Source organism: Aestuariibius violaceus, from assembly GCF_040779325.2.
Classification (GTDB): Bacteria; Pseudomonadota; Alphaproteobacteria; order Rhodobacterales; family Rhodobacteraceae; genus Aestuariibius; species Aestuariibius violaceus.
In genome coordinates this window covers 1-55,153 of sequence record NZ_JBFONT020000005.1, presented here as the reverse complement: position 1 = coordinate 55,153, position 55,153 = coordinate 1, and the positions used below count along the sequence as shown (strand labels likewise).

Genomic DNA, 55,153 nt, shown 5'->3' with positions numbered 1-55,153 from the left:
AGCCGCCGGAGAAAAGGTCTCCCAACGCCTGCGTGACGACATCCAGTTCGCCCATGACAATATCCGCCGCTTCGCCGAGGCGCAGAAAGCCACGCTGACCGATTGCGAGATCGAGCTGCATCCGGGTTTCGTCGCCGGACAGAAGTCGATCCCCGTAGGCGCCGCCGGCTGCTACGTGCCGGGCGGACGCTACAGCCACATTGCCTCTGCCCTCATGACGATCACAACCGCCAAGGTTGCGGGGGTCGAGCACATCACCGCCTGTTCGCCGCCAAAGCCCGGCATCGGCGTCCCCCCCGCGATCCTCTACACGATGCATCTGGCGGGCGCCGACGCTGTCCTGAACATGGGCGGCGTCCAGGGCGTCGCCGCCATGGCCTTCGGCCTTTTCGGGCTGCCCTCCGCCGACATCCTCGTCGGCCCCGGCAACCAATACGTGGCAGAGGCCAAGCGGATGCTCTTCGGCGAGGTCGGGATCGACATGTTCGCAGGCCCGACCGACAGCATGGTTGTCGCCGACGAAACCGCCGACCCCTATCTGGTCGCCTGGGACCTCGTCGGCCAGGCCGAGCACGGCTACAACTCGCCCGTCTGGCTTGTCACTTCATCCCGCCCGCTCGCGGAAGAGGTGATGCGGATCCTCCCCGACCTCATAGCGGACCTGCCCGAGACCAACCGGATGAACGCAACTGCCGCCTGGACCAACTACGCCGACGTGATCCTGTGCGACACGAGGGACGAGATGGCCCAGATCTGCGACGAATATGGGCCAGAGCATCTGCACATTCAATGCGCCGGCCTCGACTGGTGGCTCGCCCGCCTGCGCAATTACGGCTCTCTCTTCCTCGGCGAAGAGACGACCGTCGCCTTCGGCGACAAAAGCGCGGGGCCGAACCACGTCCTGCCCACTTCGGGCGCGGCGCGCTATACCGGCGGGCTTTCCGTCCACAAGTTCATGAAGACGGTCACATGGCAGCGCGCGACGCAGGACGGCATGCGCCCCGTGGCCGAGGCGACCGCCCGCCTGTCGCGCCTCGAAGGGATGGAAGGCCACGCCCGCACCGCCGATATCCGGCTCGAGAAGTTCTTTCCCGACGAGATCTTCCAGCTCTCCGCGACCGGCTGAGGGACCCCTGCCATGATGACGATGCTGACCTCGCTGCGTACGGGGTACCGGGGTCTTTTGCTCGCACTCACCGTGGCGCTCTGTGCAGGATTCCTGTCGGACCATTACGGCGCACCGGTGATGCTGTTTGCGCTGCTGATCGGGATGGCCTTCAACTTCCTCGCCGATCATCCTCTCTGCAAGGACGGCGTCGACTTCGCCGCGCGTAATCTCTTGCGGCTTGGCGTGGCGCTTCTGGGCTTCCGCCTGAGCCTCGCGGATGTCGAGGCGGTCGGCCTTTGGGGCGTGGCGGTTGTTCTTGGCCTGGTCGCGATGACCGTGGTCAGCGGGCTCCTCCTCGCGCCGCTCTTCGGCCGCTCCCGTCATCTGGGTCTTCTCACCGGGGGGGCCGTCGGCATCTGCGGCGCGTCCGCCGCCCTCGCCCTCGCCGCGGTCATGCCCCAGCGCCCGGGCTTTCAGCGCGACGTCCTCTTCACGGTCGTCGCCGTCACCACCCTCAGCACCGTCGCGATGGTGCTCTATCCGCTTCTCTTCGACGCGCTCGGCTATAGCGAAGGGCAGATCGGTTTCCTGATCGGCGCCACGATCCACGATGTTGCGCAGGTCGTGGGCGCCGGCTACTCGGTCGGCGAAACGGCGGGCGACCAGGCCACGCTGACCAAATTGATCCGCGTCCTGATGCTGCCGCTCGCCGTCCTCGCCTTCTCGCTTGCCTTCGCGGGGCGCGGCGAAGGCGCCCGCCCCGGCCTCCCGCTCTTCGTTATCGGCTTCATCGCGCTGATGCTCGCCAATTCCACCGGCCTGGTCCCCGAGCCCGTCGTCGCGATCTTCGTGGAGACCAGCCGCTGGCTCCTCATCGTCGCGATCGCTGCCCTCGGTATCAAGACGTCGCTTGCCAGCTTCGCCGATCTCGGCACCGGGGCCGTCCTGCTCGTGGTCCTGCAGACCCTCCTGCTCCTCGCGGCCGCCATAGCCCTCGTCAGCTGGAACGGGTTTCTGACGCTCTAGCTCATGCGGCGCTCTGCAGCCGCGCTTTGGCCAGGTCCATGTAGTGCCGCTTCCGCCGCGTGAACTCCCGGTCGTTGTAGACCTCCGAGGCGAGCCAGACGAACCCCTCCTCCAGCTCCTCTACGCTCATCTTCGCAGGTACGAAATTGACATCGAAGAGCGTACACCGATCCCAATACCGCTCCTCCAACAACCGCCCGTCGCGCTTCAGCCGTTCATAAAGCGGCGTTCCCGGAAACGGCGTCTGCACCGTCAGCTGCACCTCGATCAGGTTCGAGGTGCGGATGAAATCCCGCAACTCCTCGAAAACCGCGGTCGTATGGGAATCGAGCCCCAGAACGAAGGTCCCGTTCACCGTGATCCCCGCCGCCTGGATGCGAGAGATCGCTGCGAGGTAGCTGTCGAACCGCTTTGCCTTCCAGTTATGCGGATCGATGTCCAGCAGCCCGCTCTCGCTCGGGCTTTCCAGCCCGATCAGGATCTGCTTGCACCCGGCCCGCGCCATCAGATCCAGTAGTTCCGGATCCTCCGCGACCGAAATGTCCGTCTCGGTAAACCAGCGCAGACCCAACGGCTCCATCGCGCGGAGCAACTCCTTCCCCCACTTCTTGTTCACGAAGGTATTGTCGTCGGCGAACTCCACGAACGGGTTCTCGAAGGCTGCCGTCGCGGCCTTCAGTTCCTCGATCACCAGATCGACCGGCTTCTGTTGGAAACTCGAGGTAATCCGGATGCTCGCCGCACAGAACTCGCAGTTGATCGGGCAGCCGCGCGAGGTCTGGACCGTCACGCGGTTGTAAGGCCGTCCTTCCAGCAAATCGAACCGGGGCTTCACGTAGGTGCCCGGCGTAAACACCCCTTTGCGTAGCCCCTGATAGCGCCTTTTCATACGCCCCGCCTTGAAATCTGCGACCAGCTGCGGCCACGCCCCTTCCGCCCCGTCGACGACGATGGCATCTGCGTGCTCCTGCGCCTCGTCCGGCATCAGTGAGACATGAAGACCGCCCAGAACCACTGGCACGCCCATCGCGCGGTATCGGTCGGCCAGCTTGTACGTCGCCTCGATCCGCGCCGTGAAAGAGGACAGACCGACAAGGTCAAACCGCTCAAGCGCTTCGTCCTCGCTCGGCAGAGCGTCGTATTCCAGGTACTCCACTTCGACATCCGGCGGCGTCAGCGCGGCCACGGTCAGCAATCCAAGGCTTGGCAGCGACGCGATCACCTTGCCCCGATTGACAAAGCCCGGCAGCGTCACGCCAAGCTCGGCCAGTTCCTGCGTCCGCACCCGGACGCCGCTCATCGCGATCAGACCGATCCGCATCAGACCACCTCCGCCTGGGGAAGCAGGGCCGCTTCGACGATCTCCAGCATACCGGCGATGGTCGACGCCTTCTCGCTGTCGAGATCATCAATGATCAGGTCGAACCGATCCTCGACCTCCGACAGCAGCTCCAACCGCCCGAGGCTGTCGAGGCCGATCGCCTCGTTCAGATCCTCGTCGACCTTCAGGCCGGCAATGTCCGCCTCCGTGATCCGGCTCAGCGATTTGCGGATCTCGATCTCGATCTGGTTCCGGGTCATCTCAGCTCTCCTTGATAATTGCGAACGGCGCTGATCGCCGCGATGGCAAGCGCTGTGGTGAGGGCAAGCATCGGGATCGGGGTGAGGAATTTCAGCGGCTCCCAAACCGCCGCGGCGATCAGGGTCGTCGGCATCAGCACATTGCCCGCCGCCATCGCCTGCAGCCCCAATCGGTCGATATCCGGGCGCAGCGGAGCCTCGGTGATCTGACGGGCGACGAGCATGTGCAGGATGCCCAGCGCGAACATCGCCACATGGGCCAGCCGCAGAAAGCGTCGGGAAAGCGAGTCGTAATCCCCGATCCAGTCGGGCGTCGGGACCGGTCCGTCAAAGGACCAAAGCCCCATCAACCCGCCGCTCAGCGCCCCGGCAAGGATCGAGCACCAGGCAATCGCGGCTGCGCGGGACCGCCGGATCGCCCTTGTTTCACCTGCTAAAATAGATGCGTTTGACATTGCATATTCCAATTTCTTGAACACTGCTCAAGTTACATACAGTGAAAATGAACATTGTTCAATACTCTTGTAGCATCTCATCACAAGCTGACCTGCTAGATCGCTGCAAAGGGATCAGATCACCCGCGGTCCCGGCTCATCAGACAGGCTCCCGAACCTGTGAGAGCGATCACAGCCGGAAGCGGCCGACCCCACCCGACCTGCTCACTGCGTGTTGGAAGCCTTGGTCATTGAAAAAGGCACCGCGAGAGGTTCACTCTCGCGGTGCCACTTTCCTGTAGCCAACAGGAAGGGAACCGGGGACGCCTTCAAGTGGATCGGTACCCCCGAGGATCGACCGTCCGGGAAGTGGCGGCCGAACCGGCTTCCGGATGGGCAGCCCAAGGGCTGCCCGCCGGATCTCAGGCGTAGGGCACGTCCTCTACCACCAGAAACGAGGTCGGCGTGGGGTCCAGCGCCTCTTTCGACTCCGCCGGCAGCAGGGCCGAGATGCCGAGAAGGATCATGTAGCCCGCCAGCAGCACCAGCAGGACGACCGCCGCATAGGCCGCCCCCTTGAGCTGGAGAAGCAGCACGTCGCCATAGAGCCGCGATGTGCCCTCGGGGCGGAGATAGTTGTGATCGTCGCTCATCCCTGTCTCCTCAGTTAACCGGCGCATAGCCGTGGTCCTGCGCCCAGGCGAACCAGTTGTCGACGACCGTGCCGGTCAGCAGGATACCGATGCCGCCGGTCAGCGTGGTCAGGACCGCGAACCACCACGCCCAGCGGTGGATCCCCTCCATCGAGGCGTTGAAGCCCATCGTCCAGCGCCAGAACAGCGCCGCCCGCTCTGATGCTGTCCCGCGGTCCACGATCTGCTCGATCTCGCGCTCGCCGCCAAAGCGGCTGACGGCGAGGATCGTCGCCCCGTGCATCGCGAAGAGCAGGGCGGATCCGTAGAGGAACACGATGCTCAAGGCATGGAACGGGTTGTAGAAGAGGTTGCCGTAGGTGATCGAGAACAGGTTCGTCCAGTCCAGATGGGTGAAGATCCCGTAAGGCACCATCTCGGACCACGATCCCATCAGGATCGGCCGGAACAGACCCAGGACGAGAAACAGCCAGATCGCGCTGGCGAACGCCCAGGCGACATGCTTGCCCATCCCCAGCGCCTCGGCCCTGAGATAGGTCCGCACCCACCACGTCAGCACCGAGATCAGCAGGAAGAACGACGCCAGAAGGAAATAGCCCCCATCCCCCATCGGTGGGATCGACAGGCCATACTGCGCCGGTGGCGGATCCAGCGAGAGATAGAAGAGATCCCGCAGGAAGACGCCGGGATTGTACCCAGCCTGATCCCAGAAGCTGAGGCCCACCATCACGAACCACAGCGCGCCGGTCGCCAGCGAGATCACCCCGAAGGTGCCCAGATAGATCGGCCCCAGCTGGGCATTCCCGAAGAGCCCGAAGAGGGGCGAAAACCCGCCCTTCCCCCAGCGGCGCTCGCCGATATTCTCGGCCGTGTCGATGCCCATCTCCGGCGGGCCCTGGACCTGCACCTGAGTGAAGATGTTCTGATACTCAGCCATTGACGCCTCCCTCAAGGTCGATCCACCAGGGCAGATCCACGTACCAGTACCACCAGACGATCCACTCCTCGAACCAGACGGTGCCCGAGATCACGATGCAGACCGCGCTCCAGAAGCCTGCATTCAGCGCCAGGAACAACCCTAGCCGGTGGATGCCGAGCGGCCCGATCGAATAGCCGATCAGATCGCGGAAATAGGTGTCTTCATGCTCGGGCGACTTGATCTCTTCGCCCTTCGGCGGGTTCACCGCCGACAGAACCAGCGACCCGTGCAGCGCCAGCGCGAGGCACGTGGTGAAGAAGAACGTGATCGCGATCATGTGGGCCGGGTTGTAATGGAAGTTGCCGTAGGCGTAGCCCACGTTGTTCACCCAATCGAGGTGGCTCCAGATCCCATAGGGGAACCCGTGCCCCCAGGCGCCCATCAGGACGGGGCGGATCACCACCAGCGTGAAATAGGCGAAGATCGCGACGCCGAAGGCAAAGGGCACGTGATAGCCCATCCCCAGCTTCCGGCAGATCTCTACCTCGCGCATCATCCAGCAGGTGAACGACCCCAGCGCGCAGATCGTGATGATCTGCCACAGACCGCCTTCGGCGAGCGGCGCCGCCTGCAGGCCGTATTCCAGCGCCGGCGGATCGATCGAGATCAGCCAGGGGTTCCATGTGTCCCCGATCGCCGCGCCATAGAAAACAAGGATCACGCCAAGCACCGTGAAAAAGAACCCGGTGATCCCGAAAAATCCGACATAGAACGGCCCGACCCAGAAATCGAACAGGTCGCCGCCCACAAGCGTCCCTCCACGGACGCGGTACTTTCTCTCGAAACTGAGCTGTGCCATTTCGATACTCCCTTCGGGCCTCGTTTGCCGCGGGCGGGCATCCCGCCCGCAGCCTTGTCAGTAAACCGGTCTCAGTTGGCCATAACCGCCGCCGCTTCGTCGGCGAAGGCGCGCTGGAACCAGTTCGTCCCTGGATTGCTCAGAAGAACCAGGTGGATCATCGCCGCGAGCAGGAACAGGAACACGCCCTGTGCCACGAACACGCGACGCGGATCGAAGATGAGCCAGATCTTGTAGAACTGTGCCATTTAGATACGGCCCTCCTCTAACCCCACGAGAACCACGGGAGCTTGATGTAGGTCAGGATATGAGCGACCAGTGCGATGATCGTGAAGATCGTCAGACCGCTCATATAGACCGAATGCAGCTCCTGGGCCTGCTCGTCGGTGAGACCTGTGAAAGACAGGTCCGTTCTGTCAGCCATGCATTTCCTCCGGAAAGATGAACTGATACCGCGCAGCCCCCGCGGCCGGGTATGTGCGGGGGCGCGTCCCCCGCTCTGTGGGTCGTGAAACCCGCAGTTCCGTCATGCCGAAAAGATCATCGGCGTGATGATGCGCGCCTGGCTCCAGGCGGCCGAAATCGGGTCCTTGTCGGGCAGGCTCATCTGCCGCCCCGCCTTCAGCACCCATGTGACGCAGGCCAGCGGCAGGGTCGCGGCGAAGATGACCCCGAAATAGGCGTAGTATTCGCGCTTCGGTGGCGCGTGGCGGACCTTCGGCTCGGCCGGGGCAAGGTCGGAAGTCATGTCGGTCATCTCTGTCCTCCTCTGACAGGGTGCAGCGCTTGCACCGTCTCGATCACGACCCGGTCGTGACCCTGGTCGAGCGCGGCTTTCTCCGCCGCATCCCGTAAATTCTTGGCTGCCGAAATCCGCGTCAGCACCGGATGGGCCGCGACGATGGCATCCAGCGCCTCCTGCGCCTCCGCATCCCATGGGAAATCGCGCCGCAGGGGGGTCGGTGTCGCCTCCACCTCATCCATGTCCGAGGCCAGGGGCAGGATATGGAACAGCGCGTCGAACAGGCCGTTGCAGACCTCCTGAACCAGGTAGGTCGCGCCCGCATAGCCCATGAACGGCGTACCCGTGGCCCGCCGGATCGCGGCGCCCGGAAAGCTCGCCGGAATGAACGCGGGCTGCGGCCCGTGCCCGCCCTTGGCTTCAGCCAGATACATCTTTTCGTTGATCGACCCGAAAACGATCAGCGGCCTTTCCGCATGGATGCGCGTGCGCACATCCTCGTTGTCGGTCTTCTTGCCGGCCATGCGGGCCGTCGCGAATGCACACGGCAGCCCCATATCCTCTTCCAGGAACAGCCGGATACCGCGCGTATAGGTCTCGTTCGCGACGATGGCGAAGCTCGCCGTGGCAAAGAAATCCTGCGTGACAGACCGCCACAGATCCCAGACTGGCTTGATCGTCGAATGCTTCTCGCGGGTGATGAACGGCTCGGGATCAAGCTCCAGCATCTCGCCCAGCTTGCGCAGGAACCGCGTCGTGCTCTCCAGGCCGATCGGCGCCTGCAGATACGGCTTGCCCAGCACCTCGGCCAGGCCGCGCCCGAACTCCCGGTACATCACGACATTGGCGTCGGCGTTCACGAGGTTCCGCATCTCGGCGATATGCGCGCCCAGCGGCATCACCATGTTGACCTCAGCCCCGATCCCCTCGACCAGACGCCGGATCTCGGCCAGGTCGGACGGCATGTTGAACGTGCCGTACATCGGCCCCAGGATATTGACCCGCGGCTTCGATCCCTCGGGCCGGGCAACCTCCTTGGGCATCCGCCCCTTGGTCATCCCGAACTCGGTAAAGATCCAGGTCATCGCCCGATCGGCAGCCTGCCACTGATCCTCATCGATGGTCCGCGGCAGGAAGCGCTGGATGTTCGTTCCTTCGGGCGTCACCCCGCCGCCGATCATCTCGGCGATCGATCCGGTGACGACCACCGCCGGAAGCGCGGGGTCAAGCGTCTTCCACGCCCGCGTCATCGCGCCTTCGGTTCCGTCGCGCCCCAGCTCTTCCTCGCCCAGGCCCGTGACGACGATTGGCAATTCATGGGGCGGCAACGCATCGGTGTAGTGCAGAACCGACGTCACCGGCAGGTTCTCGCAGCCCACCGGCCCATCGATCACGACCTGAAGCCCCTTCACGGCGCAAAAGGCGTAAACCGCCCCCCAATAGCCACCCGCCCGGTCGTGGTCGGTCACAAGCATCGCGCCCTCCCGACCGTCAACGATCCATTAAGGTTAACGCGCCCCCGGAGAGAAACGCGGTCTTCATCTGGCCAAAAATACTCACGGCGCAACGCTCGGTCCCCTCCGACGGGATGCCGACCATAAGCCGACCGGATGCCGCATGCCCATTTCGCCATCAAATCATCTCCGCGGCCTTCCGCGCCCGCGCCTGTTTTTCCAGCTTCTTCGTGTTGATCTCCCGGAAATCCGCCCGCACATTCGGCTCCCCTTCCCAGACGCCGGCGGTATCCTCAGACCCCACGCCTTCGAAGAACCCGCGCATCCGCGCCATCCGGTCCCGGTTGTCCATCGCGGCGTTCACGACCTGCTGCAACGACCCGGCGCCCGCGACGCCCATCAGGGGCCGCGCCGAAATCAGATTGGTGAAGTAAAGCGCTGGAATCCCCAGCTCTTTCGCCTTCTGCACCACCGGCGTCGTCCCGATGGCCAGGTCCGGCCGGACCCCTTCCATCGCCGCCAGATCGTCTTCCAGCGACGCGCGGAACACCACTTTGCAGCCCTTCGCCGACAGCCACTCCGCATCCGCCACGGACCACCGCGATTTCGCGCAAGCGGTGCCGACATACGGCACGTCCGCCCCGCTCTCGACCAGCAGCCGCGCCACCAAAAGCTCGCTGCCCTCATAGCCGGAAACCGTCACCGTCCCGTCTACCCGGGCCGCGCCCAACGCGCCCTCGATCGCCGGCAGCGCCGCATTCTGCGCCCCCGCAACCGCTTGAGAAGACAGGCCAAATTGCGCGCCGATCGCCGCCAGCCAGGCCGCCGTCCCGTCGCGCCCGACAGGGGCCGACCCGATCACCGGCCGCCCGGCCGCCTCGAATTCCCGCACGCTGGCGGCATAGAACGGATGCAATGCCGCCACCGCCCCGCAATCCAGCGCCGCATAAAGCTCCCGCCATTCCCGGCAGGGCACGACCGGCCCGGCGGCCAGCCCGAGCGGCTCCAGAAGCCGTCCGATCATGATCGGATCCGCCGGGAACATCTCCCCCAGCAGCGTCACCGTCGGCCGCTCCGCCTTGCCAGCGGCGGGCGCCGGTACCGGCCCCGCGGCGATCTCTTCCCGCGCGTAGGCCAGCATGGCCCCGGCCAGCACGTCCTTGGCCTCCGCATGGGTCGGCACGCCAAAGCCCGGCACGTCGATGCCAACGATCCGCACCCCGTTGATTTCCTTCGGCAACAGCCGCAATGGCACGCCCGAGGCTGTCGGCACGCACAGGTTCGTCACCACGATCGCATCGACCTTCGCCGGATCCGCCAGCGCATGAACACTCTCGCGGATGTCCTCAAACAGCTTGCCCGTCACCAGCGTCTCGCTGTCGAACGGGACGTATCCCACCGACCGCCGCGCCCCATAGAAATGGCTGACGAAGGTCAGCCCATAGACACAGCAGGCAGACCCCGACAGAACCGTCGCGACCCGCTTCATCCGCAGCCCGACCCGCAGCGACCCGAAAGCCGGGCACATCGATTGCGGCTTATCATGGGGGCCCTTGGGATAATCCGCCGCGAACCGGTCCAGCAGTTCCGACTGTCCGGCCTGCCGCGCGGCGCGGTCCATCTCCGCCGCGGCATGGCAGCCCGTCTTTGCCCGGGAAATATCCTCGGGGGGGCCCGAAGGGTGGGGGGCGGACGGCCCCCCTCTGTCGTCGGCCTCAAGCGTCATCGTAGATCACCTCGAGGCTTTCTTTCGGCTTGGCGTGCTTGCCGCGCATATCCGCATCGGTGGCGGGCTCCAGCGTGACGCCCGCCCCGGTCTCAGACCCGTCGAACAACGCCAGCAATCCATCCTGATCCACAGGCGTGGGCCGCACCGGCGGCGCCACGGCGACGTTTTCGCCTAAGGATGCAAACAGCGCACCCCACTGGGACTCCGCCGTGCCAACGATCTGGTAATTGGCCGATTTCTTCCGCAGATCGTCATCCTGCGGAATGCTCGCCAGCACCGGAATGCCCGCGACCTCGGCAAAGGCCTGCGCCTCGCCCGACCCGTCATCCTTGTTGATGACCAGACCGGCGACGCCCACGTTGCCGCCCAACTTCCGGAAGTACTCGACAGCCGAACAAACGTTGTTGGCCACGTAAAGCGATTGCAGGTCGTTCGATGCGACCAGGATCACCTTCTGCGCCATGTCCCGCGCGATCGGCAGGCCGAACCCGCCGCAAACCACGTCGCCAAGGAAATCCAGCAGAACGTAATCGAAATCCCAATCGTGGAAGCCCAGCTTCTCGAGCAGCTCGAACCCGTGGATGATCCCGCGCCCGCCGCAGCCGCGCCCCACCTCGGGGCCGCCCAGCTCCATCGCGAAGACGCCGCCGCGCTTGAAGCAGACATCACCGATGCCAACCTCCTCGCCCGCCAGCTTTTTCTTGGTCGAGGTCTCGATGATCGTCGGGCAGGCCTTGCCGCCGAACAGCAGCGAGGTCGTGTCCGATTTCGGGTCACACCCGATCAGCAGCACGCGCTTGCCCTGCTCGGCCATCATGTGGCTCAGATTGGCCAGCGTGAACGACTTGCCGATCCCGCCTTTCCCGTAGATCGCGATGATCTGTGTTTTCTTCTTGGGTTCCGCCGTCGGAATATCCGCCAGATCCTCGTTCGCCTCGTCCCGCAGCCGGTCCGAGAAATCCTTCAGGTTCGGGACGTCGAGGGTCATGCGTGGCCTTTCCAATCGAGGATCATTTTCAGGCAGGCGGGATCGTCGAAGGCCTGCTTGTAGGCCTCCGTCGCCCGCTCCGCCGCGCAGCGATGTGTGATAAGACCGGCGAGCGACAGAAGCCCCGCATCGATCAGGTCCCGGGTCGCGATCAGGTCGTCCTGCGTCCACTCGGCCGAGACCCGGAACCGCGCCTCCTTCATGAAGGCCGGCGGATAGGTGAAGCAGACCGGATCGGCGTAGAACCCCGCCAGAACGATCTCTCCACCCCGCGTCAGACGCCCGATCAGGGTGTCAAGCAGCGCGGCGTTGCCCGAGGCGTCGTAGATCGCCTCGTAATCCCGCTTTTCATCGTCCTCCGGCGCGATCACCGGATAGTCCGACGCACCCTCGCGCCGGTCCGGATCGATTTCCCAGACGGTGGGCGCCCGTCCGCCCGCGGCGATCGTCAGCCGCGCCAGAAGCCGCCCAAGCACCCCGTGCCCAACGATCAGGTCCGGCAGCGCTGTCCGCGGCCCGGCCAGCGCGTGTCGCGCGGTCGCGGCCAGCGCCAGCAACGCGCCTTCGGCACACAAGTCGTTGTCGATCAGAACAGCCCGGGTCGCCTTGGTGACGATCCGGTGCGCCGCCCCGCCGAACAGGCCATGGGCGTCCTCGTAGCAATTCGCCCCCGGCACGAAGACGCGGTCACCCGGCTTGAACCCGGTCGCGCAGCCCGCCTCGACCACCTCGCCAGCCGCCTCGTAGCCCGGCACCAGCGGGTAGCCCATGCCCGGAAAGGGCGGCATTTCGCCTGTGTAGAAAAGCTTCTCAGTCCCGGTGGAAACACCTGAATGGCTGATCTCCACAACCAGATCGTCGCAAGTCGGATCGACGGTCTCGACGCGTCCGAGGGCCAGATCACGGGGGCCCCGAAGTATTACGGCCTCTGTCTGCATGTGGCCTCCCTTCGCGTCGTCGTGGGCCTGGCCGAGTCGGTCGCTCAAGGCCCCTTACTTGGCGTCAGGATAATCAGACACTCCTGTGTGTCAATCTAGACAGACAAAAAAGTGTCAACTTTACCTGACAGCTGTTACGATTCGGGTGACGAAGGGGCGGCGGGGGCGCGGCATCTCGATCCCGTCGAACCCCGCCTCCCGGCAAAGCTCAGCGATTTCGGCGGAAGAGCGGGTCTTCCCCGTCCGCATTGCCATCGTGTAGAGCGCGAAATAGGCATCCCCTGCCCGCTCCGGCGCGTCCCCACCCGACATCGGCTCGGCAATGATCAGCCGACCCTCGGGCGGCAGGGCGTCATGGACCTTGCCCAACAAAACCCGCACCGTGTCGTCGTCGTGGTCATAGAGCACCCGAACAAGGCTCACCGCATCCGCCCCGCCCGGCAGCGCGTCATCGAGGAACGAGCCGCCAAAGACCGAGGATCGCCCTTCCATGCCCGCCGCGGCCAATCGGACCGAAGCCAATTCGGCCACCTCTGGCAGATCGACGAGCCAGAGCGTCGTAGCCGGGTTCGCCTTGCCCGCAGCGATCAGGAAGGCCCCGGTCCCGCCGCCCACATCCATCAGGCATTCGACGTCTTTCAGCGAGATGGCGCGCAGAACATCCTCCGCCACCAGCGCCTGACTGCCCTCCATCAGCGCGGAATACCGCTCGATCACCTCGGGCGGCGCAGCCTCATCGCCGAACACATAGGGCCAGACCCCGGCCAGCTCGGTCTCCGTCTCACCGCGAAAGAACGCCACCGGATCCGCCAAGTCTCGGTAGAGCACGTCATGGTGCAGGATCATCTCTTTCAATCCCGGCACGCCCGCCAAAGCCGCCCCGCGACGGGTCAGCCGGTAAAGCCCCTTCTTCGAGGTCAAAAGCCCAAGCGCCGCCGCGGCGCGCAAAAGCACCACCATCCGCTCAGGTGGCACGCCCGCCTCCTCCGCCAAGACCTCAACGCTAGCGGGCGCTTTAAGCAATCGCCCGGGCAGATCCAGCGTCACGACGGTATAGAGAACTTGGGAATGGCAGAACCCGGCGACCAGATCGAACAGCGCCTCACCTTCCCGCTTGACCGCTCCGCGCGTTAGCGGGAACCGCGCTGCCCAACTCTGAAAGCTGCGCGAAGCGACAAGTCGTGACAACCAGCCTGATGTCAACTGCATGCGCCGTGCCGACAGGGCCACGCCCTACTCGCCCGGAACGGTCTGGCCCCGCACCTCGGTCGGCACAAGACGATCCGCCTGAACCCGCACCATCGCCGCCAGCGCGGCCTCACCCGGGCAGGAGGGGATCGAGGCGATGGCGCCCGCCAGAATATCCTTCAAATGCTGCACCGCGCCGGACACCCCCAGCTCTGACACCGCACTTGGCCGACCGTGCAGGTCATCCTGCCCTACCGGCTTGCCCAGCTCCGCCTCGCTGCACAACGCATCGCGCAGATCGTCAGCCACCTGAAACGCCTCGCCAATCCGCGCGCCCAATTCTTCCCAGGGCTCCGGGTCCGCTCCAGCCGCGGCGGCGCCCATCTGCGTTGCCGCAATGAACAGCGCTCCTGTCTTGGCCATGTGATAGGCCCGCAAATTGATCTGCGCTTCGCTCTCCCAGCCCTGACCGGCACAGATACCCATCGGCATGCCCGTTCTGGTGCTCAAGATCCGGATCAAAGCCAGCGCGCGTTCCGGAACCGTACCGGCATCCCGCGCCAGCACCTCGAAGGCGGCTACGATCAGACTGTCGCCCGCAAGCACCGCCAACGGCTCTCCATAGGCGCGATGCACCGCGGGCTTGCCGCGCCGCATATCCGCGTCGTCGAAACAGGGCAGGTCGTCATGGACGAGGCTCGCGCAATGGATCATCTCCAGCGCCACCGCGGCCGCATCGCTGATTTCCGGCCGGTCATCCCCACAGGCCGCCGCGACACTCAGCAGGATCGTGGGCCGGATCCGCGCACCACCGGGTGTCACCGCGTAATCCAAGGCAGAGGCCAGCCGCGCTGGCGACGGCGCCGCTTGCGCCCGCCCGATCGCGCGGGACAGGGCCGCATCCAGTCTCTTGGTGAAAGCCATCGCGCGCTCCTCTACTCGTCGCCTGCGTCAGACAACTCGACTGTAAACTAAACTGGACACATCACGCTGTTGAGTCAACAATGCCGGACAGCGGAGGCTCCATGACCCACCCATCCTCCATCGGCGTGATCGGCGCGGGCATTGGCGGCCTCGCCGCCGCCCTGCGTCTCGCAGCGGCGGGCTGCGCCGTCACCCTGTTCGAACGGCACGGCGCGCCCGGCGGAAAAATGCGCACATTGCCCTCGGCCGCCGGTCCCGTGGACGCCGGCCCCACCGTGCTGACCATGAAGGACGTCTTCGAAGATCTCTTCGCCGCGGCGGGCACGCGCCTGTCCGATCACGTCACACTCCACCCCCTGCCGATCCTCGCTCGCCATCACTGGCGCGACGGCACCCGGTTCGATCTCCACGCCGACCGCGAGGCGACGGCGGCTGAGATCCGCGGAACCTTCGGCGCAGGGTCAGAGGCCGACTATCGCGCCTTCACCGCCGATGCCGCCCGGCTCTTCGACGCCTTCGAAGACCCGATGATGCGCACCGCCCGCCCCTCCCTCGCCCGGCTCACCGCCCGCGTCGCCCGCGACCCCGGCCTCCTGCGCGCCATGGCCCCGCACCTGTCGCTCGCAGCGCGTCTCGCCCGCCGCTTCCGCGAACCCAAGCTCGCCCAGCTCTTCGGCCGCTACGCCACCTATGTCGGCGGCTGCCCCGCGCAGGTCCCCGCGATCCTGTCCCTGGTGTCTGAGGCTGAGGCCCGCGGCGTCTGGCATGTCGATGGCGGGATGCACCGCCTCGCCACCGCGCTCGCCACCCTGATCGAAGCAAAAGGCGGCCGGATCCACTACGGCACTCATATCGACCGCATCGACACGGCGAACGGCACCGCCACAGGCCTCACCGTGAACGGCACGCACCACGCCTTCGACGCTGTCCTCTTCAACGGCGACCCGCGCGCCCTGCGCACCGGCGCTCTCGGCCCCGACGCGACCGAGGCCGTCCCCGAAACGGCGACCGAGCCGCGCAGCCTCTCGGCCGACGTCCTCGCCTTCGCCGCAACGCTTGCCCCGGGCACCCCCGATCTCGCCCATCATACCGTCTTCTTCGGCGACGACCCGGCCACCGAGTTCGCCCCGCTCATGCAAGGCGCCCGTCCGCTGGACCCGACCGTCTATATCTGCGCCCAGGACCGTGGCGCAGCCGCCCGTCCGCCGGGCCCCGAACGCTTCGAAATCATCGTCAACGCGCCCCCCGGCGCGACGGACGACAAGGAGGGCCGATGTCCGACACCCATCCTGACGCAACTGGCCCGCTTCGGCCTGAGATTCGATCCGCCCCCAGGGCCGGAGACGCTGACGACGCCACAAGGGTTCGACACGCTCTTCCCGGCCTCCCTCGGATCGCTCTACGGGCGATCCCCGTCGGGAATGATGGCGCCGTTCCAGCTGCCAACGGCGCAAACGCGGATCACGAAGCTCTATCTCGCGGGGGGCGGGGCCCATCCGGGGGCGGGTGTCCCAATGGCAGCCCTCTCAGGCCGGCATGCGGCCGAGACGATCTTGAAAGCCCGAACTTCAACCTCGACGTCCCGCCGACGGGATACGCCTGGTGGTATGTCGACGGGATCAGCGACGATAGCCAGCGTGCCGTCTCGATCATCGGCTTCATAGGATCGGTCTTCTCGCCATGGTACGCTTGGTCGGGCCGCGGCAACCCGGCCGACCATTGCTGCCTGAACGTGGCCACCTACGGCCCCGGCGGCCGTTTCGCCATGACCGACCGCGGGGAAGACGCGCTGACCCGCGACCGTCACACCCTGCGCATCGGCCCCTCGCAGATGCACTGGACCGGCACCGAACTGATCATCGACGTGAACGAGGTCTCCTCCCTCCCCCTCGTCTCCCGCATGCGCGGCCAGATCCGCGTCACCCCGACCGCGCTGACTGAGGTCGAGCTTCCCATGACCGGCGACGGCGCGCACATCTGGCGCCCCTTCGCGCCCACCTGCACCATCACCGTCGATCTCGAGGCCAAGGGCTGGCAATGGGCGGGCCACGGCTATTTCGACGCCAATTTCGGCCTCCGCCCGCTCGAGGCTGACTTCTCCTACTGGACCTGGGCGCGCTTCCCGACCGATACCGGCAGCCTCTGCGCCTACGATCTTGTACGCCACGACGGCACCGCGCTCTCGGCCACATTCACCTTCGGCGAAGACGGCACCGCCATCCCCGGCCCAGACGTGCCGATGCGCCCGATGAACCGCTCGTTCTGGCTTGTCAGCCGCGAAGCACCAGCCGATCCCGGCACCCGCGCGCGCCAGACCCTCGCCATGCTCGACGCCCCCTTCTACACCCGCTCGGTCGTCACCACGCAAATCGACGGAGACCATCTCACCGGTGTCCACGAATCTCTCGATCTCGACCGCTACGCCTTGCCGTGGCTCAAACCGATGCTAGCTCTCCGCGTGCCGCGTCGGCGCAACTGGATTTCGTAACATGCGTAACGGCCTGTTGAGAAAAGGTTTAATTACGCAGGGAACCGGATGTGTCAGCTTGGCGTTACGGCTTGGACTGGGCGGTCAATGCGACGAACCGTCCTGTCGCGAGACGACAGACACAAAGGAAACTGTTATGCGCACTCTTGCTATTGCTGCCCTTATCTCCGCCCCGTTCATGGCTTCGGCCGGTGGCCATCTCAATGTCGAAGACATGGGCGCTGCCCTGTCCATGCTTGAGACCAACGCACAAGCCGCCTTCCAAGACTTCGACATCGATGTCGATCCGACCACGCTGACGGTGGCCCAGCTCGCCCAGATCCACGCCATCCTGACGTCTTCGGACATTCCGGAAGGCGACAAGGGCGACCGCATCGCGGCCATCGTCGAATAATCACCCTCTCTAGCAGGGTAGAGAGCCGCGGCGGAAACGCTGCGGCCTTTTCTTATGCGCTCTCTACGGCGCCCGGATCGTAAGGCTGCACATCCGGGTTCAACTGAGCCACCTTTATGTTCAGCGCCGCCGCTACACTCACCCAGGTGAGATACGGCAGGAATGCAAGCCCCGCCCAAAAATCCAGCGCGAAATGGGTCACCGTCGCGCCGACGACAGCCACCCACAAAACACCCAGAACCGGGATCGCCGCCTTTAGACGCCTCAGCCCGAAAAAGACCGGCGTCCAAAGCGCATTCAGCGAAATCTGCAACGCCCAGAACGCCATTGCGTACGCGGACCCGTCCAGCGGCGCGACCCGCGCGGCGGCAAAGGCAATCAGCAGATAGATCGACGTCCACGCAACCGGGAAGACCCAGTTAGGCGGGGTCCACGATGGCTTTTCCAGCCGTTCGTACCATTCCCCCGGGGGAAACAAGGCGCCTGTCGCACCGGCCCCAAAGCAGGCGGCGAGAAAGATCAGAAACAGCAGAAAATCCATACCGGCAGTCCTCTTTGGTTTGCCGACAGCTAGGCCCGCAACTCCGTTCCGCCAGTGCCCTCGCGCGCCTTCAGCGCCGCGAAGACGGCGACCAGCTCGCCCCCGCGCCCTTCGCCCCAAGGGCCCATGACCCGCTCGGGCCGCGCGGCGGCATCGACCAAAAAGGCCGTCTCAGGCAAAGGTGGCGCATAGATGACGGCTGATAGTGGCATGACCAGGCTCGTTCCCGCAGCCAGCCCCGCCTGGCCGATCCAGCCGATCTTCGCCACCGTCGAGGTCCGCCCACGCAGCGTGATCGAATCGTATCTATTCCGCCGCACCGCTCCGCCGATCCCATCATAGATCAGCCGCGCCGCCCAGATCCCGGCCCGCGACCTGCGCGGCAGCGCAGCGATCCCCGCCTGCGACCGGCGATAAAGCCGGTCGGCCTCTCGCAAGAGGCGCCGCACCATTGCCCGCACCTCCGGCGTGGGCTGCGGATCGGCCAGAAAGGCCCCCGGATCAATCCCCGCATCGACGAACCAGCCGCGCGGCAGGTACAGCCGTCCGGCCCGCGCATCCTCGCCCACATCCCGGGCGATATTCGTCAATTGCATCGCCGCGCCCAGATCGCAGGCCCGCGCCAGCGCATGGGGGTCGCGCACGCCCATCAGCACGCACATCATCGCCCCCACAGCGCTCGCCACGCGCGCGCTGTAGGACAGAACCCCGCTCAGGTCATCGTAGACCCGCCCCTCCGCATCCCAGGCGAGCCCTTCCAGCAGGGCCTCCGGTAGAACCTGCGGCATCTCGAACTGTTCGGCGACGGCGGCAAAGGCGCGGTCCTCCGGCGCGTTCCGGGGGCGACCCGCATAGGCCAGCCGCAACCGCTCATCCAGATCCAGAACCGCGCGCGCCTTGGCGTCGCCTTCATCAACCTCGTCATCGGCCAGTCGGCAGAAGGCATAAAGCGCCAGCGCCGGATCCCGGACCGACCGGGGCAACAGGCGCGATGCGGCATGGAAAGACAGCGATCCCGTCCGGATCGCCGCCCGGCAATGGGCCAGATCGTCGTGACGGATCATTCCGCGGCCAGCGGCAAGACCGCTTCCCGCACCGGGGCATCGGGCACCAGCTTGGCCAGCACCTCTGCGCTCGAGATCACGCCGGGCAGGCCCGCCCCCGGATGCGTCCCCGCCCCGACAAGGTACAGCCCCTTGGCTTCCTCACTCACATTGTGCGGCCGGAACCACGCCGATTGCAGGATCCGCGGTTCGATCGAGAACCCCGCCCCATGCGGGCTCAGGTATCGGTCGCGAAACTCCTCCGGCGTGAAAATCAACGATGCCGACAGATGCGTCTCGAACCCCGGCATCGCCTCTTCCAGCCGTGCGGCCACCTTCTGCCGATAGGTCTCGACTTCGGCTTTCCAATCCACCGGATCGCGATGCCCCAGATGCGGGACCGGGCTGAGGGCATAAAACGTGTCGCCCCCCTCCGGCGCGACACCCGGATCCGTCACCGACGGCCGGTGCAGGTACAGGCTCATATCCTCGGCCAGCACCCCCTTGCGGAAGATGTCCTTCACCAGCCCGCCGTAGCGCGGCCCGTTCAGGATCGTGTGGTGCCCCACATCTGGCCACATCCCTGCCGTGCCTGTCGTCCCGAAATACCAGACGAACAGACCCATCGACCAGCGATAGCGGTCCAGCTTTCCGTTCGTCCACCGGCGCCGCGGCCGCTTGCGCAGCAGCCGCTGATAGGTGTGACCCGCATCCGCGTTGCTCACGACGACGCTTGCGTGAACCTCTTCCCCGTCTGCCAGCCGAACGCCCACCGCCCGGCCATTATCGAACAGCACCTCGTCGGCCTCGACACCCATCCGCACCGCGCCGCCCTGCGACGTCACGACCCGCGCCATGGCGTCCGCAATCGCCTGCACCCCGCCCATCGCGTAATGCACGCCGAATTCCTTCTCGAGGTAGCTGACCAGCGCGTAGATCGACGTCACGCGGAACGGATCGCCCCCGATGAACAGCGGATGGAACGACAACGCCATCCGCAGCCGCTCGTCCTTCACCCGCCGCGCCGCATGGGCATAGACCGACCGGTCCGCCCGCAGCCACGCGAAGATCGGCAGCACCTTGATCAGGTCCCACAGCCGGTTCATCGGCCGCCGCCCCAAATTCTCGAACCCGAAGCGATAGCGCGCTTCGGCATCGTCCACGAACCGCTGGAACCCCGCCAGATCGTCTGGCGACAGCCGCCTTACCTCGTCCTCCATGTCCCGGCTCGCGGCGAAGGAAGATCCATCGGGCCACCGGATCTCGTAGTAGGGATCAAGCGGCCGCAGATCGACATCCGCCCGGAAATCCCGCCCGCAGGCGGCCCACAGCTCTTCGAAGACATGGGGTACCGTCAAGATGGTGGGCCCCAGATCGAACCTGTGGCCCGCCTCGGTGATCGACGATCCCCGCCCGCCGACCCGGTCCAGCCGGTCCAGAACCGTCACCTGATATCCCTTGGCGCCCAGCCGCATCGCCGCTGCAAGACCGCCTAGACCCGCACCAATCACCACGGCGCGCCCGTCCGACTCGATGTGGGGCAACTTAGACATGATCCGACACTAGATGTGTCAACTCAAGTTGACAACGCCGATGTCCGCCGACCCGCGCTTGCACGCCGCCGCCGCCACGCTACGCTCTCACCGCAGACAGGCGAGAGGAGCGGACGATGATCCTGACACGGCGTGATTTCGGCACAGGCCTTTCCGCCCTGACGCTCACCGCCTGCGCCCCCGCCGGGCCGACCACCCGCGCGGTCGACAGCACGCTTCCCCCCGATTTGCGGCCCGTCCCCAACGCCGCCTACGACGCCTGGGTCGCCAATTTCCGCGCCCGCGCGCCCCGGTCGGGGCTAAGCCCCGCCACGCTCGAGGCCGGGTTCCGCAACACCGGCTACCTTCCCGGCGTCGTCACCCGCGACCGTAACCAGACCGAATTCCGCCGCAGCCTCGAAGATTACCTTTCCATCGCCGCCTCCGACGAACGCATCACCAAGGGTCGCGCCGCCTTCGCGCGCCACCAGGGCACGCTCACCGCGTTGCAATCCCGTTACGGCGTGGACGCCCGCATCATCACCGCGATCTGGGGGCTCGAGAGCTTCTATGGCGAACGCCGCGGGAACGTGCCCGTCGTCTCGGCCACTTCCACGCTCGCCTTCGATGGCCGCCGCGGCGCGTTCTTCGAGGATCAGCTGATCGCCGCGCTCCGGATCCTCCAGAACGGAGATATCACGCCCGACCGCCTGACCGGCAGCTGGGCCGGTGCCATGGGCCACACCCAGTTCATCCCGACCTCCTACCAGGCCTTCGCGGTCGATTTCACCGGCGACGGTCGGCGCGACATCTGGTCGGACGATCCCACCGACGCGCTCGCCTCCGCCGCCGCTTACCTGCAGCGCAACGGCTGGACTCCAGGCCTGCGCTGGGGCGCCGAAGGCAGCGCGGGCGGCACCGTCATCCAGCCCCAGCCCGGCGGCCCCCGCTTCGCCGTCACACGTAACTTCAACGTCATCAAACGCTATAACAACTCAGACGCCTACGCGATCGGCGTTGGCCACCTCGCCGACCGCATCGGCGGCGCGGGTCCGCTGCGAACCCCGTTCCCGCCCGATGCGAATGGCCTAACCAAGGCCGACCGCGTTGCCCTTCAGGAGCGTCTCACCGCCGCCGGGTTCGACACAGACGGAGCCGACGGCGTCATCGGCCCGAATACGCGCGAGGCCATCGCAGCCTACCAATCCAGCCGCGGCCTGCCAGTGACAGGAGAGTCCTCGCAAGAACTGCTGCGCCGACTGTCCGGCTAGGCGCCAGAGCCACTAGCGCACCATCGTCAGCTTATCCCAATCCGCATATTCCGGGGTGTTCTCACTGCGGATATCCCCGCCATATCCAAATTCGACCATGTGGATCATGGTGTTGTTCCTATCCACCAGGATCACCGCGTAGGCTTCCATCAAATCCGCACCCGAGAGCATCCGCGTCGCTGCGAAATCCGGCCAGCCCTGGTGATTGGTCCCGCGCGGGGCGCTGAACGGGATGCCGTGGAGCGTGCCTGACAACGGCAGGTGGCAGTGGCCGTGGAACAAATGACGGATCTTGGCAGCATTCGGTGCGACAGCCGCCGCCAGACGCTCCGCATCCAGAAGCATGATCTGATCCATCGGTGCGATGCCCAGCGGCACCGGATTGTGGTGCATGAAAAGCCAGACAGGGCCATCGAGCGTCGCCAACTGATCTGACAGCCACGCCGCCCGCGCCTCACAGAAATGCCCGGCATGGCTCTCGGGCCCCCACGTGTCGAGCGTGATCGCCGTTCCGATCGGCAGATCGATCACATGCTGAACAAAGCCGCCTTCGCCCGCCAGATCCGGAAAGACCTCCAGAAGAGTCGCCCGGTCGTCATGGTTGCCGATGCACAGGTGGACAGGCATCGGCAGCGCCGCGATCCGCGCCTTGAGGCGGCGGTAATCATCGGCCTCTCCCCAATCGCTCAGATCCCCTGTGATAAAGAGCGCGTCGGCATCGGAGTGCAGCTCCAGCGCATGCGCAAGCGCCTTTTCGAAGTTCGCGTTCGGGTCCCGACCGGCAATCGTATTGCCCGGCGTCGTCAAGTGAATATCGGTCAGCTGCAGGAGTTTCATCGACGCCCGCCTTTCTCTTGTCGTGATGCTCGGAGGGCGCGCGTCCCGCAGCTGTAGGCGGGACGCGCGCGGCAATCAGCCGTCGGCCGGCATCAGGTCCTGGACCTCTTCGGCCATTTCCTGCTGCAGCACTTCCATGTCGTCATAGTCGCCGATAACGATCCCTTCGAGGTAGTCGGCGATCACCTGCGTGGCAGCAAGGCCGTTGTCGCCCGGATAGGCCTGCCATTCCCGCAGAAGCTCGATCTGGCGCACGGCGGTCGCTTTGGTCGGGTTTTCCTCGTAGAAATCAGCCAGAATGATCTCATTGGCGGCCTGGTTGGGCGGCATGTAGCCGGTGGTCCGCGCCACATCTGCGGCGCCCTCACCCGAGGTGATGTAGGTGAGCCAAAGCCACGCGGCTTCGAGCTCGGCCGGATCCTCAGAATCGGAGACCAGCATGGCCGAATTGCCGCCCGCTGGCAGACCCATCGGGCCATCTTCCGTCAGACCGGGAAACTCGTGCGTCATTAGGGTGAAATCGCCCATGTTCCGCTCCACCGCACCGACAGCCGAGGTTGACCAGAAGAGCATCCCGATGTCGCCTGCTGAGAACGACGCCAGCGCCGCATCCCATTCCAGGTTCTGCATCTCGCAGCCGCGGAAGATGCCGTGCATCGTCTCAAGCGCGGTCAGACCGGCGGGTGTGTCGATGCGGAAATCGTTGCCCACCATGGTCGGCTCGTCCTGGCTCCACATCAGGGCCTGCAGGAACCAGTTGCCGGTGATGTTCCAGCCCCAGAAGACAGGGTTGTCGACGCCGGCTTCCTGCAGCGCCTCGCAGGCCGCGATGACCTCGTCCCACGTGGTGGGCAGGTTCGTGGCGTCGTAGCCCGCCTGGGCCATCGTCTCCATGTTGTAATAGCCCACCGGCAGCGAGACCGAGAAGGGCAACCCGTAGACCTCGCCCTCGAATGTACCGAGATCGAGCATCGCCTGGTGATAACCGTCGCGCTCGAAATCCTCTTCCCCCGCAATGAACGGCTCGAGCGACTTGGCGATGCCGCGTTCGACAAGGATCGCCTGGCGGTTCAGGCCCTGCATCGTCACATCCGGTAACTCTCCGGCCACGGCTTCGCGCAGGATCGTGTTGGTGCCGTCCTCGTAGCTTTCGTAGGTGGCGCGGAACTCCACTGTGATGTGCGGGTGATCGGCGTTGAACCGCTCGAGAATCCGCTCATAGGTGATGTCGAAGAGGTGGCTGTAGGGATAGGCGAACTCGATCGTCACCGGATCCTGGCTCTGGGCGGTTGCACCGGTCGCGGCAAGCGCCAGCGCCATTGCGGTCAGGGTGGGTTTCATGACTTACTTCTCTCCTGTTGGCGGACCGGCTTGCAGGTGAGATGGCACCGATCCGTCGATGATCCCCGCGAGGGGGCTGAAGCGGGGGGCGGGCCATCCGCCCCTCGCGATGCTCATTTCATGCCCGTCAGCGTGATCCCTTCGATGAAGCGGCGCTGCATCAGCAGGAAGGCCACGATCAGCGGGGTGACGATGATGACGGCGGTCGCCATCATCGGCCCGAAATTCGAGCCGTCCGCATCGCCGCGGAACTCCCGCAGGCCCAGCGGCGGGGTAAAGAGCGACCGGTCCCCGGTGATGACGATCCGGGGCCAGAAATAGTCGTTCCAGTGGGCGACGATGGAGAAGATCGCGAAGGCCAGAAGCGCCGGGATCGCGGTCGGCAGCATGACGTTCCAGACGATGCTATATTCACTCATCCCGTCCATGCGCGCCGCGTCGATCAGATCATCCGGCACGGTCATGAAGAACTGCCGCATCAGGAAGATCCCGAAGACCGAGATTGTCCATGGAATGATCAGCGCGGCATAGCTGTTCGTCAGGCCCAGCTGCGCAAGCAGGATGTAAAGCGGCAGCGCGATGGCGTGGACCGGGATCAGCAGGCAGAAGAGGACAAGTCCGAAAACAGCGTCGCGCCCCCAGAACCTCAGCTTCGCCAGCGCATAAGCGCAGGGAAGTGCCACGATCACCTGGATGACGAAGATCGACACGGTGACGATCACGCCGTTCAGCAGGTACCGCAGCAACGGCGCCTCGTGGAAGGCGGAGGTGTAGTTGTAGACTGTCGGGTTGACCATGCAGGCGGCCTCGGTTCCGCCAAGCAGCACGCACCGCGCGTCCAGAAACGGCTCCTGAGTGCCGAAGAAGCCGCCCGTATTCTGCATCAGCTCCGCCGGGGCCTTCAGAGAGTAGGAAATCATCACGTAGAACGGCAGCAGCACGACCAACGCACCCAGGATCAGCACGGCGTGCTTCGTCGCCTCGCCGACAGAGAAACGGTGCCGGGGGGCATCGGCGACCGCCGACCGGTCCAGCGTCGCGTCAGACATAATGCGTCCTCCGCTCGATCAACCAGCGTTGCGCGAGGGTGACGAGCATCACGAAGAACAGGAACACGACTGTGATCGCCGCCCCGATCCCCATCAGGTTCTGCTGGATCGCCTTTTCGTAGATCGCGAACAGCATCACGTAGACGGATTTTCCGGGTCCCCCGCCCTGCGGATAGAACGCCTCGACCGTGTCGAAGACCTGAAACGACCGGATGATGGTGATCGTGACGACGAAGACCGTCGTCGGTCCCAGAAGCGGCCAGGTCACGAGGCGAAACCGCTCCCATCCGCTGGTCGCGCCGTCCATCTCGGCCGCGTGGTACAGCTCGCGCGGGATCGAGGTGAGACCGGCGAGGTAGAGGACCATGTTGAAGCCAAAGCCCTGCCAGATGCCGATGAATGCCACCGTCCAGATCGCGTAGTCCCGGTCCGACAGCCAAAGGGGAAACCCCTCCGCGCAGCCATAGGCATGCCACGGCCACAGCTCCAGCGGCGTGCCGCAGAAGCTTTCGAGGATGCGGTTGACGATCCCCACGGTGGGATGCAGCGCGAACTCCCAGACAATCGCCATCGCGATCAGCGCCGCCATGACCGGCAGAAAGTAGATCGTCTTGTAGAGCGCCCCGAACCGGCCCAGCGAATGGATCAGAAGTGCCGCGCCAAGACCCAGCGCGACCGAGAATGGCACCACGACGGCGACATAGCGGAACGAGGCGCCGAACATGCGCTCGTAGGTCGCGCGCGTGAAGATCCGCTCGTAATTCTCGAATCCCACCCAGTCGAAGCTTGGATTGCCCAGCGCGTAGTTGGTAAAGCTCATCGCGCCTGCCAGCGCGATCGGCAGCAGGAGGATCAGGACGATCAGGATCAGCGCAGGCGCAATGAACCAGAGATGAGCACGAGAGCCGGGCATCAGGCGACCTCGGCCTGCTGGCCGGCCCCGGTGGTCATTGGCAGACGCTGGCCCTCTGCGTCGAAGATTAAAGCCGCACTGCGCTGCCCCTCCACATGGATCGTGTCTCCAAGCGCCAGAGCCGCAGCACGCGCTGGATCCGTCCGCAGGATCAGCCGATGCTGGCCGTCTGCAATGACCGCATGCAGGAAAACGTCCGACCCGAGGTTCTCCTTGAAGGTCAGCCGACCCGAAAGCGTTGCGTCGGCCGGCGTGGATCTGAGCGACAGGTGCTCAGGTCTCAGACCCACCGTCACCGGACCAACCCGGCCTTGCCCCACGCGCCGGTTCAAGACGACACCAAGATACGATACACGCCCATCGGTGCTGATCTCACCCGGCAGGGTGTTGATCTTCGGCGACCCGATGAACTCAGCCACCGCAAGCGACCGAGGATCGGCAAAGACCTCTGCCGGGCTGCCGAACTGCAGGATATTGCCCCCCATCATGACCGCCATCCGGTCCGACATGGTCAGCGCTTCGGCCTGATCGTGTGTCACGTAGACGAAGGTCGCGCCAAGCCGGCGGTGAAGCTCGGACAGTTCCGACCGCATATGGACCCGCAACGCGGCATCGAGGTTCGAGAGAGGCTCGTCCATCAGGAACGCCACCGGCTGACGCACCATCGCCCGTCCAAGGGCCACGCGCTGTCGCTGCCCGCCCGATAGCTGGCCCGGCTTGCGGTCAAGCAGGTGTCCGATCTGAAGGATCCCGGCAATCACCCGCACCTGTTCGCCGATCGCGCCATAGCCCGTGCGTGCCAGAAGCGGCCCGACGACCGGCAACCGCCCGGTGCGGCCAAGATCGCGCAGCTTCAGCGGCGTCGCCAGGTTCTGCGCCACGGTCAGATGCGGGTAAAGCGCGTAGGACTGGAACACCATCGCCAGATTGCGATGCGCCGGGCGTACGGCCGTCACGTCCCGCCCATCCAGCGCCACATGCCCGCTATCGGCAGCTTCCAGTCCCGCAAGGATCCGCAAAAGTGTCGACTTCCCGCAGCCCGACGGGCCGACCAGCGTCACGAATTCCCCATCCAAAATCGAAAGGGACACATCGCGCAGAACCTGCGTGTCGCCAAAGCTCTTTGAGATATGGGACAGCGCGATCGACGCCATGGCTTGCTCCTGCCTCACCCGATGCAGCGACTTTAGGGAGCGAAGGGCACTCTTCTGTGACGTCATATTAGTTGAGCTTATGGCGGATAGAGTCGCAGCATGAAGCAGATCAAAGCCCGTCCCAGCCCGCACCAAATCAGTGCCTTCGCCCACACCGTGCGGGAAGGGTCGATGACCGCCGCAGCGGGTAAGCTGGGGGTCACGCAATCGGCAATCAGCCAGCATCTCGGCAAGCTGGAACGGCAGGTGGGCAACCGCCTCCTCGTCCAGACGCGCGAGGGCCTCTCCCTAACCCGCGCGGGGGAAGAGCTCTTCGCTTTGGCCGACCGGTACCTCAGTGCCGAACAGCTCATCGCCGAAAAGCTCGGCGATTACGAACAGCTGCGCGGGGGCCACCTGACCGTCATCGCCAACGCCCCCCAGCCCGCTCTTCAACTGATCTCCCGCTACTCCCGCGAGTTCCCGGATATCGAGGTTGACTTTGCCCTCTTCGACTGGACGACCGCCACCCGGATGCTGCGCGGGCGAACCGCCGATATCGGCATCATCGCCGCCCCCGCCCCGTCGGACGAGTTTGTGTCAATCGAACTCACCCGGGCACGCTACGTTCTTTATGTGAACGCCAACCACCGTCTGGCAGGCAGGCGACAGGTCAGCCTGCGCGAGATCTGCGACGAACGGATCCTGCTGCCCGAGGCAGGCTCGCTGACCCAACGCCTCGTCAAGAAGCTGCAGGCAAAGCTGGGCATCACCTTCACCCGTGTGACGACGATCACGACTTTTCCCGTCATGAAAGACGCGATCATCCAGGGTGTCGGCATCGGTCCGTTTCTGGAAAACTCGGTGGTGAGCCAGGACGGCCTCGCCTGCCTCGAGATCGAGGAGATGCCCGAGGCCTTGCCGATCTGCCTTGTCGCCCATGCCGACAAGGTCGACCTCAAGCTGATCCGCAGTTTCATCGAAGTCGCCGACGGCGCGTTGCTCTAAAGCGCCTTCATCTGCCCGGCATAGGCGACAGCAAGGAAAGGTCATCGCCCGCTCTGGCGGCTGATGCGCCGAGTCTCCAAGAGCGTTTCGGACGGTGTTTGACGGTAACCTGTGGCCCAATGGGCCACCCCTCAACGATCATTCGAAGGACGCTCTTCTGCCCCAAGGCAATCTAGGCGAGGACAAACGATCAGCGAGTATCTCCGAGGCGGGCCGCCTCGGTGCGGTTCCGGACACCCAGTCGCTTCAGGATCGCACTGACATGCAGCTTCACCGTCCCTTCAGAGATCCCCAGCGCTTCGGCGATCCTTCTGTTGGGCATGCCCTCACGGAGGCAGGTCAAGATCTCATTCTGACGTCTGGTAAGGCCGTCCGGCCGGTTATCGCCATCCGGCTGGGGGCTCGAATTGCCGGAGGCGACAAGATCCTTCGTGGCAGAGAGCGCGCGCTCGAAATGGGCGAACTTTTTCGAAAGCTCTGCAAGCTTCACAGCCATGCCCTGCTTGTCACCCAGATCGGAAGCGCTGACCGCTGACACCGCCCGCCGCAGCTCTGACAGAGGCTGGGAAAGGTCCTGCGCGGCGATATAGGCGAACCTCCCCTCGGTTACCTCGCTGCGGCGGGCTTCGGCTAACGCGCGCTCCAGCGCCTCGAGGGCTTCCCGCCGATCAGTGACGTCAAGCGCAACGCCGTCCCAGATGGTGGCCCCGTCGGGCCGACGGCGGGGATGGCCGAGGGATCGTACCCAGCGGTAGGTACCCTCGGGCGTTCTCACGCGGACCTCCGTGTCGAGCGGGGCCAGATCGCGCGCCGACGCCTCGAGCGCGTCAAGGAAGCGCGCGCGGTCGTCGGGGTGCAGCCAGGAATGGTCGACGGCGTCGGCCTCCATCAGCTTTTGCGGATCGAGGCCGAAGGAGCTTTGGACGCCGGAGCTGACGTAGAGATAACGGTACTTTCCGTCGGCCGTACGCATCCGCTGCATCGTGTGGCCGGGAAACCGATCGGCCAGGAGATCGGCGACATCAGGACGGTCGGGGACATCATTCATATATCTAAAGTAATATTATTGGAGTGCTTTGACAACAAAGATATAACTTTTGCTAGATATATCAGTGGTTCCAAGGTATATCCCCTTATCCCGGCATTGCCGGGACGGGAGGACGACTTGGACAAGATCATCATCGAAGCTCGGGTTAACGAGTTGGCGACGCGTGTGGGCAACCCGTATGTGCCCTTTCTTCCGGACGAGATTATCCGTGACGCGAAGGCCTGCTATGACGCGGGCGCTGCGATCTTTCACTACCATGGCCGGACCGCGGAGGGTGCGCCGGATCATGCCCCGGAGTTTTACCTCGAAACCAATGCGGGGATCCGGGCGCAATCCGACGTCCTCATCCATCCGACGCTGGGATATGTGGCGAACGATGCTGACGCGATGACCCGGTTCGCAGCGGTGGAAGAGATGATGAAATCGGCGGAGACCGCGCCGGATTTCGCCCCGATGGACACCGGCAGCGTCAACGTCGATTGGTGGAACCCCGAGACGGGCGCCTACGACACGACCGACCTGATCTACAAGAATTCGACCGGCACCCTGATGCACTTTGCCGAGCGCATCGACCATTACGGCCTGAAGCCCTACCTCGTCAGCTGGAACGTCAGCTTCACGCGGCAGATCGAGCAGTTCCTGAAGATGGGGATGCTGAAGGACCCCGCCTACATCTGCTTCTGCATGACGGATGAGATCATCTTTGCCGGCCATCCCGGCACGGTGGCGGGGCTGGATGCGCATACGGCCTTTTTGCCGAAGAATTTCCGCTGCATCTGGACGGTCGTGAACTACAAGGGCGACCTCTTCCAGCTGACCGAGAAGATCATGCGCGAAGGCGGGCATATTTCAATCGGTCTGGGCGACTACGCCTACATGGACGGTGCCCGCCACCTGACGAATGCCGAGGTGATCGAGAAGGCTGTCGCACAGGCGCGTTCGCTGGGGCGCGAGCCCGCGACCGTGGCCGAGACGCGAGAGATCCTTGAGATGCCGGACATCCGCATCGCGGCCTGAACGGGCCGCACGAGACAGGTAACGAGGGAGGACCTGATGACATTTACAAAGCTTCTTGCTGGCGCCGCAGCGCTGGCCGTGATGGCGGGCGGGGCTGCTGCCGAGACGTTCAAGATGCAGACGTTCCTCGGCGCCAATGCCTCGACCACCAAAGCGTTTCAAGAGATGGCTGCGGATCTTGCGGCGGCGACCGATGGCGCGATCGAGATCGAAGTTCTGCCGGGCGGAGCCGTTGTCGGCGCGGGGGAGACGATCGAGGCGATCCAGAACGGCCTGCTCGACGGGCAGTATACGGCACCGTCCTACTTCGCGGGCAAGGACCCGGCGATGGGCGTGTTGGGCGACACCTTGGCCGCCTATCCCGACAGCGCGACACGCGACCGCTGGTTTACCGAAGGCGGCGGGCTGGATCTCGCGCGAGGCCTCTACGCGAAATACGACCTGCATCTGATCTGCCCGATCTACTGGCCGCCCGAGCAGATCCCCTCAAAGGTCGAGATCGCGGGCGTGGCCGATCTGGAAGGGCTGAAGATGCGCGCGCCAGGCGGCCTTGCCTCCGATCTTCTGGGCCGCGCGGGCGCATCGCTGGTGACGATGGGCGTGGGCGAGAGTGTCAGCGCGATGGAGACGGGCGTTCTGGATGCGACGGACCTTGCCAATGTCGCGCTGAACGTCGCGCTTGGGATGCACAATCAGGCGAAGTATTCCGTGCTTGCCCGGCACTCCATGGCGGTGACCGAGATGAGCGTTTCGAAGGCCAGGTGGGACAGCCTGTCAGCCGAGCATCAGGAGGCCTTTGAAGAGGCCTGCAACGCGATGTCGGACGAGCTTGCCACAACGCTTGGCGAAGAGGATGCCGCGGCCGAGGCGCAGGCGAAGGACGAGCTGGACGTGACCTTCATCGCGTTCGGCGAGGATGACGCCGCGGCCTTTCGCGAGATGACGGCGGAGGTCTGGGCGGATTGGGGCGCGAGGAGCGCGGATGCGCAGGCCATCGTTGACAGCCACCAGGCCTTCATGTCGTCGATCGGGCTGACGAACTGAACCGGCGCCGCACGGGCCGCGAGTGATGTTCCTGGATCGCCTGGCGCTTTGGCTGGGCCGGACTGCGGCCTGGTGCTTTGCGCTGATCGTCCTCGTCATGGTGTACGAGGTCGTGGCCCGCTACGCCTTCAATGCGCCGACGATCTGGGCGCATGAGACGGCGGTGCTGTTGGCAAGCCTGGGGTTCGTCTTCGGGGGCGCCTTCTGCATGGCCGAGGGCACCCATATGCGCATCACGCTTCTGGTCGAGAAACGGCCGGGCCTCGCCCGGTTGTCAGACGGTCTGTCGCTGGTCGTGGGGGCGGTATATCTCGCCGGGCTCGCCTATGCTGCGTGGCGGATGACCGAGCGCGCGATCTGGCGGTTCAGCTTGGACGGGTCGTGGGATCCGGAGCGGTCGGGCAGCACCCTCAATTCGCCCTTGCCGTCCTACCTCAAGGCGATCCTGTTTCTCGGCGCGGCACTGTTTCTGGCCATCGTGCTGGTCCGCCTCGTCGCCTGGCTCCGCGGTCTGGCCAAGGCGGCCGGCTGATGGATATCGGGACGGCCACGGCGCTGATCATCCTCTCGATGGCGCTCTTGCTGATGCTGGGCGTGCCGCTCGCCTTTGTTTCTGGCGCGATCGCGGTGGTTCTGGCGGTGAGCCAGTTCGGGTTCAACGCGCTCTTCATCATCGGCAGCCGGACGGTCGACTTCCTGGACAGTTTCGCACTGATCGCGGTGCCGATGTTCGTGCTGATGGCGTCGATCATGGAGAAATCGGGCGTCGCCAGGGACCTCTACCGCGCCTTCCACGTCTGGGCGGGATCGGTGCGCGGCGGGATCGGGGTGGTGACGACCGGCGTCGCTGTCCTTCTGGGCGCAACCACCGGGATCATCGGGGGCGAGATCGTCCTCTTGGGGCTGATCGCGCTGCCGCAGATGCTGAATCTCGGCTATGACCGCAAGCTTGCCATCGGGACGATCACCGCGGGCGGGTCGCTGGGCACAATGATCCCGCCGTCGATCATCCTGATCTTCTACGGGCTGACGGCAGAGGTTTCGATCTCGCACCTCTTTCTCGCCACGCTCATGCCCGGGCTGATGCTGGCGAGCCTTTACGTCGGCTACATCCTCGTCCGCTGCGGACTGAACCCGTCGCTGGGGCCACCGCTGCCGCCGGAGGAGCGGGACATGCCGCTTACCGAGAAGTTGGCGCTCTTCAAGGGCGTCGCCCTGCCAATGGCCGTTGCGGGCGGCGTGCTGGTGTCGATCTACGCCGGGTTTGCCTCGATCACCGAAAGCGCCGCCCTCGGGGCCTTTGGTGCCGCGGTCGCGGCATGGATCCGCGGCACCTTCAGTCTTGAGATGATCCGCGAGGTGCTGGTTCAGGCGCTCCGCACCTGCGGCATGGTGTTCTGGCTGGTCTTTGGCACCAATGCCCTGATCGGCGTCTACAACCTTATGGGCGGGATCACCTTCGCGTCCGAGATGCTGGCGGGCGTCAGCCAGCAGCCAGGGATCATCCTCGTCGTGATGATCCTGGTCTTCATCCTGCTGGGCTTCTTCATCGACTGGATCGGGATCCTGTTTCTGACGATGCCGATCTTCCTGCCGGTGCTGACGGAGCTTGGCTATGACCCGATCTGGTTCGGGATCGTGTTCAACCTGTCGATGCAGATCGCCTATCTGACGCCGCCGTTCGGGCCGGCATGCTTCTATCTGAAGGGCGCGACGGGCGACAGCCTGGCCCTGTCCGAGATCTTCGCCGCGCAATGGCCATTCATTGGGCTGCAGATCCTCGCGCTTGTCATCGTGGTCGTCTGGCCGGACCTGTCGCTCTGGTTGCCGCGCCTGGTCTACGGGTGAGCGGGATGGGCGGTGCGCATATCCTCGACACGCTGGAGAGGCGATCGCCGGGAAATCGCCTCGGCCCGGAGGAGCGGACGGCGGCCCTGCGCACCATGCTGCGCATCCGCAGGTTCGAGACGCGCGCGAAGGAGCTGTTTCTGAAGGGCGTCATCAAGGGCACGGCGCATTCCAGCGTCGGGCAGGAGGGCGTCGCGGCGGGCGCCTGCCTTGCGCTCCTGCCCGATGACTTCCTGCTGACCCATCACCGAGGGCACGGCCACACCATCGCCAAGGGATCGGATATCGGCCGGATGTTCGCCGAGTTGATGGGGCGCGAGGCTGGCTATTGCGCGGGCCTTGGCGGGTCGATGCATATCGCCGATTTCGAGCGCAGCATCCTTGGCGCGAACGGGATCGTCGGCGCGGGGATCGGGCTGGGCGTGGGCGCGGCTTTGGCCGAGCAGCTGAACGGGTCGGGCAATATCGGCATCTCGTTCTTCGGGGACGGAGCCGCGAATGAGGGGATCTTTCACGAGGCGCTGAACCTCGCCGCGATCTGGTCGCTGCCGATCGTATTCTTCTGCGAGAACAACCAGTACGGCCTGACCACCGCGACGGAGAGCGTGACGGCGGGCGTCTCGATCGCCGCGCGGGGCGACGCCTACGGCATCCCGAACGAGCGGATCGACGGCAACGAGGTGGGCGCGGTGTTCGAGGCTGTGGAGCGTGCGGCGCTGCGCGCCCGGGCGGGCGACGGCCCGACCCTGATCGAGGCGCTGACCTATCGTTGGGACGACCATTCCATGCGGGCGAACCTGCCCGCCTATCGGGGATCCGAGGAGGAAACGGAGTGGAAAGCCCGCGACCCGATCGCGCGGCTGAGCGAAGGGCTGGTGCGCGACGGGATCGCCGACGCGGACGAGGTGGCCGCCCGGGAAAGCGAGGTGGCCGACGAGATCGAGGCCGCCATCGCCTGGGCCGAGGCGCAGCCGGAACCCGATCAGGACAACGCGCTGGGCAAGGTCGTGCCGCCGACGGCGTTCGAGGCGTCGGAACCCGCCCCGGGCAACCGCCGGATCACCTACAAGGCCGCAATCACCGAAGCCTTCGCGCTGGAGATGGAGGCCGATCCCGACGTGATCCTGATGGGCGAGGACATCGGCCCGACAGGTGGGATCTTCGGCCTGACGACAGGACTCTATGAGCGCTTCGGCCCCGACCGGGTGCGCGACACGCCGATTTCGGAAGGCATCATCTCGACCGCCGGGGTCGGGGCGGCGATGCGCGGCAAGCGGGTCGTCGTGGAGGCGCAGCTTTGGGACTTCGTGACCCTGATGATGGACGCCATCGTCAACCAGGCCGCCAAGGCGCGGTTCATGCTGGGCGGCAAAGCCAAGGTGCCGATCGTCTTTCGGGGGCCGCAGGGTGCGGGCATCCGGTTGGCCGCACAGCATTGCCAGTCGCTCGAGGCGCTCTTTCTCAACATCCCCGGTCTGCAGGTCTATGCGCCCTCCTCGGCCTACGACGCCAAGGGGCTGATGGCGGCGGCCATCGCCCATGACGGGCCGGTCGTGTTTCTGGAGCACAAGCTGCTCTATCTCGGCGCCGAGCAGCCGGTGCCCGAAGAGCACTACCGCATCGCCCCGGGCCGGGCGCGCGTGGTCCGCGAAGGGCGCGACTGCACGATCATCGCCACACTCGCGATGGTCGAACGTGCCGTACAGGCGGCGGATCGCCTGGCCCGCGAGGGGATCGAGGTGGAGGTGATCGACCCGCGGACGCTCAAACCGCTCGACACCGACACGATCCTCGCCTCGGTCCGCAAGATCAACCGGGCGGTCGTCGTCCATGAAGCCCCCGTCTTCGGCGGCTTCGGCGGCGAAATCGCCGCAACGATCCAGGACGAGGCGTTCGACTGGCTCGATGCGCCGGTCGCCCGGGTCGGCGCGCCAGAGATGCCCGTCCCCTACAACGACCGGCTAGAGCGCGCGTTCATGCCCGACGCAAGCCGGATTGTCGAGGCCGTGAAGGCCGTCTGCTACAGGAGCTGAGCCATGCCGAAACGAGAGGTCATCATCCCGCCGGGAATGGAGAACATCTACGACACCTATCACTACGCGCCTGCGATCCGGGTGGGCAATACGCTCTACCTCTCCGGGCAGGTCGGGCGGGACGAGAACCTGAACGTGGTCGAAGGCGTCGAAGCGCAGTTCGTTCAGGCCTTCGAGAATGTCGGCAAGGTGCTGCACGCGGCGGGCGCCGGGTTCGATGACGTGGTCGAACTGGAGACCTGGTTTGCCGACAGCATGGCAGATCTCACAACCTTCCTGTCAGTCAAGGATCGCTACTTCACGAACCGCTACCCGACCTGGACGGGCTTCGCCGTGAAGGGCTTCTCGATGCCGGGCATTCTGGTGGAGATCAAATGCAAGGCGATCCTCGGACTGGACGCCGCATGAGCCAGAACCTGAAAGCGCTTTTGGCAGCACAGGAGACGACGCTTGGCACCTGGACGCAGATTCCCGCGCCCGAGCTGGTGGATCTGATCGGGCTCAACGGGTTCAACTTCACCATCCTCGACTGCCAGCACGGGCCGTTCGGGATCGAGACGGCAGAGAACCTGGCGCGCGCGGCGGATGCCAACGACATCGCGGTTGCGCTTCGCGTGTCGCGGAACGATCCGGTAGAGATCATGAAGGCACTCGATGCGGGCATCCCGCATGTCGTCGTGCCGAATGTCGAAACCGCCGAGGACGCCGCGCAGGCCGTCGCCGCGACACGGTTCGCCCCTGACGGGTTGCGCGGCGCCTGCCCCTGCTGCCGGTCGGGCGGTCACTTCATCCGCAACTGGGACGCTTACGCCCGCACCGAGCAGGATCGCACCGGCGCCATCGCGCTGGTGGAAACCGCACCCGGCCATCGAAACATCGCCGGGATCTGCACAACCCCCGGCCTTGCAGCGGTGATGATCGGCCCGTTCGATCTGTCGGTATCGATGGGGCTGAACGGTGACTGGCGGCACAGGGACGTTGCAGCGGCAGTGGCCGAGATGGCCGGCGCCGCGCATGACGCAGGTGTCCCTGTGATGATGCCGGTCTTCTCGCCCGATCCTGTCGAGTGCCGCGATCTGGTCGACCGCTGGCGCTCGGCCGGGGTGACGACATTCGTCATCGGGTCGGACAAGATCCTGATTGCAGACGCGCTTGCACGCTGGAGTTCGGACCTGGTCCGTTCCCAGTGACTTGAGCGAGCGCCGCAAGACGCCACAGGGGCGAAGGCGCGTCTCTCGCTCGGGATAAAGGTCATTCCTCGAAGAACGACCGTCAAGAACAGGCCGTCCGCGGCCCGATCGGCCACAATGACCCTCGCTGATCCCATGAGCGCCTCGGAAGTTCGACGCCGACAGGCAGCGTGGCATCTACACAACCAATCCAATGACCGGCTTGGGCCGGCTAAAGGGGTCTGTTGTCGACCGGTGCGACCTGTCTGAAAACCCTGCGGAAAAAGTCGTCGACCTCGCTCGCGGCATCCAATGGACCGAGCTGAGCGACGTATTGATCAGGACGGATCACGACCAACGCGCCGTGGGTGCGATCAATCCCCCGGAGATCGAAGATGTCGGGCCCATCGACCGCCGGGCAGAAGACTTTCTCGTAATCCGTCAAACCCAGAGCACCCTTCGCTGGCAGAAGCAGGCTTGGCAGGCCTTCCAGATCCATCTGGCGATGGCCACATTGAAAGACCGCGCGGATATCGAAGACGCTGTCGATATCGGCCCCACCTGGCGTAAAGCGCGAGATAACGCCCGATGCCCCACCCAAGGTTTCGCAGACTTGTGCGACAGCTCCACCAGATCTGCCGGCATCACGTCCGGGTGCGAACAGGATGATGCGCCACCGGCCATCCGCCTTGAGCGCGTGGCCAAGGTGCATCGGCTTAGCGTCGGCAAGGCGGATCACAGGGGCGGAGTGGAAGCGCTTGCCAACGACAAAGCCGCTCGCGAGTTCCTGGTATCTGGAATCCCCGATGATCAGCGAAGGGGCGTAGCAGGTTTCGACACCGGCGGTGTAGCGGCCGTGCCTCTTGAAATACTGCTGGAACAGCTCTGCTTCAGCAGCATTCTTCGGTTTCGCACTGAAAAGGCGGGCCATGTCCCGGTCGAAATCGATCAGTTCCGTCGCCTTGGCCCGGCGCTCCTCGGAGTAGGTATCGAGCAAGGCAGGCACGGCGTGACCCCGCAGGACAGCAGCGAGCTTCCAACCCAGGTTGAATGCGTCAGCCATAGAGACATTCATCCCCTGACCGGCCTTCGGGCTATGGGTGTGACAAGCATCTCCGGCAATGAAGATGCGAGGTTCCTTTTTGCCGCGCTCGTCATCGGAGACATCGTCGAACGCGTCGCAGACCCGCTGGCCAATCTCATAGGCCGACCACCATGCGACCTCGGCGACATCCAGCGAGTAGGGTGCCATGATCTGCTGCGCTCTGGCGATGAGCAGCTCGGGGGTGACGCCGCGATCGGCGGCCCGCTCACCCTCGCCAAGTTCGTCAAGCTCGATATAGAGGCGCACCATATATCCGCCTTCACGCGGAATGATCAAGACACTGCCGGCCTCCGCCGACTGGATCGCGCATTTAAGGCGGATATCAGGGAAATCCGTTCGCGCCAGAACATCCATCACGCCCCAGAGTTGACGCGCGGACGCGCCGCGCAGCTCGTGACCCATCGCATGTCGAACGCGGCTGCGGGCACCGTCACAGCCGACGACATAGCGGGCATGCAGGGTTTCGGTCTCGCCTTCGTCATCCAGCCGGTTGAAGGTGGCGGTGACCGGGTACTCCGGATGATCCGTCCGGGCGAGGGCGACCAGTTCGAGGTTGTAGTCGGGTGTGAGCCGGCGCGGAGAGTTCCGCATGATTTCTAGGTAGAAATCATGAATTCGCGCCTGGCTGAGGATGACATGGGGCATTTCGGACAGATCGTCTTCGACGTCCTGGATGCGGTCCGCCCGGGTGAGCGAGGTGCCATCCTTGCCCGGGCGCCAGAACGTCACCTCGTTGACGCAGTATCCCTCCTTGATGACCTTCTCGGCAAAGCCGAACGCCTCGAACATCTCGACAGAGCGGCAGGCGATGCCGTCGGCCTGTCCCACCTCAAGCGGCCCCGGCTTTCGCTCCACGACGCGCACGGAGATATCGGGGAAAGCTGAAAGCTGCGCCGCCAGCGTAAGCCCAGCGGGTCCGCAACCGACGATCAGCACGTCCGCATGACAGGACTTTACACCTGCGTGCCGGTCGGCCGGCGCAACGGTGGGATCGCCGCTGCGGAAACCGTCCTGATGAAATTGCATGACTGCCTCGCTGAAATCACGCACACGTCATCGATTACGTTTCCGGATTGCAGCGCGTCAACAGAGTGATCTGCCAGTCGAAGGTTTCCAGACAGATCACGGCACCCAAGCTCAAGTTCTAGTAATCGTCGGTGCACCTTGTCCGACGCAGGTGCCAGTGTCAGACATTGACGCTTTGGGATCGCCGATCTGACATGACTGATCTTTGCGCAGGCGATCGCATCAGACGCCTCAGCAGAGCGTAAACAAACGCCACGGACATACCGACTAGGCCGCAAAAAGATGCGGCACAACACATCGGTCATTAGACCACCAGTCATTTGATGAGTGGTGCCCGGGGGCGGAATCGAACCACCGACACGAGGATTTTCAATCCACTGCTCTACCCCTGAGCTACCCGGGCACGGGTGGCGCTTCTGGCCATGCTGGCAGGGCGATCCGCACCGAAGGCGCAGCGATCCCCGCCGGGGTTTGGGTGACGTAGTCGACCGCCGCGCCGGTGTCCAGAGCCAAAATCCGGCCAAATACGCCGCCGTGGATCGGAGGCCCCGAATTTGCTAGGATCCCGCCATTGCTGAGTGTTTTGAGGACCTATTGATGCCATACGACCATATTGTGGTGCATGATACCCGGCTCCGCGGCCACGTTCACGGCCGGGAGGGGATCCATGTGATCGAAAGCCATTGCGAACGACTTTCTGAGATCGTCGACCGGATCCGGGCCGCCACCGAAAGCCGTTTCGCCTCGGGCCCCGGCGTCGTCGACGGGGTACCGCCGCCGGCCGGCGCCTACCATACCGATGTCAGCCCCAACCCGGTTCCGACCCTCAGCATCCTCGCCCACGGCGTCGATGTGGCCCAGGGCAGCAGCGATTGGGCGATCCAGCTTGGTGTGGAATGCATCCACCCCGGGAATGCCCAGGCCTTCGGGCGGGATATCAGCGGACGGATCACCAGCCGGATCCGCCTGCTGGCCTGCAATGCCGCCCGCAGTGAGGACGGGCGGGCGACCTGCCGCGCTCTGGCCATGGGGGCGGGCGTCCCGGTCTTCGCATCCGACACGGTACAGCTCTATTCGCGGCAAGAGCGGCAGACCACGTTCGGGGGCACGCCCATCACACCGTCGCAGGTCGACGGGCCGCACGGCGGCTGGATCAACTACGGCGCGTGGGAGGGAACGGTCTACCGCTTCGATCCCGCAGGCGGGAACCGGGTGGAGTTCCATGGCCCCCTGCCGCCCGCCTCCACACCGTCCGAGCAGCAGGAACGGGACCGATATCAGGTCGTCTGCCGCTAGGCCGGCACCTAAGGCGCGTCGCCACCGCCATCGCCCCGCCCAGCCTCGGCCAGGAGGGAGATGACCTCTTCATCGCTGACCTGCGGGAAGCGCGCGTAATAGGCCCCGACGGCGCGGAAGCCGGGATCGGGACACAGGCAGATCACCTCGTCCGCCAGCGCCTCGAACCGCGCCAGCACCTCGGGCGGGGCGACCGGTACGGCAAGGATGATCCGCCCCGCGCCCGCCGCCCGCAGCCCCCGCAGGCTCGCGCCCATCGTCGCCCCCGTCGCGATCCCGTCATCGACAACAACCACTGTCTTGCCCGCCAGATCCGGCCGCGCCCGGCCGGCGAGGTAGCGGGCCTTGCGCCGCGCGATTTCGGGCAGCAGGTCCCGACCCATCGCTGCGACCTCCTCGGCGGACAGGCCAAAGGCCCCTGCGATCCGATCGTCGCGTTCCACCACCGGCCGGTCGCCGTCGACGATCGCGCCCACGGCGAGCTCCGGCTGGCCCGGCGCGCCGATCTTGCGCACAAAAACCAGGTCCATCGGCAGGCCCCGCGCCCGGCAGATCTCGGCCGCGACCGGCACGCCGCCGCGCGGCAGGGCGACGACGACGGTGTCTTCGGGATCGAGCGGCGGCAGCGCCGCGGCCAGCGCCCGCCCGGCCTCCACCCGATCCGCGAACATCGCGCCGCGCCAGCTCATGCCCGGACCTCCCGTCCCCACCAGCGCGTCGTGCTCACCTGACGCCGTACCGCCGGGCTCAGCCCGATCAGCAGGAGCCCGATCGAGAACAGGCACCAGATCGCCGGCATCTCTCCGGGATCGGAGGTCAGCTGCAACGCCAGGATCGGCCCCACCAGTGCATGGAGCACGACGAATCGCCAGGCACCGTAGACGATTGGCATAAGGAACACGGCCAGCATGTATTCCGGAAAGCCCGGCCCGATGCCCAAGGCCGCCTCAAACGGCACGGTCAGCCCGTTATAGTGTACGTCCCAGGCCAGGTGCCATTCGCCCGCCCGGGTGCAGAACGCCTCTGCACAAAGCGCCGTGCCCGGAACGCAGGGCCCCAGCACCGGCCAGGGCAGCAGCTTCGCCAGCAGGATCAGGCTCGCCAGCCCGCTCAGCGCCATCACCGTCCGCCACCACCGCCGCCGGATCCCCTCGGGGACAAGATGCAGGGCAAAGGCATTGATGACCAAGGGCTGAAAGGCGATGTGCAGGTAGGACAGAGCTGTGACAGTCCGGTTTCCCGGCGTGCCGCACTGGTCGATCACCAGATAGCCTGCAGCCTGCAGCACCTCCATACCTGTGAAATAGCCGAGCGTCCCCCAGATCGCGACCGGCTCGCCGCGCCGGCGCGTGACCTCCGTCGCCACGGCACCGATCCCGACCATGGCCAGGGTCGCCTCAGGGCTCCAGCACATGCGGGCACCTCCCGACCGGTACCCTAGGCCGGATCTCGGGATGATCGGTTGCGCATAGTCAAACGGCGGCGCGGCCTATCAGTGCTCGCGCTGCTGCTCCGTCAGCGCCTGCTCGATCTCGTCCTCATCCGGCGGCTCGGCCGAGGGCACGGCATAGGCGCCCGTCATCCAACGGCCCAGATCCTTGTCCGCGCAGCGCTTGGAACAGAACGGGCGATAGGCATGGGCTGCAGGTTTGTCGCAGATCGGGCAGGTCATCGGCAGGGTACCTTCCGGCATCAGAGGTCTCTCGATATGGGAACGCACTTCGCGGCAGGCAAGCAAAATCCGCCCTGCCCCGCTCGTCCGGTTGACACCGGCGCCAAAGCGCCCCTCATTCCAGTCCAACGCTGCAGGAGGACACAATGCCAATTCTTCGCTCATGGGCTTTCGTGCTGCTCTTCCTGCCCGCAATGGCGAATGCCGAAGAAGAGGATCACGGGTTTTTCTTCTGGTGCACCCTGAACGAGGGGCAGAACAGCGTCTTTCTCTCAGCGAAAGACGACCGCGTAACCTACGCCTACATCAAGGATTCCGGCCAGCTTGAACTCCGGCTCGAAACGACGCTCGAAACCATGCCGTACAGGCCTTTCCCCTGGGACGAACAGACAATTCGGGAAAGCGTCACATTCTATAACGGCGTCACATCCTACGAAGTCTTCGCAAGCCTGGGCTCCTATAAGCCGTTCGAAAGCCTGTTTGCCGGTCTGGGCGATGCTGAAGCAGGAATTGTGGTCACCCTCCCCTCGGGCAGCCAAACGACACTCTACTGTGATGATCATACCATTTCGCCCCGCAATCCAATCGCCGGGATCGGACAACTGGCCAAGCTGGCAAACCCGGACCACGATCCGCTCCTCCACTGCTTGTCGGGAAGTGTCCCCGCCACAGCCTGCCTCGGGATCGTGAGCGATCTCTACGGGGTGGAAACCGGCCTGAGCCCCCGCAGCCTCGTCTTCCTGCAAGCGGAACAGAAGCGGTGGGAAATCCTGCTCGCCGCCAAAGTCAGCGAGGCCACCGAGATGACGCAGGCCAGATTTCCCGACAGGGCGGAACGTCTGACCACCGATCTGATGAAAGCCCAGGACAGCTGGGCCGCAAGCCGCAATGCCGATTGCGATCTCGCTGCATGGACAGTCTTCGATGTGATGGATGAAGACGCAGGCAAGCTTCAGTGCCTCTCGCACTACGCAGCTCAGCGCATCGACTTCCTGAACCAACACATCGCGGGTCTGGAATTCGACGGATAGCGGCGGCTCAGAAGCTCTCTGGAAGACGCACCGGCGCCCGCTCGCGCTTACGCTGCAATTCGTAATGCCCCAGCGGCGTCCAGCCGACCAGCGCCGTCTCGATCGGATCGGCCCGGAAGGCCGCGCGCAACGCGGTCTCGACCTGCCGCCGATGGGCCTTCGTCATCGGGGCAAAATCGACCGTCACCTGACCGCCAAGCCCACGCAACCGCAACGCGCACGGCAGCCTCTTCGCAGCCGCCAGGTTCGCCTTCAGCCCCGCCGCAGGCGACGTATCGCCGCCGGTATTCACATCGACAGCCACCAGCGCCCGCGTCGGCTCCACAAACATCGACCCGCCATCGAGCCCTACGCGAGCGGACCGCAGATCCTCCAGTGCATCAAGCACACCAAGTTCCGCGAAGCCACCGGGCTCGGTCACGACGTCCGCCGGATCCGTCCACTCGCGCCATGCCAAGGCGTGCGGCCCATCCCCGTCGGTCAGCGCCTCGGGCTCGCGGCCTTCCGCATCACCCAAAACAGCGCCAGCCAGCGCAGACATCGCCGCGATATCGTCGGCGACCTCCTCGCCCGACGCGCCCTCCGCCGCCGACCGCAGGATCAGCCCGCCCGGGCCGTCGAAGACCTCATGGGCGACCTCCAGCAGCCGCACCCGCGCCTCGTCGTCTTTGATCTGGCGGCTCACATTGATCCCGTCCGCGCCGGGCGTGACGATCGCATAACGGCTCTTGAAGATCAGCCGCTCTGTGACCGGCACCGCCTTCCCGTCCTCCGCAAAACCCGTCACCTGCGCCAGCAGCGCCTGCCCCGGCGCCAGCCCCTTGCCCTGCCGCAGAAATCCCGTTCCGTCGGGCAGGCGCACCATCATGCCCCCCTGCCCCTTCAGCGGCCGGTCGCAGATCGCGCGATAGATCGCCCCGGGCCGCACCTCGTCGGTCTCCAGCAGGAAATCCTCCAGCCGCCCGTCCACCAGCAGCGCCGCCGCCTCGCGACCCGCCAGGTGATCCAGCACCACCGTCCGCCTCACCGGATCACCCCCGCGGCGCGCAACAGCCCCGCCGTCTCGGCCAAGGGCAACCCCACGACCCCGGTGAACGACCCGCTGATCCACGGGATGAACGCTCCCGCCGGCCCCTGGATGGCATAGGCCCCCGCCTTGCCTTCCCAGTCGCCACCGTCGAGATAGCCGTTCAGCTCGATGTCCGAGAGGCGCTTCATCTTCACCGCCGTCACCACCGACCGCTGCCAGATCTGCTCCCCACGCCGCACGGCGACAGCCGTGATCACATCATGCCGCCGCCCCATCAGTTTCACCAGAAACGCCGCCGCCTCCCCCGCATCCGTAGGCTTACCGAAGATCCGCCGCCCCAGCGCAACCGTAGTATCCGCGCACAAAACGACCTCGTCACCCGAGGCCTCGACCGTGCGCACCTTCTCCAGCGCGATCCGTTCGCAATAGGGCCGCGGCAGCTCGCCCTTTGCAGGAGTCTCGTCGATATCCGGCGGGCGCACGGCATCGGGCACGACCCCGATCTGCGCCAGAAGCTCCAGCCGCCGGGGCGAGCCGGAGCCCAGGATCAACCGCACCTTACTTGAAGCGATAGTTGATCCGGCCCTTCGTCAGGTCATACGGCGTCATCTCCACCTGCACACGGTCCCCCGCAAGCACCCGGATCCGGTTCTTCCGCATCTTTCCCGCCGTATGCGCAATGATCTCATGGCCGTTTTCCAGCTCGACCCTGAACGTCGCATTCGGCAGGAGTTCCTTCACGACGCCGGGAAATTCGAGCAGTTCTTCCTTGGCCATGGTCTCTCCTTGCACATCGCTCCGCACAATTCCGCGAAGCCGCGCACTAGATGCGCCCGGACCCGGCGCTTTTCAAGGGGAATCTGGCCTCTCGCCGCGCGCGACGCTGCGATGCAACCCGATCGGCCACATCTGCGTTTCCTCCCCGATGTCCGACCTGCACCTCACCCTGCCCCGCGACCGTTTCCTGCCGCTGCCCCACGGCGACGGCCGCAAATGCGGGGTCGAGATCGAATTCGGCGGCCTGCGCGAAGACAAGGCCGCCCGCATCCTCGCCGACACGCTGGGCGGAGAAATCCGCTGCGACGGCGATACCAAATACACCGTGACGGGCTCCGACATCGGAGAGATCGAAGTCTATCTCGACACAGCCTGGCGCGACCAGATCGACACCGCAATCCTCGGCCAGCTCCTCGAAATCGCACGCTCCGTCGTCCCGGTCGAAATCGTGACAGAGCCCCTGCCCTTCGCCGCCCTCCCCCGGCTAGACGCCGCCCGTGCCGCCCTGCGCAAGGCCGGCGCCACCGGCAGCCGCAGCGGCATCCTCCTCGGATGGGGGGTCCACCTCAATGTTCAGCTGGCCGAAGAAACGGCAGACCATATCCTCAGGGTCACCACCGCCTTCGCCCTCTGCGACGATGTGATCCGCGCCTTCGACTGGGTCGATACCTCGCGCCGCATCGGCCCCTTCGTCGATCCCTACCCCCGCGCTTTCATCGACGCGCTCTGCGCGGCAGAGCGGATCGACATGGACGCGCTCATCACCCTCTACCTCAAGCACAACCCCACTCGGAACCGCGCGCTCGACCTCCTGCCGATCCTGGCCCACATAGCGCCCGACCGCCTGAAAGAGGCGCTCCCGGACGAAAAGATCAGCGCCCGTCCGGCCTATCACTACCGCCTGCCCGATTGCCGCATCGACGAGGCTGACTGGTCGCTGGCGCTCGAATGGAACCGCTGGGTGGTGATCGAACGTATCGCCGCCAATTTCGACCTGATGGAACAGCTTCGTACCGACTGGATCGAACATCGTGGATCGTTCACGACCGTCCGCTCCGACTGGCCCGACCGCGTGACGGAACGGGTGGACCAGTCCGGCCTGATCGAAGAGCTGGTCGGAGAAGCCGCATGAAACCCACCATCGGCGTCACCGTCTCCCAGCGCTCCGGCTGGCGGATCTTCCCGCTCGTCGCGTTCAACGTCTGGCTCGCGGGGGGCCGCGCGATCCGCTGGCAGGCCGACCGCGACGTCGATGTCGACGCGGTCGACGGCGTCATCATCGGCGGCGGCGACGACATATCCCCCGACCTCTACGGGATGGAGCCGGTGATCTCCGCCCGCCTCGACCCCGCGCGCGACGCGCTGGAACGGCAGATCGTCGAACACGCCTGGAAGACGAACACGCCGCTCCTCGGCATCTGCCGCGGCAGCCAGATGATCAACGTGGTCCTCGGCGGCGACCTCGATCAGGACGCTTACAAGACCTTTGGCTCCCGCAAGTACAAGACCGTCCTGCCGCGCAAGACCGTCACCGTCGAAGAGGACACCCGCCTTGCCGGCCTGGTCGGGCCGCAGCCCATGAAGGTCAACGCGCTCCATTCCCAGGCGGTCTGCGCCCTTGGCCGTGGCCTGCGCGTCGCCGCCCGGGATGACGGCGGGATGATCCAATCGGTCGAACGCATCCGCGACCCCTACATGCTGGGCGTGCAATGGCACCCCGAACACCTCTTCTACGCCCGCCGCCAGCGCCGCATCTTCTCGGCGCTGATTGCAGCGGCCCGCGCCTACCACGAGGAACGCGACCAGCTCGCAGGCGTCGACATCGCCGTCGGGCAAAGCTGAATCGGAACTCGCGAAAAGGTTCCCGAAAACTTCGCGAAAAACCTAAATCACTGCAGGAATGCAACGGAAACATCGGTGCCCCCGATCCGTTCGCCGGACATCACACCGACGAAGAGAAAGGGAGTTTCCATGCTTCGCCGACTGCTCATTTCCACCGCGCTGACCGTGCCCGCCTTTGCGATGCCCGCCATGGCGCAGGACCAGAACGCCTGTAACAACCTCATGCAGGAATCCCAGGACGGGATCCCCGAAAGCCTCGACCTCACGCGCGACGACATCATGACCATCGCCGACGAGGGCGACATCGCCCGCTGCGAGCAGGTGCTCGCCGACTGGGAAACGGCCACCTCCGGTACCGCGACCGCCGAGGCCGAGATCGATGCCGAAGGTCGGCTCGCCGAAACCGATCAGCTGACCGTCACGCTCGAAGACGAGCGCGTCGTCGAAGGCATGGTCTTCCTCGAGCAGGAGCCGCCGCAGGTCGACGTCGCGCCGGGCGAAACCGAGGTCGTCGTCTCCAGCCAGCGCCCGCAGGTCTCAGTCACCCAGGAAGCGGCCGAGATCATCGTCCGCCAGCAGGCACCGCAGATCGAACTCGACATGCCGCAGCCGACCATCACCATCACCCAGGCCGCGCCCGAGATCATCATCACCATGCCCGAGCCGGGCGTCGACGTGACCGCCAGCCGCCCCCAGGTCGAGGTGCGCCAGGCCGAACCCCAGATCACCGTGAACCAGGCCCCGCCAACGGTGAACCTCGAATTGCGCACGGCTGAAAGCGCCGAAGGCAGCCCCGGCATCCAGGTGCAGGACCGCCAGTCCGGCGAAACCTACGCCCAGGGCGAAGCTCGCGAACCGCGCGCCAACACCAACGCGCAGATCAACCTCGCCCAGGCCGATCCCACCGTGATCTTCGAGGAAGACAGCGAAGCTGACCCGGCCGAGATCCAGATCAGCCGCGCCGAGCCGAGCGTTCGCTTCGAAGCGGCCGAGCCCGAACTCACCTTCACCTCCAGCGGTGAGCCGCAGGTGACGTTCGAGCAGCAGGGCGAAGTTCAGGTCACGCTCCGTCAGGCCGGTGAAGAGGAAAGCGGCACCCAGACCGCAGACGCCTCCGACCAGACCCAGCCGATGGAAGGCGAGCAGACGGCCGAGGCCGATCAGTCCAACCTGATGCAGGAGGAGTCTTCGGAGGAAAGCCAGACCGCAGACGCCCAGACCGAAACCGACAGCTCCGACACGCAGCTGCAGACCGCAGAAGCCGGCACGCTGACGACGGAAGGCGAGCAGGACGAGCAGATGGCCGAGGCCGACAGCTCCGCGTCCATGCAGACGGAAGCCGAAACCGCCGACGCCTCGACGATGACCGAGACGACCGAGACCGAGCAGACCGCCAGCGCCGACGTTCAGCGCGACGGCTACGACCTCGTCCGTCCCGACCAGATCGAGATGAGCACGCTGACCGGCGCCAGTGTCTACGACACCAATGACGAAAACGTCGGCGAAATCGGCGAACTGCTCCTCGGCGCGAATGGCGAAATTGACCGCGCGATCATCGATGTGGGCGGCTTCCTCGGCCTCGGCGAAAAGCCGGTCGCGGTCGAAATGCAGAACGTCGCGATCCTGCGCAATCAGGAAACCGACAACCTGCGCGTCTATGTCCAGACGAACCGCGCAGACCTCGAAAGCCAGCCGCGTTACGAAGGCGAATAATTCATCGCCATCCGGTTGAGAGGCCGCCCTCCGGGGCGGCCTTTTTCTTTCCGTCCCGAAGACGCAGTATAGTGGCCCCCATGCTCCATTCCGTTGCGTCAACGCAACAGAGCTTCCCCCAAGGAATTTTTCCGGTAGGCGACTCCCCACTGTCCCGGCTATCCGGCGCCTCCCGTTCAGGACGGAACGGACCCTAGCGGAACGAGGTCGCGCCTCGTCCGGTGCGGGCGGCACTGCCGACGCCGTATGCCAGGGCCGGGACAGATCGTGCGGGATGCGCTGTAGCTCAGTGGATAGAGCAATGGATTCCTAATCCATCGGTCGCGGGTTCAACTCCCGCCAACGCTTCCAAGGTAAGGATGAGAGTCCTGAGGTTCGACTCCTCATTGACGCCCGAAAGGGTGGCACCACATCGGGTCCGGGATCGTCCCAGCGGGGGCGGCCCGACGCTGGCGCCCTCCGGGGCCGACGCTGACGACCGCTTCTCGCTCTGGCTTCCGGCCGGAGGTTGGGACGATGGCAGGGCCGCGCGGCCGCCGGGCCGGAGGGGTTTCGACCGCTCCCATGCCCCGCGCCACGTCGCCCCTGCCCGCTCGCCCGCCTTCCGCCTGCGGCCACGGCGCGGGATGGTCCCGGGCTTCACCTCTTTCCCGCGCCTTCGGGCGCTTCACACCTGTCGGCCAACCGGGCCGCAACCCACGACCCAACCAAAGGAGGATCGCGTGTAGCGAGACCGAACAGAAAGACCGGAACGATGACGACGATACTGACGAAAATCACAGACCGCCTGCTGGGCCGCCAACGGCTCACTCTCTGGGAACACGAGCGTGCGCTCGTCTGGAACAAGGGCCGCTTCGATACCATCCTCGGCGCAGGCGAACACGTCCTGCCGCGAGAATGGATCGATTGGACCGTCTACGACCTCGACGCGCCACGCTTCATCTCCAAGGACGAAGACGCGCTCCTGCGGACGCGCCCCGACCTGGTCGAGGCGCATCTCACCGTCGTCGAAGCCGCCTCGGCGGAGGTGAAAGTCGTCAGCCGGAACGGTCTCGCCTTCGATCTGGTCAAGCCCAACGAACGGCGCCTCTACTGGTCCGACGCGGGCGACTGGACGGTCGAGACGGTGTCGCTTGACGGCAGCCACGAGGTCGACAGCGATCTCGCCCTGCGCCTGATGCAGGCCCGCCTGACGGACACGCTCCGCTCGGTCGAGGTTGGCGATGGCACGGTCGGGATCCTGTCGATCGACGGCGTGGTCACGCGCACGCTGGAGCCGGGCACCTACTGGTTCTGGCAGCTGACGCGCAAGCACCTCGTCCGGCTGATCGATACCCGCTGGCAGCATCACGACGTCTCGGGGCAGGAGGTTCTGACGGCTGACCGCGTCACCGTGCGCGTGAACCTGACGGCCACCTACCGGGTCTCGGATCCGCTGGTTGCCCTGCGGACGGTAAAGGACTTCGCTGAGGCCCTGCACCTGTCGCTGCAATTCGCGTTCCGCAAGACGCTCGGGGCGCTCACGCTCGATGCGCTTCTGGCGGACAAGGTCACCGTCTCGGACGAGGCGGCCGGCCACGTCCGGACCGAGATGGCCAAGATCGGCCTCGAGGTCAGCGAGATCGCCCTGAAGGACGTGATCCTGCCGGGTGAAATGCGCGAGATCCTGAACCGGGTCGTCACGGCCGAAAAAGAGGCCGAGGCGAACGTCATCCGGCGGCGGGAAGAAACGAACGCGACGCGCTCGCTTCTGAACACCGCCAAGGTGATGGCCGAGAACCCGGTCATGCTGCGGCTGAAAGAGCTCGAGGCGCTCGAGACGATCGCGGCGAAGGTCGACCGGCTGACGGTCCATAACGGAACCGAAGGCCTGATGACCGACATCGCGAAACTGCGCGACTGAAGAAAGAGCTGGCCCGCGACCTCGGGCCAGCTCGCCTCTCGACGGGCTTTCGCCCGGTTAACCTTGCCGCCGTTTAACCTTAACGCGCCCTTCCACGAGCCAGACGACGCGTCCTCATCTTGCCCTAAATACCTTGAAGGTTTCCCCTCTTGCACCACCGACCCCTCCGGGAGCAGCGGCGCCGATGTCGGGTCCCGAGCGGACGTCTCAGGCGCACACCGCGCCCTCCCTCAAGACGCCTAACGCTCCCGGCCCAGCCGTTCAGACCGCCCACTATTCCATGGGGAAACAATCCTGCCCATCCGCATCATTGTTCGCGCTGTTGCGCTGCAGCGCAGCAGAACGCTCCGTTACCGGGCAATCTGCCCCAAAGATGTCCGACAATAAGCTGACGGGATGCCGACGGGATGCCGACACGCCGCAACGCCTTTCGAAACCTGCATTAACGGGTCAAAAGATCGCTGATTCGCGTTGCGGCCGAAAAACCCACCGCCCCACCCCCTCACGATCCGTTAGGACCTGTGGCGCGCTCCCACCGGTTCTCCAGCCGCTTCAGGATCTGATCCCGGCTCTCCCGGTAGCTCCTCAGCTTGTCGTCCCGCCGTTCCCCCAGCCCCGTCGGGTCGAGGATCGGCCAATACTCCACATCCACATGCCGCGTCCGCGTCAGCTCCAGCGCCCGCCGCTGGGAGGCCGGGGACAACGCAATCACCAGATCGAACGAGCCCAGATCATCCCCCCAATCCTCCATCTCGTCGAAGCTGCGCGACCTGTGGCGGGAAAGCTCCACGCCGATCTCCTCGCAGACCGAGACGGCGAACCCGTCGATGTCCCGGTCGTTGAACACCCCCGCCGACTGCACGTAACAATCCGTGCCATAAAGCTTTTTCATGATCCCCTCGGCCATCGGAGACCGGACGGAATTATGATCGCAGCAAAAGAGCACCGATTGGGGCAGGGTCTTGCGCGCCACGCTCAGCCCCCGAAATGCAACACGCAGATCAGCGTGAACAACCGCCGCGCCGTGTCGTCGTCGACCTCCGCCTTGCCCTCCAGCCGCTCCTGAAGGATCCGCGCCCCTTCGTTGTGGATCCCGCGCCGCGCCATGTCGATCGTCTCGATCTGGCTGGGCGGCAGCGTCTTCACCGCCTCGAAATAGCTCTCGCAGATCTGGAAATAGTCCTTCACCACCTGCCGGAACGGCCCAAGCGACAGGTAGAACGCCCCCGCCGGATCCCCGTTCTCCGCACTCATCTCGAAGGCCAGCCGCTGGTCCCGGATAGCCAGTTCCATCCTGTAGGGGCCGGGATGCACCGCCTTCCCGTCCCGCTTGGCCAGCGCGAAGGTATTGCCCTCCAGCAGGTCGAAAATCGCCACCTGCCGCTCCTGCGCGATCTCCGGCGTCGGCGCGGGCAACCCCTTGTCGTCCAACGATATCTCGACAATCCGGCTCATCTGTTCAACCTGTCCAGCCGCGCCCGCACGCTCAATCCATGCGCCTCCAGGCTCTCCGAAATCGCCAGCCGCTCCGCCGCCGGCCCGACCGCTGCCAGCGCCGCCGGCGTCATCCGCGCCAGCGTCGTCCGCTTGAGGAAGTCCAGAACGCTCAACCCGCTGGAAAACCGCGCCGACCGCGCCGTCGGCAGCACATGGTTCGGCCCGCCCACATAATCGCCCACCGCCTCCGGCGTCCAGGATCCCAGGAAAATCGCCCCCGCATGGGTGATCTTCCCAGCCAACCCGTCCGGCTCCGCCACGCACAATTCCAGATGTTCCGGAGCAAACCGATCCGTCAGCACCGCCGCCTCGTCGAGGTCCCGCACCACGATCACCGCGCCGAAATCGCGCCACGAGGCGCCTGCGATCGCAGCCCGCTGCAGCACCCCCAGATGCCGGTCCACCGCCTCCATCACAGCGCGCCCCAGCGCCTCATCCGTCGTGATCAGCACCGATTGCGCGCTTGCATCATGCTCCGCCTGGCTCAGCAGATCCAGCGCGATCCAGTCGGCATCCCCGGTTTCGTCAGCGATCACAAGCACTTCCGACGGCCCCGCGATCATGTCGATCCCCACGCGTCCGAAAACCCGCCTTTTGGCCGCCGCCACATAGGCATTGCCCGGCCCCGTGATTTTGTCGACCGCCGGCACCGTCTCGGTCCCATAGGCCATCGCCGCCACCGCCTGCGCCCCGCCGATCCGGAACACCTGGTCGATCCCCGCAATCCGCGCCGCCGCCAGCACCAGCGGGTTCACCACCCCATCCGGCGTCGGGCAGCACATCACCAGCCGCTTCACCCCCGCCACCCGCGCCGGGATCGCGTTCATCAGCACGCTCGACGGATAGCTCGCAAGCCCCCCCGGCACGTAAAGCCCCGCCGCATCGACAGGCCGCCAGCGCCAGCCCAGCATCGCGCCGGTGTCTTCCTCCCATGCCGCATCCTCAGGCATCTGGCGCGTATGATAGGCCTCGATCCGCTCCGCCGCGAGATCCAGCGCCGCCCGGTCCTCGGCCGAGACCTTGGCGACCTCCGCATCCACCTCCTCCACGGAAAACGCCAGCGTCCCCGGCGTCAGATCCAGCCGGTCGAACTTGTGCGTCAGCTCGATCACCGCCGCATCGCCGCGCGCGCGCACATCGGCGATGATCGCCGCCACCGCGTCGTCCACGTCCACCGCATCCTCGCGCTTCGCGCTCAGGAGCTCACTGAACGCGGTCTCGAAATCCGGGGCATCGCTGTGCAGAAACTGGGCCATGGCCCGCTCCTACACGCCCCACCAGATCGCCTCAACCCGCCCAGCGAGAAGCGCCCGCAAGGGAGCGCCGAGCGCCCCGTTAATCCAGCCTTAGGACATAGAAGTGATCATCCTGCCAGCGATCGCCCAAACGCACTGCCCGCGGAAGCCGCCCCTGCCACCGAAACCCGTGCCGCTCGTAGAACGTGATCGCGCGAAAATTGTCCTCGGCCACGAAGAGCTCGAGCTGTTTCACCCCGCCTGTGACCGCCTCTGCAACGGTCGCACGCAACAGGGCCGACGCAACACCCGTGCCCCGAAAGCCCGCGCGCGCGTAGAATGCGCCGATCTCTCCCCGATGAATCGCCGCGGCGGCTGTCATCGGAACATAGGCCAGAACGGCAGCCAATGTGCCGTCTACGTAAGCGCCTCGGATCGCGCCTTGCGACAGCCGCTCGGCAACCTCCGCGTCGCTTCGGGCGCGCTCCTCCTCATAGGTCGTGAGGAACGCCTCGGGCATCGTCCTCAGCCCTTCCAGCCGGATCTCCCGCCACGCGGTCACATCCTTGGGCCCAAGCGTCCGGATCTCAGCCGTCATGCTCCGGCGCTTTCCGGGATGGCGCACGGTAAGGCCTTGTCACATCGCGCAAAATCACCTCCAGCGCTTCGACGTCGACCTTGATCGCCCCGTCGCCGGCCAGCGTCAGAACCAATGCGCCGGTCCCGTCCTCGCCCGCCTCCCATTCGAGGGACAGCAGCGACAGCACAGTATCCGCATCCCGCACCACCCCCTGCGAGGCCACCCCGGTCACATCCTCGAAATCCAGCACCGCCTGCACCCGCTCGAAATCCCGCCCGCGCCGTTCGGCGGCGGGTTTATCCTCCCAGCGGAAGCGATTGAGAAGAATGGCAAATCTGCGCTCCCCCGGGCGCCACAGCATCTCCGAGGCCGGAAAGACCGCATCCTGGACCAGCGCCGAAAGAACCTTCAGATCCTCCTCGTCCCGCGCGACCAGCCGCAATGGCCGCTCGACCCCGTCGGAAAACCGGGCATCTTCACTCACGCGCTCACCCGTTCGATATCGGCCCCGACGGCCCGCAATTTCTCTTCCACATGCTCGTAGCCCCGGTCGAGGTGATAGACCCGGTTCACCACCGTCTCCCCTTCCGCCGCAAGCCCCGCCAGGATCAGCGACACCGATGCCCGCAGATCCGTCGCCATCACCGGCGCGCCCTTCAGGCTTTCCACCCCCGTGACCGTCGCCGTCCCGCCGCGCACGTCAATCCGCGCGCCCATCCTCTGCAGCTCCGGCGCATGCATGAACCTGTTTTCAAAGATTTTTTCGTGCAGCACGCTGGTTCCGTCCGCCAGGCACAGCATCGCCATCATCTGCGCCTGCAGGTCGGTCGGGAATCCCGGAAACGGCTCCGTCGTCACATCGACCGCATGAACGCGCCCGTTCGACCGCGCCACCCGGATCCCCGCCTCCGTTTCGCTGATCTCAAGCCCCGCAGCCTCTAGCTTTTCGACAAATGACCCCACGAGGTCCAGCCGCCCGCCCAGGCACTCCACCGAGCCGCCCGTAAAGGCCGGTGCCAGCATGTAGGTCCCTAGCTCGATCCGGTCCGTCACCACCTGATGGGTCGCCCCGCCCAGCCGGTCGACGCCCTCGACCGTGATGGTCGAGCTTCCCTCACCCTCGATCTGCGCGCCCATGGCCCGCAAGCACCGGGCCAGGTCAACGATCTCGGGCTCTCGCGCCGCGTTCTCGATGACAGTTGTCCCCTTCGCAAGTGTCGACGCCATAAGGATATTTTCCGTGGCCCCCACGCTTGCGAAGGCCAGCTCAACCCGCCCGCCCTTCAGCCCGCCGGGCGCCTTAGCGTGGACATACCCATCCCTCAGATCCAGCTCCGCTCCCAGCGCCTCAAGCCCCGTCAGATGCAGATCCACCGGCCGCGCCCCGATGGCGCAGCCCCCCGGAAGAGACACGACTGCCTCTCCCATCCGCGCCAGCATCGGTCCCAAGACAAGGATCGAGGCCCGCATCTTCCGCACGATATCGTAATCCGCCCGGGTGTTGTCCAAAGCGTGCGAGGACATCGCCACGACCTTGCCATCCTGAAGCGAGGTCACCTCCGCCCCAAGCGACTGCAACAGCTCCGTCATCGTCTTGATATCGCTCAACCGCGGCGCATTCGTCAGCGTCAGCGGCTCCTCGCTCAACAGCGTCGCAGGCATCAGCGTCAGACACGCATTCTTCGCTCCCGCAATCGGTATCTTCCCCGAGAGCGCCTTGCCCCCCCGCACCACAATCGAATCCATGCCTCTAGTCCTTGTCCTGCCCGTCCGCGCTTCGCGCTCGTTTTTGTGCCTTCCGCCGGGCAAGATTGGCCTTCAGCGCCGCCTTAAGCCGCGCGTCCCGCTCATCTTTCTGATCACTTGCCTTCGGATCCTGCCCCGCGGGGCCCTCTTTGGAACGCTCGTCCACCATAAAAAGCTCCTAACAAGCGCGACAAAAACCGTCCAGTCAGGGCTTGCGCGACCGCGCCGTTACAGCTACTCCCCCGCGGCGAGGCTGCTGTAGCTCAGTGGTAGAGCGCACCCTTGGTAAGGGTGAGGTCGGGAGTTCAATCCTCCCCAGCAGCACCAGCCAAATCCCAACGATAAAGGCCGCGCCGTTTCCGCCGCGGCCGATCTTTATGACGAGGACTGCTCAGTTAAGCGCAGCCTCGGTCACGTCGCTTGTCCATGCCCCTTCAGGCTCTTCGCT

General features: G+C 65.3%; 58 protein-coding genes and 2 tRNA genes (1 of these 60 cut by a window edge). 21 read left to right on the top strand and 39 right to left on the bottom strand.

Annotated features, from left to right (window positions below):
• Together hisD (AADZ90_RS15900) and AADZ90_RS15895 are read left to right on the top strand one after the other, a co-directional pair.
• Positions 1–1,126, top strand: partial view of a histidinol dehydrogenase gene (hisD, locus tag AADZ90_RS15900; RefSeq protein WP_367311650.1) — the 3' portion only. It extends 182 nt beyond the left edge of the window; 1,126 of the gene's 1,308 nt are visible here — the last part of the coding sequence; its start codon lies off the left edge, out of view; it ends in the stop codon at positions 1,124–1,126.
• A gap of 12 nt (positions 1,127–1,138) precedes the next feature.
• Positions 1,139–2,134 (top strand): YeiH family protein, encoded by a 996-nt coding sequence (locus AADZ90_RS15895; RefSeq protein ID WP_411997060.1) that lies wholly within the window; start codon positions 1,139–1,141, stop codon positions 2,132–2,134.
• A 1-nt stretch (position 2,135) separates the two neighbouring features.
• Here AADZ90_RS15895 and AADZ90_RS15890 read toward each other — a convergent pair whose 3' ends face one another.
• From AADZ90_RS15890 to AADZ90_RS15820, 15 genes are all read right to left on the bottom strand, one after another.
• Positions 2,136–3,455: a B12-binding domain-containing radical SAM protein gene (locus AADZ90_RS15890; protein ID WP_367311649.1), complete on the bottom strand. Its 1,320-nt coding sequence runs from the start codon at positions 3,453–3,455 to the stop codon at positions 2,136–2,138.
• Entirely contained in the window at positions 3,455–3,715 is a 261-nt protein-coding gene (locus tag AADZ90_RS15885; RefSeq protein ID WP_367311648.1) for an acyl carrier protein, read from the bottom strand. Before AADZ90_RS15885 ends, AADZ90_RS15890 begins: the two co-directional genes overlap by 1 nt.
• The gene (locus tag AADZ90_RS15880) at positions 3,712–4,170 is read right to left on the bottom strand and encodes a hypothetical protein (protein WP_367311647.1); all 459 of its coding nucleotides are present in this window, start codon (positions 4,168–4,170) and stop codon (positions 3,712–3,714) included. The genes AADZ90_RS15885 and AADZ90_RS15880 overlap by 4 nt, the downstream gene beginning before the upstream one ends.
• Positions 4,171–4,571: 401 nt before the next feature.
• Positions 4,572–4,802, bottom strand: coding sequence for an RC-LH1 core complex protein PufX (gene pufX, locus AADZ90_RS15875; RefSeq protein WP_367311646.1), 231 nt, complete (start codon positions 4,800–4,802; stop codon positions 4,572–4,574).
• A gap of 10 nt (positions 4,803–4,812) precedes the next feature.
• Positions 4,813–5,739, bottom strand: a complete 927-nt coding sequence (gene pufM, locus AADZ90_RS15870) for a photosynthetic reaction center subunit M (RefSeq protein ID WP_367311645.1) — start codon at positions 5,737–5,739, stop codon at positions 4,813–4,815.
• Positions 5,732–6,580, bottom strand: coding sequence for a photosynthetic reaction center subunit L (gene pufL / locus AADZ90_RS15865; protein WP_367311644.1), 849 nt, complete (start codon positions 6,578–6,580; stop codon positions 5,732–5,734). The genes pufM and pufL overlap by 8 nt, the downstream gene beginning before the upstream one ends.
• A gap of 71 nt (positions 6,581–6,651) precedes the next feature.
• Positions 6,652–6,828 (bottom strand): light-harvesting antenna LH1, alpha subunit, encoded by a 177-nt coding sequence (gene pufA, locus AADZ90_RS15860; RefSeq protein ID WP_367311643.1) that lies wholly within the window; start codon positions 6,826–6,828, stop codon positions 6,652–6,654.
• 17 nt (positions 6,829–6,845) lie between these two features.
• Positions 6,846–7,004: a light-harvesting antenna LH1, beta subunit gene (pufB, locus tag AADZ90_RS15855; RefSeq protein ID WP_367311642.1), complete on the bottom strand. Its 159-nt coding sequence runs from the start codon at positions 7,002–7,004 to the stop codon at positions 6,846–6,848.
• Between the two features lie 102 nt (positions 7,005–7,106).
• The gene (gene pufQ / locus AADZ90_RS15850) at positions 7,107–7,337 is read right to left on the bottom strand and encodes a cytochrome PufQ (RefSeq protein WP_367311641.1); all 231 of its coding nucleotides are present in this window, start codon (positions 7,335–7,337) and stop codon (positions 7,107–7,109) included.
• Entirely contained in the window at positions 7,334–8,797 is a 1,464-nt protein-coding gene (gene bchZ, locus AADZ90_RS15845; RefSeq protein ID WP_367311640.1) for a chlorophyllide a reductase subunit Z, read from the bottom strand. The genes pufQ and bchZ overlap by 4 nt, the downstream gene beginning before the upstream one ends.
• Positions 8,798–8,954: 157 nt before the next feature.
• Positions 8,955–10,502, bottom strand: a complete 1,548-nt coding sequence (gene bchY / locus AADZ90_RS15840) for a chlorophyllide a reductase subunit Y (protein ID WP_411997059.1) — start codon at positions 10,500–10,502, stop codon at positions 8,955–8,957.
• Entirely contained in the window at positions 10,492–11,493 is a 1,002-nt protein-coding gene (locus tag AADZ90_RS15835) for a chlorophyllide a reductase iron protein subunit X (protein ID WP_367311639.1), read from the bottom strand. Before AADZ90_RS15835 ends, bchY begins: the two co-directional genes overlap by 11 nt.
• Positions 11,490–12,431 (bottom strand): chlorophyll synthesis pathway protein BchC, encoded by a 942-nt coding sequence (gene bchC / locus AADZ90_RS15830; protein WP_367311764.1) that lies wholly within the window; start codon positions 12,429–12,431, stop codon positions 11,490–11,492. Before bchC ends, AADZ90_RS15835 begins: the two co-directional genes overlap by 4 nt.
• Positions 12,432–12,551: 120 nt before the next feature.
• Entirely contained in the window at positions 12,552–13,640 is a 1,089-nt protein-coding gene (locus tag AADZ90_RS15825; RefSeq protein ID WP_411997058.1) for a methyltransferase, read from the bottom strand.
• 24 nt (positions 13,641–13,664) lie between these two features.
• Complete coding sequence (locus tag AADZ90_RS15820; protein WP_367311637.1) at positions 13,665–14,543, bottom strand: polyprenyl synthetase family protein; 879 nt, start codon at positions 14,541–14,543, stop codon at positions 13,665–13,667.
• 101 nt (positions 14,544–14,644) lie between these two features.
• On the opposite strand from AADZ90_RS15820, the gene crtD reads away from it, so the two are divergent.
• The 3 genes from crtD to AADZ90_RS15805 all read left to right on the top strand — a co-directional run bounded on the left by crtD (position 14,645) and on the right by AADZ90_RS15805 (position 17,425).
• Positions 14,645–16,207, top strand: a complete 1,563-nt coding sequence (crtD, locus tag AADZ90_RS15815) for a 1-hydroxycarotenoid 3,4-desaturase CrtD (RefSeq protein WP_367311636.1) — start codon at positions 14,645–14,647, stop codon at positions 16,205–16,207.
• Complete coding sequence (crtC, locus tag AADZ90_RS15810; RefSeq protein WP_367311763.1) at positions 16,162–17,031, top strand: carotenoid 1,2-hydratase; 870 nt, start codon at positions 16,162–16,164, stop codon at positions 17,029–17,031. The genes crtD and crtC overlap by 46 nt, the downstream gene beginning before the upstream one ends.
• Positions 17,032–17,167: 136 nt before the next feature.
• Positions 17,168–17,425 carry a hypothetical protein gene (locus tag AADZ90_RS15805; protein WP_367311635.1) on the top strand — a complete coding sequence of 86 codons (258 nt, stop codon included), beginning with the start codon at positions 17,168–17,170 and terminating at the stop codon, positions 17,423–17,425.
• Positions 17,426–17,477: 52 nt separating this feature from the next.
• On the opposite strand, the gene tspO is transcribed toward AADZ90_RS15805, so the two are convergent.
• From tspO to AADZ90_RS15790, 3 genes are read right to left on the bottom strand one after another with little or no spacing between them, the layout of a single operon-like run.
• Positions 17,478–17,966 carry a tryptophan-rich sensory protein TspO gene (gene tspO, locus AADZ90_RS15800; RefSeq protein WP_367311634.1) on the bottom strand — a complete coding sequence of 163 codons (489 nt, stop codon included), beginning with the start codon at positions 17,964–17,966 and terminating at the stop codon, positions 17,478–17,480.
• A 29-nt stretch (positions 17,967–17,995) separates the two neighbouring features.
• A complete protein-coding gene (gene crtB / locus AADZ90_RS15795) occupies positions 17,996–19,030 on the bottom strand; it encodes a 15-cis-phytoene synthase (RefSeq protein ID WP_367311633.1) in 1,035 nt (344 codons plus the stop codon).
• Positions 19,027–20,562, bottom strand: a complete 1,536-nt coding sequence (locus AADZ90_RS15790; RefSeq protein WP_367311632.1) for a phytoene desaturase — start codon at positions 20,560–20,562, stop codon at positions 19,027–19,029. Before AADZ90_RS15790 ends, crtB begins: the two co-directional genes overlap by 4 nt.
• A 116-nt stretch (positions 20,563–20,678) precedes the next feature.
• Between AADZ90_RS15790 and AADZ90_RS15785 the strand changes: the two genes are divergently transcribed.
• The gene (locus tag AADZ90_RS15785) at positions 20,679–21,812 is read left to right on the top strand and encodes a lytic murein transglycosylase (RefSeq protein WP_367311631.1); all 1,134 of its coding nucleotides are present in this window, start codon (positions 20,679–20,681) and stop codon (positions 21,810–21,812) included.
• 12 nt (positions 21,813–21,824) lie between these two features.
• Here AADZ90_RS15785 and AADZ90_RS15780 read toward each other — a convergent pair whose 3' ends face one another.
• The 5 genes from AADZ90_RS15780 to AADZ90_RS15760 all read right to left on the bottom strand — a co-directional run bounded on the left by AADZ90_RS15780 (position 21,825) and on the right by AADZ90_RS15760 (position 27,106).
• Positions 21,825–22,649 carry a phosphodiesterase gene (locus AADZ90_RS15780; RefSeq protein WP_367311630.1) on the bottom strand — a complete coding sequence of 275 codons (825 nt, stop codon included), beginning with the start codon at positions 22,647–22,649 and terminating at the stop codon, positions 21,825–21,827.
• A 75-nt stretch (positions 22,650–22,724) separates the two neighbouring features.
• Positions 22,725–23,990, bottom strand: coding sequence for an extracellular solute-binding protein (locus tag AADZ90_RS15775; protein WP_367311629.1), 1,266 nt, complete (start codon positions 23,988–23,990; stop codon positions 22,725–22,727).
• Positions 23,991–24,103: 113 nt separating this feature from the next.
• Entirely contained in the window at positions 24,104–24,910 is an 807-nt protein-coding gene (locus AADZ90_RS15770; RefSeq protein ID WP_367311762.1) for a carbohydrate ABC transporter permease, read from the bottom strand.
• A gap of 121 nt (positions 24,911–25,031) precedes the next feature.
• Positions 25,032–25,952 carry a carbohydrate ABC transporter permease gene (locus AADZ90_RS15765; RefSeq protein WP_367311628.1) on the bottom strand — a complete coding sequence of 307 codons (921 nt, stop codon included), beginning with the start codon at positions 25,950–25,952 and terminating at the stop codon, positions 25,032–25,034.
• Positions 25,952–27,106, bottom strand: a complete 1,155-nt coding sequence (locus AADZ90_RS15760) for an ABC transporter ATP-binding protein (protein WP_367311627.1) — start codon at positions 27,104–27,106, stop codon at positions 25,952–25,954. The genes AADZ90_RS15765 and AADZ90_RS15760 overlap by 1 nt, the downstream gene beginning before the upstream one ends.
• A gap of 99 nt (positions 27,107–27,205) precedes the next feature.
• Between AADZ90_RS15760 and AADZ90_RS15755 the strand changes: the two genes are divergently transcribed.
• Positions 27,206–28,093, top strand: coding sequence for a LysR family transcriptional regulator (locus AADZ90_RS15755; RefSeq protein WP_367311626.1), 888 nt, complete (start codon positions 27,206–27,208; stop codon positions 28,091–28,093).
• Positions 28,094–28,283: 190 nt separating this feature from the next.
• On the opposite strand, the gene AADZ90_RS15750 is transcribed toward AADZ90_RS15755, so the two are convergent.
• On the bottom strand, positions 28,284–29,141 hold the full coding sequence (locus AADZ90_RS15750) for a LuxR C-terminal-related transcriptional regulator (protein ID WP_367311625.1): 858 nt from the start codon (positions 29,139–29,141) through the stop codon (positions 28,284–28,286).
• Between the two features lie 117 nt (positions 29,142–29,258).
• Between AADZ90_RS15750 and AADZ90_RS15745 the strand changes: the two genes are divergently transcribed.
• From AADZ90_RS15745 to AADZ90_RS15715, 7 genes are read left to right on the top strand one after another with little or no spacing between them, the layout of a single operon-like run.
• On the top strand, positions 29,259–30,158 hold the full coding sequence (locus AADZ90_RS15745) for a beta-keto acid cleavage family enzyme (RefSeq protein ID WP_367311624.1): 900 nt from the start codon (positions 29,259–29,261) through the stop codon (positions 30,156–30,158).
• 36 nt (positions 30,159–30,194) lie between these two features.
• Positions 30,195–31,202 carry a TRAP transporter substrate-binding protein DctP gene (gene dctP, locus AADZ90_RS15740; RefSeq protein ID WP_367311623.1) on the top strand — a complete coding sequence of 336 codons (1,008 nt, stop codon included), beginning with the start codon at positions 30,195–30,197 and terminating at the stop codon, positions 31,200–31,202.
• A gap of 25 nt (positions 31,203–31,227) precedes the next feature.
• Positions 31,228–31,734 (top strand): TRAP transporter small permease subunit, encoded by a 507-nt coding sequence (locus AADZ90_RS15735; RefSeq protein WP_367311622.1) that lies wholly within the window; start codon positions 31,228–31,230, stop codon positions 31,732–31,734.
• Positions 31,734–33,050: a TRAP transporter large permease gene (locus AADZ90_RS15730; RefSeq protein WP_367311621.1), complete on the top strand. Its 1,317-nt coding sequence runs from the start codon at positions 31,734–31,736 to the stop codon at positions 33,048–33,050. The genes AADZ90_RS15735 and AADZ90_RS15730 overlap by 1 nt, the downstream gene beginning before the upstream one ends.
• Positions 33,051–33,055: 5 nt before the next feature.
• Complete coding sequence (locus AADZ90_RS15725; protein WP_367311620.1) at positions 33,056–35,083, top strand: alpha-ketoacid dehydrogenase subunit alpha/beta; 2,028 nt, start codon at positions 33,056–33,058, stop codon at positions 35,081–35,083.
• A 3-nt stretch (positions 35,084–35,086) separates the two neighbouring features.
• The gene (locus AADZ90_RS15720) at positions 35,087–35,491 is read left to right on the top strand and encodes a RidA family protein (RefSeq protein ID WP_367311619.1); all 405 of its coding nucleotides are present in this window, start codon (positions 35,087–35,089) and stop codon (positions 35,489–35,491) included.
• Positions 35,488–36,273, top strand: coding sequence for an HpcH/HpaI aldolase family protein (locus AADZ90_RS15715; RefSeq protein ID WP_367311618.1), 786 nt, complete (start codon positions 35,488–35,490; stop codon positions 36,271–36,273). Before AADZ90_RS15720 ends, AADZ90_RS15715 begins: the two co-directional genes overlap by 4 nt.
• A 211-nt stretch (positions 36,274–36,484) precedes the next feature.
• Here the strand turns inward: AADZ90_RS15715 and AADZ90_RS15710 are convergent, their stop codons facing one another.
• Positions 36,485–38,383 carry an FAD-dependent monooxygenase gene (locus AADZ90_RS15710; protein WP_367311617.1) on the bottom strand — a complete coding sequence of 633 codons (1,899 nt, stop codon included), beginning with the start codon at positions 38,381–38,383 and terminating at the stop codon, positions 36,485–36,487.
• 328 nt (positions 38,384–38,711) lie between these two features.
• Positions 38,712–38,786 (bottom strand) — tRNA-Phe (locus tag AADZ90_RS15705).
• A gap of 194 nt (positions 38,787–38,980) precedes the next feature.
• Between AADZ90_RS15705 and AADZ90_RS15700 the strand changes: the two genes are divergently transcribed.
• Positions 38,981–39,679, top strand: coding sequence for a hypothetical protein (locus tag AADZ90_RS15700; protein ID WP_367311616.1), 699 nt, complete (start codon positions 38,981–38,983; stop codon positions 39,677–39,679).
• Between the two features lie 8 nt (positions 39,680–39,687).
• On the opposite strand, the gene AADZ90_RS15695 is transcribed toward AADZ90_RS15700, so the two are convergent.
• The 3 genes from AADZ90_RS15695 to AADZ90_RS15685 all read right to left on the bottom strand — a co-directional run bounded on the left by AADZ90_RS15695 (position 39,688) and on the right by AADZ90_RS15685 (position 41,351).
• The gene (locus AADZ90_RS15695) at positions 39,688–40,368 is read right to left on the bottom strand and encodes a phosphoribosyltransferase (RefSeq protein ID WP_367311615.1); all 681 of its coding nucleotides are present in this window, start codon (positions 40,366–40,368) and stop codon (positions 39,688–39,690) included.
• Positions 40,365–41,093, bottom strand: coding sequence for a DUF5765 domain-containing protein (locus AADZ90_RS15690; RefSeq protein ID WP_367311614.1), 729 nt, complete (start codon positions 41,091–41,093; stop codon positions 40,365–40,367). The genes AADZ90_RS15695 and AADZ90_RS15690 overlap by 4 nt, the downstream gene beginning before the upstream one ends.
• A gap of 78 nt (positions 41,094–41,171) precedes the next feature.
• Positions 41,172–41,351, bottom strand: coding sequence for a DNA gyrase inhibitor YacG (locus AADZ90_RS15685; RefSeq protein WP_367311761.1), 180 nt, complete (start codon positions 41,349–41,351; stop codon positions 41,172–41,174).
• A 146-nt stretch (positions 41,352–41,497) separates the two neighbouring features.
• Between AADZ90_RS15685 and AADZ90_RS15680 the strand changes: the two genes are divergently transcribed.
• A complete protein-coding gene (locus AADZ90_RS15680; RefSeq protein WP_367311613.1) occupies positions 41,498–42,382 on the top strand; it encodes a hypothetical protein in 885 nt (294 codons plus the stop codon).
• Positions 42,383–42,389: 7 nt separating this feature from the next.
• On the opposite strand, the gene AADZ90_RS15675 is transcribed toward AADZ90_RS15680, so the two are convergent.
• The 3 genes from AADZ90_RS15675 to infA are packed head-to-tail and all read right to left on the bottom strand — an operon-like array spanning position 42,390 to position 44,189.
• The gene (locus AADZ90_RS15675; protein WP_367311760.1) at positions 42,390–43,397 is read right to left on the bottom strand and encodes a ribonuclease E/G; all 1,008 of its coding nucleotides are present in this window, start codon (positions 43,395–43,397) and stop codon (positions 42,390–42,392) included.
• A gap of 8 nt (positions 43,398–43,405) precedes the next feature.
• Entirely contained in the window at positions 43,406–43,969 is a 564-nt protein-coding gene (locus tag AADZ90_RS15670; protein WP_367311612.1) for a Maf family protein, read from the bottom strand.
• Between the two features lies 1 nt (position 43,970).
• Positions 43,971–44,189, bottom strand: coding sequence for a translation initiation factor IF-1 (gene infA / locus AADZ90_RS15665; protein ID WP_021097168.1), 219 nt, complete (start codon positions 44,187–44,189; stop codon positions 43,971–43,973).
• 148 nt (positions 44,190–44,337) lie between these two features.
• On the opposite strand from infA, the gene AADZ90_RS15660 reads away from it, so the two are divergent.
• The 4 genes from AADZ90_RS15660 to AADZ90_RS15645 all read left to right on the top strand — a co-directional run bounded on the left by AADZ90_RS15660 (position 44,338) and on the right by AADZ90_RS15645 (position 49,647).
• The gene (locus AADZ90_RS15660) at positions 44,338–45,321 is read left to right on the top strand and encodes an amidoligase family protein (RefSeq protein ID WP_367311611.1); all 984 of its coding nucleotides are present in this window, start codon (positions 44,338–44,340) and stop codon (positions 45,319–45,321) included.
• Positions 45,318–46,031, top strand: a complete 714-nt coding sequence (locus AADZ90_RS15655) for a gamma-glutamyl-gamma-aminobutyrate hydrolase family protein (RefSeq protein ID WP_367311610.1) — start codon at positions 45,318–45,320, stop codon at positions 46,029–46,031. The genes AADZ90_RS15660 and AADZ90_RS15655 overlap by 4 nt, the downstream gene beginning before the upstream one ends.
• Positions 46,032–46,160: 129 nt before the next feature.
• A complete protein-coding gene (locus AADZ90_RS15650) occupies positions 46,161–47,744 on the top strand; it encodes a PRC-barrel domain-containing protein (protein ID WP_367311609.1) in 1,584 nt (527 codons plus the stop codon).
• 754 nt (positions 47,745–48,498) lie between these two features.
• Positions 48,499–49,647: an SPFH domain-containing protein gene (locus tag AADZ90_RS15645; RefSeq protein WP_367311608.1), complete on the top strand. Its 1,149-nt coding sequence runs from the start codon at positions 48,499–48,501 to the stop codon at positions 49,645–49,647.
• Between the two features lie 502 nt (positions 49,648–50,149).
• Here the strand turns inward: AADZ90_RS15645 and AADZ90_RS15640 are convergent.
• The 7 genes from AADZ90_RS15640 to AADZ90_RS15610 all read right to left on the bottom strand — a co-directional run bounded on the left by AADZ90_RS15640 (position 50,150) and on the right by AADZ90_RS15610 (position 54,874).
• Positions 50,150–50,554, bottom strand: a complete 405-nt coding sequence (locus AADZ90_RS15640) for an arsenate-mycothiol transferase ArsC (protein ID WP_367311759.1) — start codon at positions 50,552–50,554, stop codon at positions 50,150–50,152.
• A 68-nt stretch (positions 50,555–50,622) separates the two neighbouring features.
• Positions 50,623–51,102 (bottom strand): UPF0262 family protein, encoded by a 480-nt coding sequence (locus AADZ90_RS15635; RefSeq protein WP_367311607.1) that lies wholly within the window; start codon positions 51,100–51,102, stop codon positions 50,623–50,625.
• Positions 51,099–52,400: a histidinol dehydrogenase gene (gene hisD, locus AADZ90_RS15630; RefSeq protein ID WP_367311606.1), complete on the bottom strand. Its 1,302-nt coding sequence runs from the start codon at positions 52,398–52,400 to the stop codon at positions 51,099–51,101. The genes AADZ90_RS15635 and hisD (AADZ90_RS15630) overlap by 4 nt, the downstream gene beginning before the upstream one ends.
• 79 nt (positions 52,401–52,479) lie before the next feature.
• Positions 52,480–52,977, bottom strand: a complete 498-nt coding sequence (locus tag AADZ90_RS15625) for a GNAT family N-acetyltransferase (RefSeq protein ID WP_367311605.1) — start codon at positions 52,975–52,977, stop codon at positions 52,480–52,482.
• Positions 52,967–53,443 carry a DUF2948 family protein gene (locus AADZ90_RS15620; RefSeq protein ID WP_367311604.1) on the bottom strand — a complete coding sequence of 159 codons (477 nt, stop codon included), beginning with the start codon at positions 53,441–53,443 and terminating at the stop codon, positions 52,967–52,969. The genes AADZ90_RS15625 and AADZ90_RS15620 overlap by 11 nt, the downstream gene beginning before the upstream one ends.
• Positions 53,440–54,705, bottom strand: a complete 1,266-nt coding sequence (murA, locus tag AADZ90_RS15615; protein ID WP_367311603.1) for a UDP-N-acetylglucosamine 1-carboxyvinyltransferase — start codon at positions 54,703–54,705, stop codon at positions 53,440–53,442. Before murA ends, AADZ90_RS15620 begins: the two co-directional genes overlap by 4 nt.
• Positions 54,706–54,709: 4 nt before the next feature.
• Entirely contained in the window at positions 54,710–54,874 is a 165-nt protein-coding gene (locus tag AADZ90_RS15610) for a hypothetical protein (RefSeq protein ID WP_367311602.1), read from the bottom strand.
• 83 nt (positions 54,875–54,957) lie between these two features.
• On the opposite strand from AADZ90_RS15610, the gene AADZ90_RS15605 reads away from it, so the two are divergent.
• A tRNA-Thr gene (locus tag AADZ90_RS15605) sits at positions 54,958–55,032 on the top strand.
• The last annotated feature ends 121 nt before the right edge of the window (positions 55,033–55,153 follow it).

Coding starts and splice junctions, on each gene's coding strand:
- AADZ90_RS15735 (WP_367311622.1), top strand. CDS start 31,228: ATGTTCCTGGATCGCCTGGCGCTTTGGCTGGGCCGGACTGCGGCCTGG.
- AADZ90_RS15770 (WP_367311762.1), bottom strand. CDS start 24,910: ATGATTTCCTACTCTCTGAAGGCCCCGGCGGAGCTGATGCAGAATACG.
- AADZ90_RS15805 (WP_367311635.1), top strand. CDS start 17,168: ATGCGCACTCTTGCTATTGCTGCCCTTATCTCCGCCCCGTTCATGGCT.
- AADZ90_RS15660 (WP_367311611.1), top strand. CDS start 44,338: ATGTCCGACCTGCACCTCACCCTGCCCCGCGACCGTTTCCTGCCGCTG.
- AADZ90_RS15655 (WP_367311610.1), top strand. CDS start 45,318: ATGAAACCCACCATCGGCGTCACCGTCTCCCAGCGCTCCGGCTGGCGG.
- AADZ90_RS15785 (WP_367311631.1), top strand. CDS start 20,679: ATGATCCTGACACGGCGTGATTTCGGCACAGGCCTTTCCGCCCTGACG.
- crtB (WP_367311633.1), bottom strand. CDS start 19,030: ATGATCCGTCACGACGATCTGGCCCATTGCCGGGCGGCGATCCGGACG.
- AADZ90_RS15765 (WP_367311628.1), bottom strand. CDS start 25,952: ATGCCCGGCTCTCGTGCTCATCTCTGGTTCATTGCGCCTGCGCTGATC.
- tspO (WP_367311634.1), bottom strand. CDS start 17,966: ATGGATTTTCTGCTGTTTCTGATCTTTCTCGCCGCCTGCTTTGGGGCC.
- infA (WP_021097168.1), bottom strand. CDS start 44,189: ATGGCCAAGGAAGAACTGCTCGAATTTCCCGGCGTCGTGAAGGAACTC.
- AADZ90_RS15760 (WP_367311627.1), bottom strand. CDS start 27,106: ATGGCGTCGATCGCGCTGTCCCATATCTCAAAGAGCTTTGGCGACACG.
- AADZ90_RS15825 (WP_411997058.1), bottom strand. CDS start 13,640: ATGCAGTTGACATCAGGCTGGTTGTCACGACTTGTCGCTTCGCGCAGC.
- AADZ90_RS15645 (WP_367311608.1), top strand. CDS start 48,499: ATGACGACGATACTGACGAAAATCACAGACCGCCTGCTGGGCCGCCAA.
- AADZ90_RS15775 (WP_367311629.1), bottom strand. CDS start 23,990: ATGAAACCCACCCTGACCGCAATGGCGCTGGCGCTTGCCGCGACCGGT.
- pufM (WP_367311645.1), bottom strand. CDS start 5,739: ATGGCTGAGTATCAGAACATCTTCACTCAGGTGCAGGTCCAGGGCCCG.
- AADZ90_RS15885 (WP_367311648.1), bottom strand. CDS start 3,715: ATGACCCGGAACCAGATCGAGATCGAGATCCGCAAATCGCTGAGCCGG.
- bchC (WP_367311764.1), bottom strand. CDS start 12,431: ATGCAGACAGAGGCCGTAATACTTCGGGGCCCCCGTGATCTGGCCCTC.
- AADZ90_RS15890 (WP_367311649.1), bottom strand. CDS start 3,455: ATGCGGATCGGTCTGATCGCGATGAGCGGCGTCCGGGTGCGGACGCAG.
- AADZ90_RS15710 (WP_367311617.1), bottom strand. CDS start 38,383: ATGCAATTTCATCAGGACGGTTTCCGCAGCGGCGATCCCACCGTTGCG.
- AADZ90_RS15685 (WP_367311761.1), bottom strand. CDS start 41,351: ATGACCTGCCCGATCTGCGACAAACCTGCAGCCCATGCCTATCGCCCG.
- AADZ90_RS15820 (WP_367311637.1), bottom strand. CDS start 14,543: ATGGCTTTCACCAAGAGACTGGATGCGGCCCTGTCCCGCGCGATCGGG.
- pufL (WP_367311644.1), bottom strand. CDS start 6,580: ATGGCACAGCTCAGTTTCGAGAGAAAGTACCGCGTCCGTGGAGGGACG.
- dctP (WP_367311623.1), top strand. CDS start 30,195: ATGACATTTACAAAGCTTCTTGCTGGCGCCGCAGCGCTGGCCGTGATG.
- AADZ90_RS15625 (WP_367311605.1), bottom strand. CDS start 52,977: ATGACGGCTGAGATCCGGACGCTTGGGCCCAAGGATGTGACCGCGTGG.
- AADZ90_RS15720 (WP_367311619.1), top strand. CDS start 35,087: ATGCCGAAACGAGAGGTCATCATCCCGCCGGGAATGGAGAACATCTAC.
- murA (WP_367311603.1), bottom strand. CDS start 54,705: ATGGATTCGATTGTGGTGCGGGGGGGCAAGGCGCTCTCGGGGAAGATA.
- AADZ90_RS15610 (WP_367311602.1), bottom strand. CDS start 54,874: ATGGTGGACGAGCGTTCCAAAGAGGGCCCCGCGGGGCAGGATCCGAAG.
- AADZ90_RS15750 (WP_367311625.1), bottom strand. CDS start 29,141: ATGAATGATGTCCCCGACCGTCCTGATGTCGCCGATCTCCTGGCCGAT.
- AADZ90_RS15730 (WP_367311621.1), top strand. CDS start 31,734: ATGGATATCGGGACGGCCACGGCGCTGATCATCCTCTCGATGGCGCTC.
- pufQ (WP_367311641.1), bottom strand. CDS start 7,337: ATGACCGACATGACTTCCGACCTTGCCCCGGCCGAGCCGAAGGTCCGC.
- AADZ90_RS15690 (WP_367311614.1), bottom strand. CDS start 41,093: ATGTGCTGGAGCCCTGAGGCGACCCTGGCCATGGTCGGGATCGGTGCC.
- AADZ90_RS15880 (WP_367311647.1), bottom strand. CDS start 4,170: ATGTCAAACGCATCTATTTTAGCAGGTGAAACAAGGGCGATCCGGCGG.
- AADZ90_RS15780 (WP_367311630.1), bottom strand. CDS start 22,649: ATGAAACTCCTGCAGCTGACCGATATTCACTTGACGACGCCGGGCAAT.
- AADZ90_RS15790 (WP_367311632.1), bottom strand. CDS start 20,562: ATGTCTAAGTTGCCCCACATCGAGTCGGACGGGCGCGCCGTGGTGATT.
- bchY (WP_411997059.1), bottom strand. CDS start 10,502: ATGACGCTTGAGGCCGACGACAGAGGGGGGCCGTCCGCCCCCCACCCT.
- AADZ90_RS15715 (WP_367311618.1), top strand. CDS start 35,488: ATGAGCCAGAACCTGAAAGCGCTTTTGGCAGCACAGGAGACGACGCTT.
- pufB (WP_367311642.1), bottom strand. CDS start 7,004: ATGGCTGACAGAACGGACCTGTCTTTCACAGGTCTCACCGACGAGCAG.
- AADZ90_RS15695 (WP_367311615.1), bottom strand. CDS start 40,368: ATGAGCTGGCGCGGCGCGATGTTCGCGGATCGGGTGGAGGCCGGGCGG.
- AADZ90_RS15700 (WP_367311616.1), top strand. CDS start 38,981: ATGCCATACGACCATATTGTGGTGCATGATACCCGGCTCCGCGGCCAC.
- AADZ90_RS15650 (WP_367311609.1), top strand. CDS start 46,161: ATGCTTCGCCGACTGCTCATTTCCACCGCGCTGACCGTGCCCGCCTTT.
- AADZ90_RS15725 (WP_367311620.1), top strand. CDS start 33,056: ATGGGCGGTGCGCATATCCTCGACACGCTGGAGAGGCGATCGCCGGGA.
- pufX (WP_367311646.1), bottom strand. CDS start 4,802: ATGAGCGACGATCACAACTATCTCCGCCCCGAGGGCACATCGCGGCTC.
- AADZ90_RS15835 (WP_367311639.1), bottom strand. CDS start 11,493: ATGACCCTCGACGTCCCGAACCTGAAGGATTTCTCGGACCGGCTGCGG.
- hisD (WP_367311606.1), bottom strand. CDS start 52,400: ATGGCCCAGTTTCTGCACAGCGATGCCCCGGATTTCGAGACCGCGTTC.
- AADZ90_RS15640 (WP_367311759.1), bottom strand. CDS start 50,554: ATGGCCGAGGGGATCATGAAAAAGCTTTATGGCACGGATTGTTACGTG.
- AADZ90_RS15895 (WP_411997060.1), top strand. CDS start 1,139: ATGATGACGATGCTGACCTCGCTGCGTACGGGGTACCGGGGTCTTTTG.
- bchZ (WP_367311640.1), bottom strand. CDS start 8,797: ATGCTTGTGACCGACCACGACCGGGCGGGTGGCTATTGGGGGGCGGTT.
- AADZ90_RS15755 (WP_367311626.1), top strand. CDS start 27,206: ATGAAGCAGATCAAAGCCCGTCCCAGCCCGCACCAAATCAGTGCCTTC.
- AADZ90_RS15680 (WP_367311613.1), top strand. CDS start 41,498: ATGCCAATTCTTCGCTCATGGGCTTTCGTGCTGCTCTTCCTGCCCGCA.
- pufA (WP_367311643.1), bottom strand. CDS start 6,828: ATGGCACAGTTCTACAAGATCTGGCTCATCTTCGATCCGCGTCGCGTG.
- crtD (WP_367311636.1), top strand. CDS start 14,645: ATGACCCACCCATCCTCCATCGGCGTGATCGGCGCGGGCATTGGCGGC.
- AADZ90_RS15635 (WP_367311607.1), bottom strand. CDS start 51,102: ATGAGCCGGATTGTCGAGATATCGTTGGACGACAAGGGGTTGCCCGCG.